Origin of the sequence: Aeromonas sp. 604282, from assembly GCF_049170575.1 — a bacterium.
Taxonomy (GTDB): Bacteria; Pseudomonadota; Gammaproteobacteria; order Enterobacterales; family Aeromonadaceae; genus Aeromonas; species Aeromonas veronii_A.
On the sequence record NZ_JAAKMV010000006.1, the window covers coordinates 170,919 to 227,952 of the forward strand.

The window sequence follows — 57,034 nt, forward strand, 5'->3', positions numbered from 1 at the left end:
GGGGAGCGGCTCGACACCACAGGCACCCGCCAACATCGAGGCCTACACCTATCTGCCGGATACCTATTTCCCCTATCAGCGCAACGAGGAGGCGTGGCGCTGGATGCGCTACATTCTGGCCAAGCGAAATCTCCCCCATGAGCGGCCTAGTCAGGGCACCAATGGCGACTATCCGGAGATCTCCTTTACGCTGGTGTCGCAGACCGTGGAGGGGATGATGGGGGTTGAGCCGGATGCGGCCGCGCACCGAGTGGCAACCCTGTCCCGATTGCCCGCTTTCATCGACTGGGTAGCCATCGAGCAACTGCCGGTCGGGGCCCACCGGTTGTCACTGCGCCATGAGGGCGTTACCGCCAGCAAGTTGGGCAACACGGGGCCGCGCGCGCTGTTCTGGGAGGCCCGCTTCCCGGGCAACCACGGATTCCTGCTGGTGGATGGCAAGCTGCGCAAGGCGCGTATGCAGCGCCTCAACGGAGTCACTGTGAGTGCGGTCGAGGTGACTGTGCCGCCGGGTGGACGAGTGAATGTATCGGTACCGTCCCGCTAAGCGGTGAGAGATTGAGTCAGGGGGGGCGTGAGCCCCTTTTTTATTTGGGAATTTACTGCGAAGAGTTGGCCCGTTCCCGACTCAGTTGGCGGTAGCGACTCGGTGTCAGCCCCAGATAACGCTGGAAGGTCTCATAGAAGCGGCTGCTGGAGTTGAAACCTGCCGTCAGTGCGACATCGAGGATGGTGCGGTCGGTATCGCTGAGCAGGGCTCTGGCATGGTTGATCCGCATCGCGGTGACGTACTGCTTGATGCTCATCTGCATCACCTTCTGAAACAGCCCCATGGCGTAGTTGGGGTGCAACCCAACATGATCGGCCAGCTCCCTGGTGGTGAGCGGGGCATCATGGTGGGCGGCAATGTATTCGAGCATCTGCTGCACATGGAACTGGGAGTGTTTTGAGGCACCCGTCGTCGTCCCCTGATTGCTGTGGTTGGCGAGCAGGCGGCTCCAGCCATCCAGCCCTAGGCGCCGCAACATCATGCAGATCTCGTCGGCAACCAGTTGCTGACGGCCAGGGTCATCCATCCGGCTCTCCGTGACCCAGCGGGTCAGTTCAAACTCGCTCACCAGCATGGCTGATCGCGACTGCAGTACGCCGCCATGGGTGACCTGATTCAGCAGCTCCCGATTGATGGGCCAGGAGAGAAACAGATGGATCGGTATATTGATGAGACCCATCTGCGAGCAGTGGCCGATACGGGTCAGCTGATGGGGGATGGCCGCCCAGAACAACCCTGCATGCCCTGCCGCTAGGGTAAAGGATTGGCCATTCATGGTGTACTCCACATCACCGTCGAACGGGATGTTGACTTCCACCTGGCCATGCCAGTGGTAACCGGCCATCTCGTGGGGAGCCCGCAGTTCCACATCGATCGCCTCATAAACGGAGTAGAGCGAGAGGGGGCTGCTTAGCCCCTCATCGGTCTCGTGCACGCTGGAAAAGTAGGGGCGTTCAAGCTTCGTCATCATGCAGGCATCGTTATCAGGTGGATTGAAGAGACCCTGTTTGTATCACCATTCCGAGTCTCTGCCTGTGGCGGTCGTTCCGTTATTGCATCTTGTGGTGCACCAGAGCAGGAAACTGCCGGTGAACTCACAGTTGGGGTATGCAGGAGACAGCGGGGTGGCATGCTCTACCCCTGTTGTCCCCTGCTCTGCGATGTCATCTGGACACCAGCCGCTCCAGTCCGGTGAGTGCTTGTTCCAGATAGCTGCGCGGGCAGCCCAGATTGAGGCGAATAAAGCCCTGCCCCCCTTTGCCAAAGCCGATCCCCATCGACGGGACAACTCTCGCCTCTTCGATAAGCCGCTGTTTCAGCTCATCGTCATCCAGCTCCAGCTGGCGGCAATCGATCCAGGCCAGATAGGTGGCATCGGCCTCCATCAGTTGCAGACGGGGCAACCGGGTTGCCAGCTGCTCGGCAAACCAGTGGCGATTATCTGTCAGATAGGCGAGCAGCCCGTTTAGCCATGCCTCGCCGTGCTGATAGGCCGCAGTGGCAGCCTCCATGGAGAGCGCATTGAATACATCCAGACCATGGGCATCGAGACGCTGTTTGAAGCGCTGGCGCAGCGCAGGATCCGGGATGATGAAGTTGGAGATGCGCAGCGAGGAGAGACCGAAGCTCTTGCTGGCAGAGGTCGCCACCACCATGTTGGGCAGCAAATGGGGCGGCAGGGAGAGCACCGAGGTGTGCCGATGGCCAGCCAGTTGCAGATCGGCCCAGATCTCGTCTGATACCAGCGTCACGCCGTGTTGCTGGCACAGGGTCGCCAGTTCATAGAGCTCGGTGAACGTCCAGCTCCTGCCGGTCGGGTTGTGGGGATTGCAGAGGATCATCATGGCGGGGCGCTCCACCATGAAGAGACGTGCCAGCTGCGGCAGATCCATCTCGTAGCGATTCCCTTTTCGCAGCAACGGGTTATCTAGCAGTCGTCGCTCGTTCAGCGCGATGATCTTGGCAAAGGAACCATAACAGGGGCCCTGGACAACAATCCCTTCTCCGGGTTGTGTCAGCATTTGCAGTAGCAGCGAGATGCCGGGGATCACCCCCTCGACGGAGTGGATCCACTCCCGTTCTATGGTGATCTGATGGCGCCGGGCAAACCACTGTTGTATGGCGCTGAAGTAGTCATCCCGTCGCTCGCTGTATCCGAATACGCCGTGGGCGACCCGCCGTTGCAGTGCCTGCTGCACGGTTGGTGGACAGGCAAAGTCGAAATCGGATACCCACATGGGTAGAAGATCGCTGCCGTCGATGCCAAGGTACTGGGGCATACAGTCCCACTTGATGGAGTTGGTATTGTGGCGATCAATCACTTGGTCAAAGTTGTGCTCCGGCATCTTATCGCTCCTCCGCCACTGTCATGGTCCGCGGCTCCTCTGTCACCTCTTTCCGGTCTGCATAGGCGATGCCAATACCGGTAAAGCCGTAGCCCAGGGCAAAGAAAAGGGCGGCATAGCACTGGATGGCCCAGGGGAGGTAATCGAGCGTCGGGATGCCAAGGGTGCCCGCCATATAGACACCAGCAGCCGTCCAGGGGATCAGGGGCTCAATCACGGTGCCCGCATCCTCTATGGTGCGGGAGAGGTTCTTGGTATCCAGCCCCATGCGACGGTAGGCGTCCTGAAACAGCTCGCCCGGGATGAGCAGGGCCAGCTTGCCGTCACTGGTGGCACCGGTGACCAGCAGGGTGGTGGCAATGGTCGAGGCGATCAATTGGCCAGTGGAGTGAATAAGGGTCAGCAGGCGATTGATGATGAGGTCGAGCGCCCCCGTCAGGGTCAGTACACCGGCAAAGGAGAAGGCGCAGAAGACTAGTAGAATGGTGCTCATCATCGAGAACATGCCACCGCGATTGAGTAGGCGGGGGATATCGGGGAGCAGCTGGCTGACGTCATGACCCTGCGGGGTGAACATGGTGAGGTTGAAGCCGTCGATCAGGGCATTGAAACCGGACTGTAGCGGCAATCCCTGCAACGTAATCCCGAGGATAATGGCGATGGCGCTGGCCAGCAGCATCAAGGGAATAGTGGGCTTCTTGGCGATCGCCCCCCACAGCACAATCAGCGGGGGCAGCAGCAGGAGAGGATTGAAGTGGTAGAGCTGCTCCAGTGTGGACAGGATGGTGATGACCTTCTCCGGTGTGGCCACCTCTTCACCGATGACTGAAAAACCGGCGACGAAGAAGACGCCGGCAGCCAGCAGGAAGCTGGGCAGCGTGGTCCAGAGCAGGTGCTGGATATGGGCGTAGAGGGTGGTATCGGCCACAATGGCGGCGAAGTTGGTCGAATCGGAGAGAGGAGAGATCTTGTCGCCGAAATAGGCGCCTGACACCACCGCCCCGGCTGCCGCTGCCAGCGAAACATCCAGACCGTGCGCAACCCCCATCAGGGCTACCCCGACGGTGCCCGCTGATCCCCAGGAGGTACCGGTACAGACCGAGACCAGACTGGTGATGAAGAAGGCCGCAATGAGAATGTATTGCGGGCTGATCAGCTTGAGCCCCCAATAGACCATGTAAGGGATGGTGCCGCTGAACATCCAGCTGCCAATCAATCCACCCACACAGACCAGGATCAGAATGACCGGCATCGCCTTGGCCAGCTTCTGGACGATGGACTGGATGATCTCGTCCCAGCTATATCCCTGCCAGCAGGCGAGCAGTGCGGTGAAGATGGCGGACAGCAGGAGCAGTGGCTCAATGCGCAATCCCATCAGAACATAGCCAACGATCAGGAGCCCCAGCATCACCAGAATGGGTAATGTGGCAAGCCCCAGGGTCAGGGTCTTTCTCTCTTGTTTCATCACAGTTGATCCATCGTTTCAGAACATGGCGCCATTGTGGGGCGAGCAGCCTGGTGGAAATGTGAGCCTTGCACGCCAGCCATGTAACCGGTTACATGGTGTTCTGGAACGTGATCATGGTCGCAGAAGGGGAGGTTGCGTCAGGGGGATAACCGACTCGCGAATGACCAGTGCAGGGGTGAACTCATGGATCTCCGGGCCCGGGTCCTGCTGTTGCAGTCGGGTGATGGCCAGCTCGGTAGCCCGTTTGGCCATGGTCTCAATGGGGTAGTGCAGAGTGGTCAGTGTCGGGTAGAGGTAGCGGGCCAGCATGATGTCATCGAAACCGATAATCGACAGGTCTTCAGGGATCCGTCGCCCGCATTTCCTCAGGTGCGACATCATGCCTGCCGCCATCACATCGTTGAAAGTGAGCACGGCGGTTACCTCGGGGCACTCAGCAAGCAAGCGCGCCGCCGCCTGTTCGCCCCCCTCCTCGGTAAAGGGCTGGCTGATAACCCACTGTGGTTTGAGTGCCAGATAATAGTGAGCCATTCCTTGCTCATATCCCTCCAGGCGGAGCTGCCGATCGGCGATGGGCAAATCACAGGTGATGAAGCCGATCCGGCGATGACCTTGAGCCACCAGATGGTCGACGGCGGCTCGGGTGCCTGCCCGGTTGTCCAGCCAGACACTGCGGTGAGCCAGCTCGGGCAGATAGCGATTGATGGGAATGAGTGCTGGCATGTGTGAGGCGTAACGGAGCAGCAGTTCGTCAGAGAGGCGAGTGGTATGGGCAACGATGGCTTCGCAGCCCTGATTGATCAGAAACTCGAGCCCATACTGCTCCTGCTCGCTTTGATGGGACCCGCTACAGACCATCAACCGAAAGCCGTGCTGCCGGCTGATGGCTTCTACTCCGCGGGCCAGTCTGGCAAAGAAGGGATCGGCCAGATTGCCGGTCAACAGGCCGAGCATATTGCCGCTGCGTTTTGCCAGAGCCACTGCCGCCATGTCGCGTCGATAGTCGAGCGCACGCATTGCTTTCTCTACCCGTTCCCTGGTCGCCGGTTCAACATGGGCAGAGTTATTGATCACTCTTGAGACGGTTGCCGTCGAGACCTTGGCGAGGGTTGCGACCTGTCTGATGGTGGCCATCTGATTGCCTTGTTCATACTCCGGAGATAAGGGGCTCTCTTATAACGACAACTCGGTATGTCAGCTACCTCTTGCGGTTCGCTTTACTGCGATTTGTGATCGGAGTGGCACATTGGTGGTTTGCAAGGCGAATGAGATAAAGAGGTTAAGGGAAGGAGCAGAGACGATGCGGGGTGTACTATCACCAGATGATGGCAGAGGGGGATAAGCAAAGAGGCCGCCGTGAGTTGCGGCCTGTCTGCATCGGGCGCTGCCGGAGGGCAGGCAGGATCAGTTGAGGTCTTCGATGGAGAACTCGCCAGCGATACCATCACAGGAGATGGCGAAACCGCCGCTGAAGCGGGTGCTGAACTGGATCAGAAACGCATCATTGTCGTGCTCTTGCACAGGCAGGTTGATGGGCTTGCTACGACGCAGGGGCTTGTGTGTTTGTACTGCTTTCATCATGGTATTTCTCTATATAAATTAGGTGTTTGCTCCTTGTATTGGCAAATGTCAGGTCAATGGGCGCGGTCGATTGGGTGAACGACAAGCGCGCAGGAATACCCAGCCCGGTTAAGGGGCGTCTGCACTTTCAAGGAATATGCTGATGCATAAATCAAATTGGGTGGGCAGATCGGGTCTGCACCGTGAGAGCCGGGCAACGCAGGCAGACAGCCTGACGGTTCTCAAGGCGAGTAAATCAGAAGAAGGTTATGCGGGTACTGGCAGGATTCATCGTGAGGTGAAGCATTGCAGGGTAAACATAAACAGGGCTGATTAACTAGCCGGCGCGCATTCTCTCCTCGAAATGAATAAAAAGCAAACAATAATTTGCCGATGTTGAAGTCAGTACGCTTTTCCTCTGTGTAATCAAGGGGCTATCAGCAGCAAATATTCGCAACTATCCGCCATAACAAGAGGGCTCCCGACGGGAGCCCTCTCTCATTCTGCAATCAGCACAGTGGGCCGACTCAGTAGTCGCCACAGGCCTTTTTGGCAGCCGTGATCATCGGGGTGATGGTCATGCCTTGCACCACGATGGAGAACATCACCACCGAGTAGGTCATCACCAGGATGACCTGACGCAGGTCGACGCCATGTTCCGGTATCATCATGACGCCGGAGGGGAGTGCCAGTGCCATCGCCATCGCCAGACCACCGCGCAGGCCACCCCAGGTGAGGATCCGCACCGAGAAGGTGTTGTAATTGCGGAATCGGCGGAAAGCCACATAGGGCAGCGACACGCTGATAAAGCGGGCACCCAGGCAGAGCGGCACCGCAATGACCAGCAGGATCCAGTCACGCCAGGCGAGATCCAGCAGTACCAGCGCCAGACCGATCAGCAGGAACAGCAGGGCGTTGAGGAACTGGTCCATCAACTCCCAGAAGTGATCCAGGTGATGGCTGCTCTGCTCGGAGAAGCCGGAGTGACGGGTCCAGTTGCCGATCATGATGCCGGTGACCACCATGGCCAGTGCGCCAGAGACGCCGATCATGTTGGCAAAGGCAAAGCCGGCGGTCGGGATGCAGAGGGTCAGCAGCAGCTCCAATGAACCGTCGTCGGTGGCGCTGATCATCACGTGGGCGATGAGGCCCAGCACTGCGCCGAACAGGATGCCACCGAGGGCTTCGTGCAGGAACAGACCGGCTACGCTACCGAAGGTGGGCTCGACACCGCCAAAGGCGACGGCAAACACGGTAGCGAAGATGACGAGGCCAACACCGTCGTTGAACAGGGATTCCCCTTCGATCTGGATGGCGATCTGGGGTGGCGCTTTCATCTTCTTGACGATGGCCAGTACGGCAATCGGGTCAGTGGGGGAGATCAGCGCGCCGAACAGCATGCAGTAGACCAGCGGCAACTCCCAGCCCAGCAGCTTGGCGATAAACCAGAAGCCGTAGCCGATGAGGAAGGTGGAGAGCAGGGTGGCAATGATGGCCAGAATGGTGATCTCCCACTTCTGGCTACGCAGCGCCTTGAGGTTGATGCCAAGGCCACCGGCGAACAGCAGGAAGCCCAGAATCCCCTTCAGCAGGAAGTTCTGGAAGTCGATGCTCTCCATGGTCTTGACGGCAAGAGGTTCCAGATTGAACCAACCCAGTTTGCCAAACAGCACCAGCAGTGCGGAGATCAGCATGGAGCCCGCAGTAATGGCGATGGTGGTCTGGATCTTCACAACATACTGGTTGGCAAAGGCGATAAAAATCGCCAACGCTGCCAGAAAACAGAGTGTGTAGTAGACGCTCATAGTTATTTTTTTCTCGTTGGTAGACAGCAAGCACGTATTCCTATGCAGGACGGGCATAGGTTACTCTCGGGCCCTATGTTACTCATTACCCATAAATGAGTATATGGCGGCGTGTTTGGACTGATAGACGGCTAGATTTCCATTTTATTTGTTTGCTGTTAGGATGCTGTTTACGCAGTTGCATGGATGTAAGAGGAACACGCGGTGTCGAACGTAATGTCGAGCAGAGAGCCGAGCAAGCAGTCGGACGTAACAAAGAAGCTGGAAGCCTGCCTCAGGGAGCGGATCCTGATCATCGACGGGGCCATGGGCACCATGATCCAGGGCTACAAGCTGGGGGAGGCGGATTATCGGGGTGAGCGGTTTGCTGACTGGCATACCGACATCAAGGGCAACAACGATCTGCTGGTGCTGACTCGTCCGGCGGTGATCCGCGAGATCCACGAGCAGTATTGCGCTGCCGGGGCCGACATTCTCGAGACCAACACCTTCAACGCCACTCGCATCGCCATGGCCGATTACGAGATGGAAGAGTTTTCCGCCGAGATCAACCGGGAAGCCGCCCGTCTGGCCCGCGCCGTGGCAGACGAGTGGACGGCAAAAGATCCCGCCAAGCCGCGTTTCGTAGCAGGGGTGTTGGGCCCGACCAACCGTACCGCCTCCATCTCGCCGGATGTGAACGATCCCGGCAAGCGCAACGTCACCTATGACCAGCTGGTGGCCGCCTACACCGAATCGACCCATGCCCTGATCGAGGGCGGCGCCGACATCATACTGATCGAGACCATCTTCGATACCCTCAACGCCAAGGCCGCGGCTTTCGCGGTGGAAGGGGTGTTCGAGGTGCTGGGCTACAGCCTGCCGGTGATGATCTCCGGCACCATTACCGACGCCTCCGGTCGTACCCTCTCGGGCCAGACCACCGAAGCCTTCTACCACTCGCTGCGCCACGTCAAACCGGTTTCGTTCGGCCTCAACTGTGCGCTTGGGCCAGATGAGCTGCGCCAGTATGTGGAGGAGCTGTCGCGCATCAGCGAATCCTGCGTCAGCGCCCACCCCAACGCCGGTCTGCCCAATGCGTTCGGCGAGTACGATCTCGATGCCGTCGAGATGGCGGAGCATATCCGCGAGTGGGCCCAAAGCGGCTTTCTCAACCTGGTCGGTGGCTGCTGCGGCACCACCCCGACCCATATCCGCGCCATGGCGGACGCCGTGGCGGGCATCAAGCCGCGCGTGCTGCCCGAGCTGCCGGTGGCCTGCCGCCTGTCGGGTCTCGAGCCGCTGATCATCACCCCTGAATCCATGTTCGTGAACGTGGGTGAGCGCACCAACGTTACCGGTTCAGCCAAGTTCAAGCGGCTGATCAAGGAGGGGCTCTACGACGAGGCGCTCGATGTTGCCAAGCAGCAGGTAGAGAACGGCGCCCAGATCATCGACATCAACATGGACGAGGGGATGCTGGACGCCGAAGCTGCCATGGTGCGCTTCCTGAACCTCATCGCCGGTGAGCCTGACATCGCCCGGGTGCCGGTGATGATCGACTCCTCCAAGTGGGAGGTGCTGGAGGCGGGCCTCAAGTGCGTGCAGGGCAAGCCGGTGGTCAACTCCATCTCTATGAAAGAGGGGGAGGAGAAGTTCATTCAGCAGGCGAAACTGCTGCGCCGCTACGGCGCCGCCGTCATCGTGATGGCGTTCGATGAAGCGGGGCAGGCCGACACCCGCGCCCGCAAGTTCGAGATCTGCCAGCGTGCCTACCGGATCCTGGTGGATCAGGTCGGTTTCCCGCCGGAAGACATCATCTTCGATCCCAACATCTTCGCGGTAGCGACCGGCATCGACGAGCACAACAACTACGCGGTGGACTTCATCGAGGCGGTGAAGGACATCAAAACGCACCTGCCTCACGCCATGATCTCCGGTGGCGTCTCCAACGTCTCGTTTTCGTTTCGCGGCAACGAGCCGGTGCGCGAAGCCATTCACGCCGTCTTCCTCTACCACGCCATCAAGAACGGCATGGATATGGGGATCGTCAATGCGGGTCAGCTCGCCATCTATGAAGACATTCCAGCGGAGCTGAAAGAGAAGGTCGAGGCTGTGGTGCTCAACCTCAATGACAATGCCACCGAGGAGCTGCTGGCCATCGCCGAGAAGTATCGCGGTGCCGGTGCCCAGGCTGAGGATCCGCGGGATCAGGAGTGGCGCAGCTGGCCGGTGGGCAAGCGGCTGGAGCACGCGCTGGTCAAGGGGATCACCGACTTTATCGAAGAGGATACCGAAGAGGCACGCGCTGGCGCCGAGAAGCCGCTGCACGTCATCGAAGGGCCGTTGATGGATGGCATGAACGTGGTCGGCGACCTGTTCGGGGCGGGCAAGATGTTCCTGCCGCAGGTGGTGAAATCGGCCCGGGTGATGAAGCGGGCGGTGGCCTATCTGCAGCCCTATATCGAGGCGGAAAAGTCGGGTGGCTCCAGCAATGGCAAAATCGTGCTGGCGACCGTGAAAGGGGATGTGCACGACATCGGCAAGAACATCGTCGGGGTGGTGCTTCAGTGCAACAACTTCGAGATTGTCGACCTCGGGGTTATGGTCTCCTGCGAGACCATTCTCAAGACTGCGCGTGAGGTCGGCGCCGATATCATCGGGTTGTCTGGTCTCATCACCCCCTCGCTGGACGAGATGGTGCACGTGGCCAAGGAGATGGAGCGTCAGGGTTTCAAGCTGCCGCTGCTGATCGGCGGTGCCACCACCTCCAAGGCCCACACTGCGGTGAAGATCGAGCAGAACTACTCGGAGCCAGTGGTCTATGTCTCCAACGCCTCCCGTGCGGTAGGGGTGGCCCAGAGCCTGCTCAGCCCGGATCTCAAGGAGGCATTTGTCGCCCGCATCGACAAGGAGTACGAGATTGCCCGGGAGCAGCATGCCCGCAAGCAGCCGCGCTCCCGCCCGGTCAGTCTGGCCCACGCCCGCGCCAACCGGCATCAGCTGGATTGGGTTGGCTATCAGCCCCCCAAGCCCCGCGAGCTCGGGGTGCAGAAGTTCGAAGATGTGGCCATTTCGGTGTTGCGCCCCTACATCGACTGGACGCCGTTCTTCCTCAGCTGGGAGCTGGCGGGCAAATTCCCGCGCATCCTTGAGGACGAGATCATCGGCGAGGAGGCGACCAAGCTGTTTGCCGATGCCAACGCCATGCTGGACCAGCTGGAAAAGGATCAGAGCGTGCGCTGCGCCGGGGTGATCGGCCTGTTCCCGGCCAACGCGGTAGGGGACAGCATCGAGGTCTACAGCGACGAGTCCCGCACCGAGGTCATCAAGGTGCTGCATCACCTGCGCCAGCAGAGCGAGAAGCAGGGCTTCCCCAACTACTGTCTGGCGGACTATGTGGCGCCGAAAGAGAGCGGCAAACCGGACTGGATCGGCGCCTTCGCGGTGACCGGCGGTATCGGTGAGGAGGCCATCGCCAAGGCTTACAAGGCGCAGCACGATGACTACAACGCCATCCTTATTCAGGCGGTGTGCGACCGTCTGGCCGAAGCCTTTGCCGAGTACCTGCACGAACAGGTGCGCAAGGTGCACTGGGGTTATGCTCCCGACGAGGCCCTCAGCAACGAGGAGCTGATCCGCGAAAACTATCAGGGCATCCGTCCGGCGCCCGGTTATCCGGCCTGCCCGGAGCACACCGAGAAGGGGTGCATCTGGGAGTTGCTGGAGGTGGAGCAGGCTATCGGTATGCAGCTCACCGAATCCTACGCCATGTGGCCGGGGGCTGCGGTATCGGGCTGGTACTTCTCCCACCCCGAGAGCAAATACTTCGCGGTGGCGCAGATCCAGCACGATCAGGTGGAAGATTACGCCGCCCGCAAGGGTATGACGCTGGCCGAGGCCGAGCGCTGGTTGGGGCCAAACCTGAACTGATTTCCGCGTGACACCGGTTGATCTTTAACGAGAAACGGCGGCATCCTTGCACGGGTTGAACAACCTGCGCAGAGCCGCCGTTTAACCTGTTGGTCACAGTGACCGGGTTGCGTGCGGTTTGGCGTGGTTTGTCTTGTTGTCAGGATAAACAATTGGCGTTGTCTTGGCGCTGTGGCACCTTATACTCTCCCGCCCCATCCTGCCCAGGCACAGCCTTCTAGCGGAATTGTCATGAAGATCGCCATTTTATCCCGTGAGCCGAAAAACTACTCCACCCGCCGTCTGGTCGAGGTGGCGCAGGCGCGCGGTCATCAGGTAGAGGTGCTCGACACCCTGCGCTGCTATATGAATATCGCTTCCCACAACCCCTCCATTCACTACGAGGGTGGGGAGCTGGGAAGTTATGACGCCGTGATCCCGCGGATCGGGGCCAGCATTACCGCCTACGGCACCGCCGTGCTGCGCCAGTTCGAGATGATGAACACCATGGCCCTCAACAGCTCGGTGGCTATCAGTCGTTCCCGCGACAAGCTGCGGGCGATGCAACTGCTCTCCCGCCATGGCATCGGCCTGCCCATCACCGGCTATGCCCACAGCACCCACGACGTGCCCGACCTCATCACCATGGTGGGCGGGGCGCCGCTGGTGGTGAAGCTGCTGGAGGGAACCCAGGGGATTGGCGTGGTGCTGTGCGAGACTCAGAAGGCCGCCGAGAGCGTGATCGAGGCCTTTATCCAGACCAACAACAACATTCTGGTGCAGGAGTATATCCGCGAGGCCAATGGCGCCGATATCCGCTGTCTGGTGGTCAACGGTAAGGTAGTTGCCGCCATGCGCCGTCAGGCCCAGCCGGGAGAGTTTCGCTCCAACCTGCACCGTGGCGGTACCGCCGAGGCGATCAAGATCACCCCGGAAGAGCGCGCCACCGCGGTGCAGGCCGCCAAGATCATGGGGCTGGATGTGGCGGGGGTGGATATCCTGCGTAGCGCCCGCGGCCCGCTGGTGCTGGAGGTCAACTCCTCCCCCGGCCTGCAAGGGGTGGAAGCTGCCTCCGGCAAGGATGTTGCGGGCAAGATCATCGAGTTTCTCGAACTCAAGGCGAGCCGCAAGAACAAGCCAGCGGAGTGAGCCTTAGGCTTGCATCTGTCAGATAGAAACAGGGCGCCCTCGGGCGCCTTGTTGCTATCTGGCTGGTGGGTTGGCGGTGCCACTGCGCCCTCACCCTAATCCTCTCCCAAAGGGAGAGGGAACTCTCCGGCGGCGATCATCGCCAGCCGGGCGCTAAATACGCCATCCTCCAGCCGGGTGTCGATCTGCCAGCCCAGCTTCTCGCAGATGCGCTGGATGATGGTGAGGCCACAGCCGTAGCCGAGGATCTGATCCGGCGCCGCCGCCGTCGGGTTGCTGATGGTGAGCACCGGGCCGCACAGCTCGATGTCGATATGTCCCTCTGCATAGCTCAGGGCATTTTTCAGCAGGTTGCCGAGGGCGATGGCGAGCAGGGAAAGGGGGGCGTTTACTTCGCTGCTCTCGTCCAGATTAAGCCGGATATCGAGTGCCTCCCGCTGCAATAGCGGGGCGAGGCGGGCCAGCTCCTGACGGATCAGCGGGGTCACCTGCTGCAGCGGTCGCTCCACTGCCTCCTTGCGGCCCAGCAGCAGGAAGGTCTCGGTGAGCAGCGCCATCTCGTCGGCGGCGGCGCGGATGCGGGTGGTGGCGCGGGCGGCCGGTGCGGGCAAGTCCGTCACCTTGCCGAGCAGGGCGGCCGAGCCCTGGATCACCATGTTGGGGGTGCGCAGCTCGTGGCTAGCGAAGCGACTGAACTCCTGCTCGCGAGCGAATACGGCGCTCACCTCCTGCTTGCCGGCCAGCAGCGCCAGCTCGATATCCCGCAGCTCCTGCCAAGGGGCGTCAGGCTCGAAATCCGCCTGATCCGGGGTGAGGTGGGCGACCCTCTGTTGCAGCCGTTGCAGCGGCCCCGTGATATGGCGCACCAGCCAGATGCCGAAGCCGAGGCAGGCGAGCAGCAGGGTCACCCCGATCAGCCGGGTCGCCAGATGCAGCTTGTCCTCGTAGGGGTCGAGGTAGTCGTCTGCGTCGTCGTTGAACACCAGATAGAGCAGTCCCTCGCCGGAGGGGTGACGGGCCACCAGAAAGTGTTTGTCCTCCTTGCCCAGTTGGTGCTCGAAAAAGCCGGGAGTCTGGTAGGGCTTCAACCACTTGGGTAAGCGGCCCGCCTCGGTCCAGTAGCTGGAGAACTGTCTGGGGCTTGGAGCCGCCGCAGCCGGGCCGAGTCGCAGCCAGTCATCGCTGTAGCGGGTCACTTCGGCTTCCAGCCAGTGGCGCAGGCTCAGCTCCTCCATCTTGTCTTCGGCCACCAGCATCAAGCCGGAGAGCAGGATCAGCAGCACCACCCCGGCGCCGCCGAGCGCCATGATCAGGCGGCGGCGCAGGCTCGGCAGACTCATGCGCTCACCAGTCGGTAGCCCTGACCGTGCAAGGTCTCCAGCATGGGTGTGGGGAAGGGTTTGTCGAGCGCGTTGCGCAGGGCGTAGATATGGCTGCGCAGGGCATCGGAGTCGGGCTCCTCATCCCCCCAGACGGTGTCGAGTACCTCCTGACGGCTGACGATGGCGGGGGCGCGGCGGGCCAGCAGGGCGAGGATCCGGAACGGGATCTTGCCGAGCTTGAGGGGCTCACCGGCCCGGGTGGCGCGGCCGCTGGCGACATCGACCGTCAGATCGCCAAAGCTGATGGCCCCCACATCGCCGCGCGGGCCGCGCAGACTGAGGGCTTGCAGCCGCACCTCCAGCTCCTCCATGGCGAACGGCTTGACCAGATAGTCATCCCCTCCCGCCTTGAAGCCTGCCAGCTTGTCTTCCAGGCTGTCGCGGGCGGTGAGAAACAGCACGGGAGTGGCAATCCCCTGCTCGCGCAGGCGCGCCACCGTGCTAAGGCCATCGAGGCGCGGCATCATCACGTCCATGATGATGACGTCAAAACGCTGCTCCTCCAGCAGTTGCAGCGCCGCCTGACCGTGATAGGCACAATCGAGGCGGTGACCGGCCAGCTCCAGATAATCCATGATGGTTTCCGCCACCTGAGGATTGTCTTCCACTACCAAAATCTTCATGCTTTGCTCTCCTGGTTGGTGAGCGTTTCACGCTCTTTTCACACCGGATTCGGCATCCTGTTTGCCAGTGTAACCCCGAGGATCCCTGATGAAGAAGTCTCTCTGCGCCCTCCTGTTGCTGATCTTGTTGCCACTTGGCACCGCACAGGCGACCGAATTCAAACTGACCGGCCGCACCACCTGGCAGCTTGGCCAGTTGATGGTCAACGGCATGCCGTTCGTGATCGACGACCAGACCCGCTTCAAGGATTGGCTCAACGAGGATGATCTCGGCGGTACCTGGGTCGAGATGAAGGGGGTGGTGGAGAACGGCGTGCGCTATGTGCGCAAGGTCGAAGCCCTCGACGAAGATGACAAGGACGAGATGGATCTGGAGGGGCCGGTGGAAGGGGGGCGGATCTGGGGCTACACCACTTCGGATAACAGTCTGGCGCCGTTTGAAGGGCGCTGGCTTGAGCTGGAGTGCAAGTTTGACGGCATGCGCCTGAGCCGCTGTCGCGAGGATGACTGATCCGATCTCTGCGTTCCGATTAGAAATGCTCCCGAATGAAGCCCATGCTTGTCCAGCATGGGCTTTTTGTTCAGGGACGAACGAAGATGGAACAATCGAGAAAGTGGTGTGCATGGATGCTGGGTGTGCCGCTCTGGGCGGCGCAGGCGGGAGCCGACGAATTGTGGCTGGTGGAGCTGGAGCACAGCGACGGCATCCGCCTGCAATTTCAGGGGGCCGAGGTGGAGCAGGGCAGTGCCGCCATCTGGCGGCAGGGGGAGATTTGGCCGCAGCCACTCAAACCCGGCGACCAGCTCGCTCTGCTGGTGGCTGATGGCGTTGCCACCCGGATTGAGCTGCTGGCCGCCAGAGCCCCGCTGGTCAATCAGCCCTGGCGGCGGGCGCAAGATCGCCTGCAATCCTTCGATGACCGGCAGCTCACGCTGGCCACCCTGGGCACTGTGCGACTCAATCCGCAGGTGCGCTGGGTCAACGGTTCCGCCGCCGATCTGCATGCCGGGAGCGAGCTGGTATTGATCCGTTCGGCGGATGGAATATTGAAGGGAATTGAAGTGATCAATCCGGAAGAGTAATTCAGCATCATCTTATTTAATATGGTTTCACCATATTGTGGCAGCCATTAAATAATGGCTGCCACAATATTTATGATTTATTCCTCAATAAAGTCATCGCTCTAATTATTTTCTTATACCACCATTATTTTGTTTGTCATGGATGTTTTTTGGTGGTTTATTTTATTTGTGTCAGGTTTTGTCGGAGTCCATACCTGTCAAATGAAAAAGGATATTTCTACACAATAACAATTATCGTATGTCTGAAAGAGGGATAAATGATGAATAGAATAATTACCGCCAATCTGGCGTTTTTGGCGTCTTCATTGATGCTCGCTCAGGTGCAGGCGGCTGAACCTGTCTACCCTGATCAGGTCAAGTGGGCGGGTCTTGGCACGGGCGTCTGTGCCAGTGGTTATCGTCCTCTGACCCGCGATGAAGCCATGAGTATCAAGGGTAATCTGGTCAGCCGCATGGGGCAGTGGCAGATCACCGGGCTGGCGGATCGCTGGGTGATCATGGGGCCGGGATATAATGGCGAAATCAAACAGGGCACTGCCGGAGAAACCTGGTGCTATCCCAACTCACCGGTTTCCGGAGAAATACCGACACTCTCTGACTGGAATATTCCGGCGGGTGATGAGGTCGATGTGCAATGGCGGCTTGTCCACGACAATGATTATTTTATCAAGCCAGTCAGTTATCTCGCCCATTATTTGGGATACGCCTGGGTGGGTGGAAATCATAGCCCCTATGTCGGGGAGGATATGGATGTTACCCGGGTTGGCGATGGCTGGTTGATAAAGGGAAATAATGACGGCGGCTGCTCCGGATATCGTTGCGGGGAGAAGAGCTCCATCAAGGTAAGCAACTTCTCATATACCCTGGAACCCGACTCCTTCAGCCATGGTCAGGTCACCGAGAGCGGCAAGCAGCTGGTGAAGACCATCACGGCCAATGCGACCAACTACACGGATCTGCCTCAGCAGGTGGTGGTGACCCTGAAGTACGACAAGGCCACCAACTGGTCGAAGACCGACACCTACAGCCTGAGCGAGAAGGTGACCACCAAGAACAAGTTTCAGTGGCCGCTGGTGGGGGAAACCGAACTGGCCATCGAGATCGCTGCGAGCCAGAGCTGGGCCTCCCAGAAAGGGGGCTCGACGACCGAGACCGTCTCGGTTGAAGCGCGCCCCACGGTGCCGCCTCACTCCAGCCTGCCGGTGCGGGTTGCCCTCTACAAGTCCAACATCTCCTACCCCTACGAGTTCAAGGCCGAGGTCAATTATGACCTGACCATGAAGGGCTTCCTGCGTTGGGGCGGCAATGCCTGGTATACCCATCCTGAGAATCGCCCGACCTGGGAGCACACCTTTGCCGTCGGCCCGTTCCGCGACAAGGCGAGCAGCATCCGCTACCAGTGGGACAAGCGTTATATCCCGGGTGAAGTGAAGTGGTGGGACTGGAACTGGACCATCAGCGAGTATGGTTTGTCGACCATGCAGAATAACCTGGGTCGTGTGCTGCGCCCGATCCGTTCGGCAGTGACCGGTGACTTCTATGCCGAGAGCCAGTTTGCCGGCGATATCGAGATTGGTCAGCCCCAGACTCGTTCCGCGAAGTCTGCCCAGCTGCGCAGTGCCTCTGCCGATGAGGTGGCGCTTACCGGTGTGGATCTGGACAGCGAGGCTCTTGCCAACGAAGGGTTTGGCAATGTATCCCTGACCATAGTTCCGGTTCAATAACCTCCCTCACAGGCCCCTTTCATAGGGGCCTGTTTCTGTTCTGCGCAAGATGATGCACTTGCCCAGCGCCCCTCGATTTTCCCTCTTTTTCTCCTCTTGTCCCTGCATGATTACAACAGGAAGCTATGGCTTGCCAAGGTGATGCCAACGCAGGTTTGACCTGTACTTGGGGTGGCCCCGTGAGCGAGGCATCGTTCACTCATTTGTTGAAAGAGGCGTGTTGGCCAGATTGTTAACGGCTTGTGCTTTAAATTTTCCCCCTTATACTGGCGCCATCTTGTCGGAGTGCTGACCGTCGAACGACGCGAAGCTGAGACCGTTAATTCGGGATCCGTGGAACCTGATCAGGTTAAAACCTGCGAAGGGAACAAGGGTAACTTGCGGGTTACCGCGCCGGAGGAGGAGCAAGCCTCTTCCGCTCATCGAAGGGATCACCCTTGATGGGTCAGGGCGCACAGGAGGGAGTCTGTCCCGTCCGGTTGTCCAGCACGTGGGGCGCCTTGCCCACAGCGTGCAGAGAGCGGGAAGTGGCAGAACAGCAGAGCGGAGATCCATCCCGCGTGCACTCCCTCCCGAGATAAACACCCCGCCGCAAGTTCATCTTCTCCTCGAACTCCAGACAAGCAAATACCCATAACTTCAACCAGTTAATGTGAGTTTTGCTATGTCTACTTCTGTATCTGATACCACCAAATCCAGCCGCCGCGAGCAGCGCTCCAGCGCTCAGGCCTTTATCGACAGCCTCAAGGGGATGGCTCACCCCAACTCCCGCCGCATCTTTATCGAAGGCTCCCGCCCCGATATCCGTGTCCCGCTGCGGGAGATCCAGCTGGCCGATACCTTCGTCGGCGGCACCAAAGAAAATCCCCAATTCGAGCCCAACGAGCCGGTGCCGGTCTACGACACCTCTGGCCGTTACGGGGAGGAGGGGGTCGCCATCGATGTGCGCCGTGGCCTGCCGCGCCTGCGGGAGAACTGGGTGCTGGAGCGGGATGATACCGACGAGCTGCCGGGGCTCAGCTCCACCTTCACTCAGGAGCGTCTGGCCGACGAGGGGCTGGATCACCTGCGCTTCGAGTATCTGCCAAAGCCGCGCCGCGCCAAGCCGGGCCGCCGGGTGACCCAGCTCCACTACGCCCGCGCCGGCATCGTCACTCCCGAGATGGAATTTATCGCCATTCGCGAGAACATGGGCCGCGAGCGGGTGCGCTCCGAGCTCCTGCGCACCCAGCATCCGGGCCGCGATTTCGGTGCCCGCCTGCCCCAGAACATCACCCCCGAATTCGTGCGCGATGAGGTGGCCGCCGGTCGCGCCATCATCCCCAGCAACATCAACCACCCGGAAGCGGAGCCGATGATCATCGGCCGCAATTTCCTGGTGAAGATCAACGCCAACATCGGCAACTCGGCGGTCACCTCCAGCATCGAAGAGGAAGTCGAAAAGCTGGTCTGGTCGACCCGCTGGGGCGCCGACACCGTGATGGATCTCTCCACCGGTCGCTATATCCACGAGACCCGCGAGTGGATCCTGCGCAACAGCCCGGTGCCCATCGGTACCGTGCCCATCTATCAGGCGCTGGAGAAGACCAACGGCATCGCCGAAGACCTCACCTGGGAGCTGTTCCGCGACACCCTGCTGGAGCAGGCTGAGCAGGGGGTGGACTACTTCACCATCCACGCTGGCGTCCTGCTGCGCTTCGTGCCGATGACTGCCAAGCGCCTCACCGGCATCGTGTCGCGCGGCGGCAGCATCATGGCCAAGTGGTGCCTGTCGCACCACAAGGAGAACTTCCTCTACCAGCACTTTCGCGAAATCTGCGAGATCTGCGCCGCCTATGACGTGGCCCTGTCGCTGGGTGACGGTCTGCGTCCGGGCTCCGTCTATGACGCCAACGACGAGGCCCAGTTCGCCGAGCTGCGCACCCTGGGCGAGCTGACCAAGATTGCGTGGGAGTACGACGTGCAGGTGATGATCGAAGGGCCGGGTCACGTGCCGATGCACATGATCGAGCGCAACATGACCGAGCAGCTGGAGCACTGCCACGAGGCGCCGTTCTATACGCTGGGCCCGCTCACCACCGACATCGCGCCGGGTTACGATCATTTCACCTCCGGCATCGGCGCCGCGCTCATCGGCTGGTACGGCTGCGCCATGCTCTGCTACGTCACCCCCAAGGAGCATCTGGGGCTGCCCAACAAGGAGGATGTGAAGCTGGGGCTGATTACCTACAAGATCGCCGCTCACGCCGCCGATCTGGCCAAGGGGCACCCGGGCGCCCAGATCCGCGACAACGCCATGTCCAAGGCGCGCTTCGAGTTCCGCTGGGAGGATCAGTTCAATCTGGCCCTCGACCCCGACACCGCCCGTGCCTACCACGACGAAACCCTGCCGCAGGAGTCCGGCAAGGTGGCTCACTTCTGCTCCATGTGCGGGCCCAAGTTCTGCTCCATGAAGATCACCCAGGACGTGCGTGACTACGCAGCAAAGCTGGAGGCCGTTGAGATCAAGCTGGTCGGCATGGATGGCCAGCAGGAGCAGGTGGTGGCCGAGGTGGCGAGCGGCATGGCCCGCATGGCGGAGACCTTCAAGGAGACCGGCGGCGAGATCTACCATCAGGCGGCGGCGCTGAAACAGGCCGCAGGGGAGGAGGCGTGAGCAGCGCAAGCGGGGCTGTCAGCTCCGCCGACCTGTCGCCCGTGACGGACTCGCTACCTGTGGTCTGGACCATCGCCGGTTCCGACTCCGGCGGTGGCGCCGGCATTCAGGCCGACTTGCACACATTGCACGACCTCGGCGTACACGGCTGCTCGGTCATCTCCGCCATCACGGCCCAGAACTCGGTGGCGGTGAAGATGGTCGACCCTGTGCTGATGCAGACCTTCACCGCCCAGATTGATGCCCTCGGCGTCGATCTGCCGCCTGCCGCCATCAAGATCGGTCTGCTGCCGACCCGGCTCCATGTGGAGGTACTGGCCCGTCGACTGGCAACTATCGAAGCTCCCTTCGTGGTCTACGACCCGGTGGCCATCGCCAGCAGCGGCACCCCGATGGCGGAGCCCAATATGCTGGAGGCGGTGCGCGAGCAGCTGCTGCCACGTCTGTCGCTTATTACCCCCAACGGCCCCGAACTGGAAGCACTGACTGGCTTGCCGGTTAGCAGTCCCGAACTGGTGCGCCTCGCCGCCCGCCGTCTGCGTGAACTTGGTGCCCGCGCCGTGCTGGTCAAGGGCGGCCATCTGGAGTGGAGCGGCGATCTCTGCCTCGATTACTACCAGGATGAGACCCGCGAATTCTGGCTGGCGGCGCCGCGCCTCGATACCCGCCATGGCCACGGCACCGGCTGCTGCTACGCCAGCGCCATCGCCGCCGTGGTGGCGCAGGATTATCCGGTAGAGGACGCCATTACCCTCGCTCGAGCCTACCTGCAACAGGGGCTGGCGGCGGCGCAGGGAGTGGGGGCAGGCCCCGGCCCCATCGCCCATCTCGGCTGGCCCGCCGATCTTGCCCACTTCCCTCGCGCCGTGCTGGCGGGTTCAACACTCGATCGCCGCTTCGGATTGTATGAGACAAGCAGCGCCCGCCTGCCGCAGGGCCCCTTCGCGCCGACTGAACACAACCTCGGCCTCTATCCGGTGGTCGATTCGGTCAAGTGGCTGCGCCGCCTGCTGGGGCAGGGGGTCAAGACCATCCAGCTGCGGATCAAGAATCTGCCCGCCGCTCAGGTGGCACCGGCCATTCGTGATGCGGTTGAGCTTGGTCGCCGCCATGGGGCGCGACTCTTTATCAACGACTACTGGCAGCAGGCCATCGAGGCGGGCGCCTGGGGCGTGCATCTGGGGCAGGAGGATATGGAGACCGCCGATCTCGCCGCCATTCAGGCGGCCGGGCTGCGCCTTGGCATCTCCACTCACGGTTACTTCGAGCTGATGCGGGCGCGCGAGCTGGCCCCCTCCTATATCGCGCTGGGCCATATCTTCCCGACCAATACCAAGGCGATGCCTTCGCGCCCGCAGGGGCTGGTGCGGCTGTATCGCTACCGCGGCCTGATGGCGGAGTGGCCGACGGTGGCCATCGGCGGCATCAGCGAGGAGCGGGTGGCGGCGGTCAAGGGGAGCGGGGTCGGCAGTATCGCGCTGGTCTCGGCCATCACTGCCAGCGACGACTGGCAGGGGGCGACCGAACGGCTGCTCGCGGCCGTGGGGGCAGGGGATGAGCCGCGCTCGGCCACTGTTATACGGGAGGCAGAACATGCTCTCTGATGCTGAGTATTTGCGATACGGCCGCCAGCTGATGCTGGCGGAAGTGGGTGAAGAAGGGCAGGCACGGCTGAAAGATAAGTCCGTGCTGATCGTGGGCTTGGGCGGGCTTGGCTCGCCGCTCGCCCTCTATCTGGCTGGCGCCGGGGTGGGCACCTTGTGGCTGGCCGATGGCGATACGGTGGACTCCAGCAATCTGCCGCGCCAGATCCTGTTCGATGTTGATGCGGTCAACCACTCCAAGGCGGAGCTGGCCCGCGAGCGCTTGGCTGCCCACAACCCGCTGGTGGAGCTGATCGCCATCAACCAGCGGCTCGATGCCGCCAGCCTGCCGGAGTTTGTGGCCGAGGTGGATCTGGTGATCGATTGCTGCGACAACCTCGCCACCCGCCAGGCCATCAACGCCGCCTGCGTGGCTCAGGGCAAGCCGTGGATCTCCGCCGCCGCAGTGGGTTGGCAGGGGCAGCTGATGGCGCGCACCAGCAGCGATCACGCCTGCTACACCTGCCTCTATCCGCTTGATACCAAGGTGAGCCAGAGCTGCGAGACCAGCGGCGTCACCGGCCCGTTGGTCGGGGTGATGGGCTCTTTGCAGGCGCTGGAGGCATTGAAACTGCTGCTCGGGATGCCGAGCCCGGTCGCTGGCACATTGCGCCGCTTCGATGCTTTGACTCATCAGTGGCAGACCCTCACTCTGGCTCCCGACCCCGATTGCCCGGTTTGCGGACAGCGCCGATGCCCGACACACGATAAGGAGATCACCCCATGACCCTCACCATTCGACTCAACGATAAAGCCCAGTCGCTGGCGGCAGGGCAGAGCGTGGCCGACCTGCTGGCGGCGCAAGAAGTTAATCCACAGGGAGTGGCGGTGGCCCTTAACGGCGCCGTGCTGCCCCGTGGCCGCTGGGCCGAGACCCGTCTCAATGACGGAGATGAACTCCACCTCTTTACCGCCATTGCGGGAGGCTGACATGCTCAAGATTGCCGATCACACCTTCTCGTCGCGCCTCTTCACCGGCACCGGCAAGTTTGCCCGCCCTGACCTGATGGCCGCCGCCATCGAGGCGAGCGGCTCCCAACTGGTCACCATGGCTATCAAGCGGCTGGAACCGGGCAAGGCCCACGACGATATCCTGAGCCCCTTGCTGCAACTCGGGGTCAAGCTGCTGCCCAACACCTCAGGCGCCAAGACCGCCGCCGAGGCGGTATTTGCTGCCCACCTCGCCCGCGAGGCGCTGGGGACGAACTGGTTGAAGCTGGAGATCCACCCCGATCCGCGCTATCTGTTGCCCGATCCCATCGAGACACTGAAAGCCGCCGAGCAGCTGGTGAAAGAGGGCTTTGTGGTGCTGCCCTACTGCGGCGCCGACCCCGTGCTCTGCAAGCGGCTGGAAGAGGTGGGCTGCGCCGCCGTGATGCCGCTCGGCGCGCCGATTGGTTCGAATCAGGGGCTGGTAACCCGGGAGTTTCTCTCCATCATCGTCGAGCAGGCCAATGTGCCTGTGGTGGTGGATGCGGGGATCGGTGCGCCGAGCCACGCCGCCGCCGCCTTTGAGCTGGGTGCCGACGCCGTGCTGGTCAACACCGCCATTGCGGTGAGCGGCGACCCGGTCGCCATGGGCCGCGCCTTTGCGCTGGCCTGCACCGCCGGTCGCAGCGCTTATGAAGCTGGCCTTGGCGCCCGCGCCCTGCAGGCCCAAGCCTCCAGCCCGCTCACCGATTTTCTGGGGGCGTTATGAGTCATGATGCTGGCTCGGGGCAAGAGCCAATCGCCACGCCCTCTTTCTCGGTTTCTCACGAGGCCGATGTGTTTAGCCCCCCTCTCCCTCTGGGAGAGGGGCTGGGGGTGAGGGCACTGGGTGTAAGGGCTAAGGAGCCTTCTTTTCTCGACCGATGGCAGGAGCTGGAGTGGGACGATATCGGCATGCAGATCCGCGCCAAAACTGCCGCCGATGTGGCCCGCGCCCTGAGCGCACCCCGCCGCACCCTGGCCGATTTTATGGCGCTGATCTCCCCAGCCGCCGAAGCCTATCTGCCGCAGATGGCAGCCGAGGCCGAGCGGCTGACCCGCCAGCGCTTTGGCAACACCATCGGCTTCTATGTGCCGCTCTATCTGTCGAACCTCTGCGCCAACGACTGCACCTATTGCGGCTTCTCCATGAGCAACCGCCTCAAGCGCAAGACCTTGAATGCAGAGGAGATAGAGCGCGAGTGTCTGGCCATCAAGGCGCGCGGTTTTGACAGCGTGCTGCTGGTGACCGGCGAGCACGAGCACAAGGTGGGGCTCGCCTATTTTCGCGAGGTGATGCCCATCATCCGCCGCCACTTCAGCACGGTGGGGATGGAGGTGCAGCCCCTCTCGCAGGCCGACTATGCCGAGCTGAAAAGCCTCGGCCTTGACGCCGTCATGGTCTATCAGGAGACCTACCACGCCCCCACCTATGCCCGCCACCACCTGCGCGGCAACAAGCAGGACATCGCATGGCGCCTCGCCACACCGGATCGGCTGGGCCGCGCCGGTATCGACAAAATCGGGCTGGGGGCGCTGATCGGCCTCTCCTCGGACTGGCGCGCCGACAGCTACTTTGTCGCCGAGCATCTGAGCTGGCTTGAGCGTCACCACTGGCAGAGCCGCTATTCGCTCTCCTTCCCGCGCCTGCGCCCCTGCACAGGCGGACTGGAACCTGCCGTGGTCATGTCGGATCGCCAGCTGGCCCAGCTGATCTGCGCCTGGCGTCTCTTCTCGCCGACGCTGGACTTGTCCCTCTCCACCCGCGAGTCGGCTACGTTTCGCAACGGCGCGGTGCGCCTTGGCATCACCCAGATGTCGGCCGAGTCGCGCACCCAGCCGGGGGGCTATGCCGAGGGGGATGCGGAGGAGCTGGAGCAGTTCGCCATCCACGACGACCGCCCGGTGGGGGAAGTGGCGGCCGCCGTGCGGCAGGCCGGGTTGCAGCCGGTGTTTAAGGATTGGGAACCCTTTTTGGGTCGTTAACGACGTTTACACCTGTGGTAACAGACAGCAGCAAGCAGATCGGAGGGGCAGATCCCTACCACTGCTTGCCGCTTTGCTTTGTTTGCCCCAACAAGATTGTTTCGTTGGTGCGACGATGACTCTTGATATCGTTTCGCCAGTGCAAACATCGTGGCTGCTGCTCAGCTATCGAATGGGCCATTACGTCCATAAGCAATGGCCAATTTTGGATGAGGGGTGGCCGGTAGTGGCTATGCAGAACAAAGCGGAGCGTGTCGTAGGGTCGATTAGACGTCAGGCGTGATCGTCCATTTCACTGCCGACTGGGGCAAGGTCGGACGTAACGCTATAGACGGCACATCCTTGTGCCGTCTTCGCCTGCGCCATCAATCCTCGATAGATTGGAGTGGTAACCGTCGATGAAGATAGTTACATCTCCCCAACAGATTATTCATGTCTAGGAATTAACCGCACTTTCTTACTGAAGTTTTCAAAAACCTTCGTTTCGTAATCTATAAATGAATCTTTAAACTGGTTGTCAGTATGGGTACCATATCTCACGCTTACTTTTATCACATTTCCATTTACATTTTTTTCTATCAGTTTTCGACAAGAATAGTGTTGTGTATCTACGCGGTGAAACACCTTCGAACTGTTCGAAAACTACTTTGTTTGGTGATTTACTGTTTGCATCACAAATTGCGTCGTCATGAAGATCTAACGCAAGACTCTTCTCATAAGGCTCTATGTATATTGCTTTTTTTATTCCTGCAGCAACAATATGTCTAGCGCAGTTATGACATGGGTATGTAGTTGTGTAAATTATTTTTTCCTTACTATTTGCTCCATGTAAGCGAGCAAGGGAAGTAATTGCATCCATTTCAGCGTGGATTGCTCTAGAGTATTCTATTAATGCATTAATTGGGCTGTCATTATAAATACTATCAACAAGCTTTTCTATGTGGTCTTTGTTTGTATATTTCTTTAATATCTCTAGATCTTCTGGTGTATATATTTCATTTTCTTCTCCAAAGAACTTCTTTGTTATACTGAATATTTTTTTTCGCATTTTTTCTTTATGGAAATCGTTATAACATTTTGCACCCTTATGTATGCAACGATAGTCTTGCTCTCCATCTTCAGAGCTATATAATCCGCCCCCAAACTTTGGCACATCATTGCGACCTGTAACTATCATATTTCCATCTTCATCTAAGATAGCAGCGCCGACTTGCCGTGAAAGACATGCAGATTGCATTGAGGCGCTATATGCTGAGAACATGCCTTTTTCATCCATGGTTGGGGTTATTCCATTTACGCCATGAATGAGGTCGACATAACGACCAATTTTTTTATCTAATTCAGCTACATGACTTTGGTTGTTTTTAATGAAAAAATCAGCATCCCTTAAAGTTTTTTCTGTCTGTTGACCATTTGGATCATCAAATTTTCTGTCGCGATGGAATAACTCATCAATGTGTTTGGCTGGGATGCCTTCATCTCGTAGATTTCTTTTTCTCTCTGACTCTGTACGAATTACACCAAAAAGATAGAAGTTGTGTTGATAAATGAGCCTGAATAGTTCAAGTTCACTTGGATGTTTTAATTGATCAACTATATATGCAACCCGCTCCGGAGTTGGAGATGGATCTTTATTATCACGTTCGCGATAAAATGATATTTTAGTGATTGCTGCTTCTGCTAATATATGAGAGTTGTATTTTTCTCTCAGGTGATTCCCTAAGTCTTGAAGCCCTTTATATCTATTGTAAGAGTCTAACTCGATATTTTTTTCAAATTTTGAGTAGTCTGCAGAAAAATACTCTTTCATCAGTGCGCTGATGTGAATATGACGGACAACGTAGTTGTGTAAGGAAAGCCTAGATTCAATACTAGTTCTGAGTGCGTGGAGCCCAGAACCAATGGTCCCGCAGAGGCCAATGATAAGCTCATTAGATGTTCTGGCAGAAATCTCTTTTATTGAGTTGTTGGCAGTTGAATCATTTTGACGAGGTGTGGGTGGTTGCTTTTTTGCTCTTGATAAATTCATGGTGGTATCCTAATTGAGTAGAATACCACCAATATATAGATGGGGTTTTAATATTACCAGCCAAGATTTTTGGCCTTCTTCAAAATACTCTCAAAAATCTCTATATCTGAGCTTGAACGTTGTTCTCTATTTTTTTCAAACTCGAATACTCTTCCTGCTGGTCTTGTAACAGCACAATAACTTTTGGAGAGAGAAGCCTCTTTTCTCTGCTTCTCTTTATGAACCTCAAATTCAACAACTTTCATGATTGGCTCCTAATCGGACGCGTCATTTTACTAGTTATTCGTTGAGCGTCAACACGTTGCATCCTTGCTAACTAGTTCTCCAAATGTAGTTGTCTGGTGCCGCTATGTCTATGATCTTTATCCCATTTTTACCATTTATTGAGGAGAAATGAGAAGGTTGGAAAGTTATTTAATATCAAATGGTTAGCAATTCTGTTAGCTAGTCATGTCTATCCGAACCTTACACCCCATGCGGACATAGTTACCTACGCTACTACCTCTCTTGTCAGGGCACAGCGTCGCCAAGCTGCTTGAGGTACTCGGTTAGCGAGAAAGGCTGAACAAATTCCTTCATACCAGCCAACCTCTCCAGCTCTGCTTGGCCGACTTGCTGCAACTGGGTTTGCTGGGATGGCGTCAGGGTGGTGGCTCTCGCCTTGATCAAGGTGTCGAGAAAACTGCGGTCTCCCGCTACCGCCTGATGGAACGCCTTGATCGCCAGCGCATCCACTTCTGCTGCGGTGCAGCGCTCCATGCTTTTCTCATGCAGATAGATCAGCACTGTCGTCTGTTGTTCCCTCTCCAGTGACCAGAAGGGGTCGCTTTTTGCGGGCAGTGTGGCGCTGTGTTGTGACTTGATCGCTTCACATCGCTCAAATGCCGGATCCAGATCGTGTAGTGACAGGGCAAGGGTGCTGGAACTGGTTGCAAGCAGCGCAAAGAGCAAGGCAAGGCGTCTATAGAAGGAGAGACTCCAGCTACCCGGCGGCTTGTCTATTGCAGGGCTGTTGCGGCTGCTCATCGGCTTATGACTGCTTTTTCAGAAAGTAACTGATATGCCCCGGCGGCATATCGGGCAGCTGGCCAAAGACTTCGTAACCCTGCTTCTGATAGAAGGGGAGAGCCTGAAAACTGGTGGTTTCCAGATGGTAGTTGCTGATGCCCTTGCTTTGGGCGTACTGCTCCATGGCGCCGAGCAGGCGGCCGCCCCAGCCATCGCGGCGGATGCTTTCATCGATCCAGAGCCAGTCGACGTGCAGCCAGCCCCACTTGATGTCGGCGATGATGCCGCCGTGTACCTTGCCCTCTTTATCCTTGATAAAGCTGGCGATCCGCTCGCGCAGATGGGTGCCGGCGTGATCCTTGTTGAAGCCCGAGAGGCCAATGCGCAGCGCTTCGATCTCATCGTCCTGAGGCGGTTGGGGTGGGGTTAGTTGCATAGTGCTTCCTGCTTGAGTGTGATGATCTCTGTCGGGTTGCGACGTGTTGTGTGCCGGGCTTACCGCTGCGTTACTGTTGATGTTTTACCGACACTACCCTAACGGAATCGGGTGGAGCCGTGCCAGCTTTTTGTGGGCCCAGGTTCGCCAGTCTCTGTCGCCCTGTGGTGGTGGGCGTATCGACCCTGTCGGGGTTTGTCCCTAGCATAAGGAGGATGCGGGGCAGGGGCTCCGCCATGCGGGCATGTGTTGATGCCCGTTTACGGATTTCTGGCGGAGAGAAAAGATGAAGCTGCGTTCCTTGTTGATGGTGGGGGCCATGCTGCTGGGCGGTTGTGCGGTCAATCCCTACGGTGGTACTCAGGCTCCTGTCAGTGAACCCGATCAGCCAGTGAGCCAGCCGGACAAGCCGGTGACCAAACCGGATAGCGGGGACGTTCAGCCCAAGCCGGTGGCGCCGACCGGACTGGCGCAGGCCATGGCCGATCTCTTTGTGCAGGCCCCCGAGGTGCGGGAGCTGGCGCAAACCGGTCAGCCGGTGCTGCTGCTCACCCCGCCCCAGAACGGCACCGGCGAGCCGGTGGACACCCGCGCCATGGCGGCGGCCATGAGCAAGCGCATCCAGAGCAAGAGCGGTTTTCACTTTGTCGACCAAGGGCAGGTGGCGGCCATCACCGGCCAGCTTGAGTATCAGCAGGGCAGGATGAACCCGGCCTCCCTGGTGCGGCTTGGCCGCCAGACCGGCGCCGGCTACATGCTCTACGGGGATCTGGTGGCACAGGGGAGCCGTTATCGGTTGTCGATGACCCTGATGGAGCTGCGCAGCGGCGAGCTGATCTGGAGCGGTAGTCGCTCCGCCAGCCACTGAGCGGTCTGCGACCAATCAAAAAGAGGGTTGAGTGCCTGTGCGCTCAACCCTCTTCTCATTTCTGGCCCTATGCCTGATGGGGCTTGTCTCTAGCGGATTGCCGCTTCCAGCGCGGCTATCTCGCCGCCGCTGATGAGCGCCAGGTTGCGGCTGATCTGCTCCACCGGCCAGTCCCACCAGGCGATGGCGTTGAGACGGGCGATGGTGTAGTCGTCGAAGCGGTAGCGGATCACCTTGGCGGGATTGCCGCCGACCACGGCGTAGGCGGGCACGTCACCGGTGACCACGGATCGGGCGGCGATAATGGCGCCGTTGCCGACCTTTACCCCTGGCATGATCAGGGCGTCATAGCCAATCCAGACATCGTTGCCGATCACGGTATCCCCCTTGTAGGGGAGGCTGCCCGGGGCGGGGGGCGCTTTCCCAGCCGTTGCCGAAGATAAAGAAGGGGTAGGTGGAGAAGCCGGAGGTCTGGTGGTTGGCGCCGTTCATGATGAACTTCACCCCGCGGGCGATGGCGCAGAACTTGCCGATGATGAGCTTGTCGCCGACGAAGGGGAAGTGGTAGAGGACGTTGCGCTCGAAGCCCGCCGAATCCTCCGGGTCGTCGTAATAGGTGTAGTCGCCCACCTCGATATTGGGCCCCTTGATGGTGTTCTTGATAAAGCACACCTGGGGGAAGCCATCCATGGGGTGGGGATTGGCGGGATCGGGTCCGTGCATGGGGAGCTCCTTGAGCTGGGTCGGATGTTAGAGCGCCGGGAAGTAGCAGGCGCTCATGTCGATGGGGTGATCGGGGCAGCCGGGCAGATAGAATTGCCAGCCCGCATCGGAGAAGGCGCGCAGCTCGGTTTCGACAAACTTGATGGCGAGGCTCAGGGCCTGCAGGCTGTCGATGCCGTAGATAAAGGTCTTGTCGCTCAGCCCCGCCAGCTTCACCTTGCAGCGCCAGTCACCGCTGGCGGACTTGGGATCCGGCTCGGGGGCCTTGATGGCGATCTTGAGGACGAGCTGTTCCCCTTCGGTGCTGATGGCGTCGAAACGGGCTTTGACGATGGCATTCTTCATCCTGCAACTCCTTGTGCGATTCCCCTCCTGCGGCATCGGGCTGCGTCTCCATGGAGGGATAAAAATGGGGGCGAGCCAAAGGAGCCTAAACGAAGGCTCTTTTTGAAACAATGGGATATGGGGGGATCCCGGTGGTTTGCGTGTTGCGACGGGCTGTTTCACCACGCGGGGTACACTTGCTGTAAAGGATTGTTGGCTACCGCTGCAAATCTATCTCTTATGCTGATTGCTGGTGGATCATCGGGTTGGGGCACAATATACGGCCCCTGTTGGCCGCGGAAGTACAGGAGCATCTATGACACTGTCGGTATTGCAGCTTTACGAGGTGATGGCCCAGTTGCCCGACCCGGTCTTTATCCTGAGTGAAGATGGTTATTACGTTGAATACATAGGGGGCATGGAGCAGCAATCCTATCAGGACGGCAATCCGCTGGCAGGGAAGCAGTTGCGGGATGTGCTGCCGGAGACGATGGCGCTCTGGGTGATGGCGCAGGTCGCGCTGGCGCTGGATAGCGGCCAGGTTCAGGTGGTCGAGTACGATCTGGCGGCCAGCGAGGTGGGTGGCATTGATGCCGGTGTCGGGCCACAAGGGATGCAGCGCTTTGAGGGCAAGATTGCTCCTCTGCCCTCCCTCTATGACGGCAAGCGGGCGGTGGCCTGGGTGACCCGCAATATTACCCGCCAGTACGAGTTGCAGCAGCGACTGCTGCGCCAGAGTGAAACCGACCAGCTGACCGGCCTCTACAACCGCCGCTTCTTCTTCGAGCACTGTCAGCCGCTGCGGACAGGAGATGCGCCCTGTGGCCTTATCATGCTCGACATCGATCACTTCAAGCAGATCAACGATCACTACGGTCATCAGCAGGGAGATCGGGCCTTGCAGCGATTCAGTGGCTGCATCGATGCCCTGTTGCGGGCGGACGATCTCTTTGTGCGCAGCGGCGGCGAGGAGTTTCTGATCCTGTTGCCACGGATCGATGAAGCCGGTTTGCTGCAGATAGCGGAGCAGATCCGTGCCGCTGTCGAAGCATTGCCTGCCGATCCGGTCGCCATCACGGTCAGTCTGGGCACAACCCTGGTGCAGCCGGAGGAGGAGATCAATCAGGCGCTGGCCCGGGCCGACGAGTGGCTCTATCGAGCCAAGCGGGCAGGCCGCAACCGGGTAGCACACTGCCCGGCAGGTTGAGAGTGTCTATCCGGTCGCATGGCGGAAATAGCCCGTTCTTTTACTCTAAATAAGTTGACTGACATCACTGTCAATTAGTAGAAAAGTTGGGCTTATTATTTAACTCATATTCTAAAGGATAAGGTGTTAATATTATCGGCCTGATCGCTGGTCTTATTTATGTTGTTGGGCAACAGGATGAGGTTTTATCGGTATGTTATCAAAAGGGTTTGAATCTGGTTCTTGATGACGAATGTGACACATTTCGTTGTCTTTTGAAACAATCTGATTCAAACGGTCATGAATTATTAACCTTGACCAGGTTGGCGATTTCAACGATGGTAGCGTGGCAGCTCCGTTCCCTTCCGGTGGCCCTATTGGCCACTGGCGGTGTTGTTCTTTCACGAACAGGGCGATCTGCCATGACATATCGCCAGCCTGTTATTCGGGCCAATAAAAATAATGATGACAGACTAATAAGGTATATATTGCAATGAGTGTTTCTATTGCTGAAAAGAGTAACCCTGTTTCAAAATTGAAATGGGAGAAAAGCGATTCGGTATGGACCATGGGCTTATATGCCACTGCGGTTGGTGCCGGTACGTTATTTCTCCCTATTACGGTTGGCAGTAATTCTCCGGTTATTTTGCTATTTATATTATTGCTGGCTTTCCCGCTCTCTTATTATTCCCACCGGGCATTGAGCCGCTTTGTGCTCTCCAGCTCCCATAAGGAAGGGGATATCACCCATGTGGTGGAGGAGCACTTCGGTGCCAGAGCGGGCAAGCTGCTGATGCTGGTCTATCTGATGGCCTTCTACCCCATCATTCTGGTCTACAGCATCTCTATCACCAATGCGATCCAGAGCTTCGTGGTTCACCAGCTGGGGGACGCCGAGCTTCCCCGCGGCTTGCTGGTGCTGGGGGTGATGCTGGGCCTGCATCTGATCCTGTTGGCTGGCAAACAGATCGTGGTGTCGGCCATCAGCGTGCTGGCTCTGCCGATGGTCGCCTTTCTGATTGGCCTATCCATCTATCTGCTGCCCCAGTGGAGCCTCTCCTATTTCAGCGAGAGTCAGGCAGTGGAGTGGCGTGATCCGGCGTTCTGGAAATCCCTCTGGCTGATCGTGCCGGTGATGGTCTTCTCCTTCAGCCATGCGCCCATTATCTCCTCCTTCAGTGCGGCGCAGAAGAAGCGTTGTCAGGAGAGTGCCGACCTGCGTGCCAAGCGGATCATCAAATACAGCAGCATGCTGATTTGCGGCAGCGTGCTCTTTTTCGTGGTGAGCTGCGTGATGAGCCTGAGTCAGGCCGAGATGGCGCTGGCCCGCACCGACAATATCTCCGTGCTGTCGGCGCTGGCGAACAAGTTCTCCAATCCGCTGATCGCCTATGTGGGGCCGCTTATCGCCATTCTGGCCATGTCCAAATCCTTCCTCGGCACCTCCATGGGGGTGAGCGAGGGGACGGTGAGCATGGTGAGCGGTGCCTGTCAGGGGCTGGGGCTCTCTCTCAAGGAGTCGACCATCGCCCGGGTGTCGTCGGTGATCCTGTTTCTGGTGACCGCCCTCATCACCTATCTGAACCCTAATGTGCTCGACATCATCGAACGCGTCAGTGGCCCGCTGATCGCGGTGATCCTGTTTCTGCTGCCCGCCTGCTCTATCTATCGCTTGCCCGCACTCAAGCGTTATCGCGGGCCAAGTACCCTTTTTGTGTTGGTGATGGGGCTGCTTGCCATCTCGGCCCTTATCTACGATCTGCTTTGACCGGGCGGTATCCCGCACAAATCCAAAAGGGCGACCATCTGGTCGCCCTTTTTCTGTGCGTCGGGTTAGCCGAGCAGGCCGCTGGCACTCTGGCCCGCCATCAGCAAGCCGATGGCCAGCACGCTGAACCAGACCAGGGTCGCGCTCACCAGCAGATAGCCGCTGGCGACGAACAGACCATCCCGCTGCAACATGCCGGTGCAGAGCAGCAGGATGGCCCAGGCGGGCATGGCATTGGTGAAGGGGATGGCGCCCAGGGGCAGCATCAGCAGCAGGGCGGCCAGCATGATCAGCAGACCGTTGCAGCGGTTGACCGTGCTGCTGCCGGTCAGCACCAGCAGGCGCGGGCGGATAACGCGATCGACACGGGCCAGCAGATCTGCCCCCTTGTGCAGGGTCGGCTTGAGCTGGTCGGCGGCGAAGCGGCGTTCCATCAGGATGGCGGGCAGCCAGGGCACCCGGTTGAGGGTGATGCCGATGCCGATAAAGAGGATCAGCAGACCAAACGGGGTGCTGACCCCGGGAATGGAGACCGGTAGCAGGAAGGGGACGGTGAGCAGCACGCAAAACAGCAGCATGCCCTGCTCGCCCACCAGCTCCAGCATCTGGCGCAGGCTGATATGGCTCTCGTCGATGGCATGCGCGGTGGCCCGCAGGGTATCCGCGAGGGTTGTTTTGGGGTCGTTGAGTTGCGCGGCAACCATTCCCTGATGTCCTTCTGAGTGGTGATAACGGGCTCCGATGACCCGATTTGGCGCCAGCATACGTGGCAGAGGTTAACCGTCGATGAATGGTGGCAGGGGCGCATAGCGGCGCCAGTGGGGCGGCTCGGCAGAGGTTCCGGCGAGAGGGTCATCCCGCGATGAAAGTGATCCGGTACAGCCGCCGTTTAGGATGGGCCTAGGACGCCTCTGGTATGCTTTCTGAACAATCACACAGGGAGCAGGGGATGATGAAGAGAGCCGGGATAGTGATGATGGGGCTGTTGCTGCCACTGGGGCAGGCCTGGAGTAGTGAGGCCGCGACCACATCCGGTTGGCAGGTGACGCCATTTTTCGGCTACAGCTCAGCCATCGACTTCGAGAAGAGTGATGAGGTGCAGCCGGTCTCGCGCTCGGCCTCGCTCGATTCACTGCAAGGACAGAGCTCCGGCAGCTGGGGCTTCTTTATCAGCAAGGAGGTGGATGATCCCGGCATGATTGAGCTGCTCTACAGTCATCAGTCCACCACCCTCTCTCCCGACCAGCCGGATCGCCTGACGGTGGACACCCTGCACTTTGCTGGTGCGCTGACTCTCTCTGACAACCTGATGGCGCCCTATATCGGCGCCGGGATCGGGGTGACCCGCTTTGCCGCCTACGACAGCGAGGTGACCCCTTCCATGTCGCTGGCGCTCGGGGTGCAACCGCGCCTCGCCGAGCATCTGGCCCTGCGGGCCGAGGTGCGCGGTTATGGCTCGCTGGTTAACGACAACAACCAGTTTCTCTGCAACCCTGAGCAGTGCGTGTTCAAGGTACGCGGGGAGCTGGTAACCCAGTGGCAGGCCAATATCGGTCTTACCTTCCGCTTTTAGGCGAGGGGATTTCTCCCATAAAACAGGGGCCATTGGGCCCCTGTTTCAGCAGCAATGTTTCGCCGTGACCGGCAATCAACCGGCAGATCTTCATGCCTCCTTGTTAGTCGGCATCGCACATACCGCGCAGTTTCTGCCCGCCTCCTTGGCGCCATAAAGCGCCTGATCCACCCGTTTGAACAGCGAGACGGCCGGCTCCCTAGGCTCGCGGATCCCCACTCCCAGACTGACCGTCATGGTATGGGCCGGGTCGGGGGCTATGGTGCGGGTCGCAGTGAGCAGGGTGTTGGCCAGTTGCTGTAGCTCGGCTTCGTGGGCGACGGGCAGCAGCAGGGCAAACTCTTCACCCCCGACACGGGCCGCCAGCGCACCGGGCGGGCAGTGCTGTTGCAACAGCTCGCCAAACTGCTGCAACACCCGATCCCCGATATCGTGGCCGTAGTTGTCATTGATCAGCTTGAAGTGATCCAGATCCAGCAGGATGAGGGCGTGGCAAATCCCCTGTTCCAGAAACAGCTGCTGATGAAAGTAGCGCCGGTTTGGCAGCCGGGTCAGATCGTCGAACAGTGCCTGTTGTCTGAGCTGGGTATTGATGTGGAAGAGGTGGTGCATGGTGCTCAGGATGCCGATGCTGCTGAGCAGGATGCCGCTGGAGCGCAGCAGATCCTCGGCATAGATGGCGAGTCAGAGTGGCTGCGCCACCAGTTCATCCATGATGTCGGCGGTGGCCCCCATGATCCACAACATCAGACCGCAGGAGAGCATGCGGTAGGTGTGGGTGGGCAGGTGGGCACACTGCACCACCCAGAACAGGAACAGCATGGTGAGCCAGTTGATCACCTCGAAGCCAAAGCTGACGGCGTAAAAGCGCTCGTAAGGGAAGTGGGGCAGCAGCAACAGATGCAGGGCCATGATGGCCAGCATCACTATCCCCAGCAGCGCGATGTGGGCGCGATGCTCCCGGTCGAGATGACGGTAGTGGGAGAGGCTGATGTCGAGACGATCGAACTGCATGGTGTTCCTCGGATTGGGCCTGCCATCAGCTTGCAAACAAGGGGCTGTGTAATGGCATGCCGTGGTCGGATAACAGGAAACGGCTGGTCTGTCAGTGTAAACGAGCGGGCCCGCAGCGCGCGATATCGATGACGTCAGCTTGTGGGCTGGCTCAGGGTTTGCGCACTTCTGGTGCGCGACGTATCGCCTGCCCTGTGACAGGGCGACCCAGGGCAGGTTAGCGCAGCTCATGCGCTAAATTGGTGCATTGATAATGCATGATCTTTCTAACGCAATGATTTAAAAGGATTTAAATTTGTGGCCCGCTTTATGCTTTTTACATGTCAGACGGTCTCTTGCGGTCATCGGCGGCAGACGCAGTGATGAGGAAGTGGCAAGAGACATCCCCGTGCCGAGCGCGGGTGTGATTCTGGCGGGTTGCAGCAACACCTAGCGGTTCGCCACAGATTCAATCAGGGAAACGGAGCCGGTCTTGTACCGGTACGACAGGGAAGGAGAGTGCTCTATGGTCAAAAAATGGATGATGGCGGGTCTGACGATGTTGCCTGCCTTGCTGGTTACCCCAAGTTGGGCCGAAGAGGTCGCTCAGGTACAGGCTGCGGTGGCGCCGGTTGCCGCCATGACAATCAACAAGGGTGACAACACCTGGATGCTGCTCTCGGCGGCGCTGGTGATCCTGATGTCGATCCCCGGTCTCGCCCTCTTCTACGGTGGTCTGGTGCGGGCCAAAAACATGCTGAGCGTGCTTATGCAGGTCTTTACCCTGTTCTGCCTTATCTGCGTGCTCTGGGTGATCTACGGCTATTCGCTGGCCTTTACCGAGGGGGGCAATTTCTACGGCTCCTTCAGCAAGGTGCTGCTTAAGGGGGTGACCCCTGACTCCATCGCCGCCACCTTCAGCAAGGGTGTCGGGATCAGCGAGCTGATCTATGTGGTGTTCCAGGGGGCCTTTGCCGCCATCACCTGCGGCCTTATCGTGGGGGCGTTCGCCGAGCGCATCAAGTTTGCTGCCGTGCTGCTCTTCTCGGTGATCTGGTTCACCTTCGCCTACATCCCGCTGGCTCATATGGTGTGGTACTGGGCGGGTCCGGATGCCTATACCAGCGCCGAAGCCGCAGCAACCGCGACCGCCACTGCCGGTTATCTGTTCCAGCATGGTGCGCTGGACTTTGCAGGCGGCACCGTGGTGCACATCAACGCCGCCGTGGCGGGTCTGGTGGGTGCCTATCTGGTGGGCAAGCGTCTGGGCTACGGTCGTGATCCCATGACCCCCCACAGCCTGACCATGACCATGATCGGTGCCTCCCTGCTCTGGTTCGGCTGGTTCGGTTTCAACGCGGGCTCCGCGCTGGAAGCCAACGGTATCGCCGCACTCGCCTTTATAAACACCTGGGTGGCGCCGGCTGCGGCAGCTCTCTCATGGACCTTGGCCGAGTGGGTGATGAAGGGACGTCCCTCCCTGCTGGGGGCCGCCTCTGGTGCGGTGTCCGGTCTGGTGGTGATCACCCCGGCAGCCGGTTTCGTCGGTGTGGGCGGTGGTCTGGTGATGGGCCTTATCAGTGGCGTGGCGGGTCTGTGGGGCGTCCACGGTCTCAAGCGCCTGCTGGGGGCCGATGACAGTCTGGACGTGTTTGGCGTACACGGGGTGTGCGGTATTCTCGGCGCCCTGCTGACCGGCGTCTTTGCCAGCCCGGATCTGGGCGGTACCGGGGTGTGGGACTATGTCACCAATCAGGTTGCCGAGGGGTACTCCATCCTGACTCAGGTGAAGATCCAGGCCATCGGGGTCGGTGTCACCCTGCTCTGGTCCGGTGCTGTGGCGGCGATTGCCTTCAAGGCGGTCGATATGCTGGTGGGTCTGCGGGTGAACGGCGATGCCGAGCGGGAAGGGCTGGATGTCACCTCCCACGGCGAGAAGGCTTACAGCATGTAATCCCGAACGTCAGACAACAAAAAACCGCCGGGATCGGCGGTTTTTTTATGGCTCAAGTGTGGCCACACCTTATTTCACACCCTTAATTCACGACGGCCACGTTGATGCTGCCATTGCCCTGGGTCATGCGCACGCGGGCGCCCGGTACGAAGGTGGGGCTGGCTTTCTGTACTACCACGATGGCTTCGCCGTTCTCTTTCTTGATCTCCAGCTCGACCCCGTCGACCTGGTTGAGCTTGTCGCCAGCGGCCTTGCCGGCTGCCGCGCCGGCAATGGCGCCACCGGCCGCGGCGATATCACGGCCGGTACCACCGCCTATGGTGCTGCCCAGCAGGCCACCGACTACGGCGCCGCCAATGGTGCCAATCAGGGAGTTCTCATCGGCCTGGATCTTCACCGGACGGGTGGAGATGATGGTGCCGTAGCTGACGGTCTGCACCTGTTTGGCGCGGTCTTTGGTGTAAACATCGCCAGAGTAAACGTCACTGTTGGCGCATCCGGTGATGGTGGTTGCTGCCAGCAGGGCAATGATGGTCATACGTTTCAACATGATAGGCCTCCGAGGCTGCATGTAATTTGAACAATCTGGATGATGGAATGCACTTTACTCCAACCTTCCCAGACATTAAATCAGCGAAATGTAACCAATTATGTGACCTGTTACGGCTAAATGCCCCTTTGGTGGGCTACTCGGCTAGCTGCTTGGCCAGTACCAGCCGGTGTTCACCTGCCCCGAAATAGTTTTCAACTTCTTCAACCTGTTGATATCCAAGCCGATAGTAGAGGCGTTGGGCCGGATTGGCCGGATCGACCGTGAGCCGCAGTTCGCTGATCTGCAGCGCCTGCTGGTTGGCCTCCATCTGGCGCATCATTCGCTCGGCCAGACCAAAACCGCGCGCCTCGGGCAGCACCGCCAGCGAGAGCACCCAGCCTTGCGACCGCTCCTGACCGAATCCCCCCAGCACATAACCCACCAGCTGCCCCTCGTATTCGGCCACCAGCAACAACTCTGGCCACAAATCCATCGCTTGACGGAAGAAGAAGGCGGGATAGACATCTTCGCCAAACACCTTGGCATCGATCTGCCAGATTGCGTGCATGTCATTGTGGGTAGCGGTGCGTAGCAGGGGCGGGTTGTGGTGCATCAGGACTCCATTGGCAACAAACGGATCGGCAACGCCGCTGACCTTGGGGTCAACGGCAAAAAAGGAGTCATAGGGTAGTGGTCATCCCCTGCCGGATGCAAGGGATTGGCGGTTATGGCGGCAGGGGGCGGCTCTGGGGCAGTTTGGGGGCCTTGCGCAAGCCGTCGAGCAGGTGGCGGAGGGTGAGCCAGGGGTGGCGCAGCAACATGCGCGGGCCGCTCCACTTCATCACCTGCTGGATCTGCTTGCGCATCGCCGGTGCGTAGCAGTGGATATTGCAGTTGGCACAGGTGGGTTTGTGGCCGTGGCCATAACGGCAGCGACGAAGGCGCTGATGGGCGAAATCCCGCAACTGGCGACAGTGGCGGCAATGGGGATCCTGATGATGGTGCTGGCAGTAGAGGCGGATCATGGCGCTGACCGTCTGCTGCTCGCGCATGAGTCTGGGGTGGTCACTCGCCTTTTTGCTGGCTGCGGCGTGTGGGCCCCGGGCTGGGCTGGCATGATAACTTTTCATGGCCGCCATTCTCCTGACCTGCTCGCTTGGAGTGTTGATACAGGTCAAATGGGGGATAAAAAACAGGGCCCGCAGGCCCTGTGTCATCAGATGAGGCTGGTTGCCTGCTCCAGCCAAGCGAGATCATCGCCTTCGAGCAGCGGGCTCAGACGGCGGAACACTTCGGCGTGGTATTCATTGATCCAGCGGAACTCGGCCGGGCTCAGCAGGCTGCGATCGATCAGGCGGGTATCGAACGGAACATAGGTCAGGCGCTCGAAGCCCAACATCGGCAGCTCGCCGATCTGCTCCAGCTCGGTCACCACCACCAGGTTTTCACAGCGGATGCCGAAGCCATCTTCGCGGTAGTAGCCCGGCTCGTTGGAGAGCACCATGCCCGGCTGCAGGGCGACCATGCTCCCTTTCGGGGCGATGCGCTGGGGCCCTTCGTGGACGCTCAGGAAGTGGCCGACGCCGTGGCCGGTGCCGTGGTCGTAGTTGTAACCGGCTTGCCACAGCGGCATGCGGGCCAGCACGTCGAGCTGGATACCGGCGGTGCCGCGCGGGAAGCGGGCCTGATCCAGCGCAATATGTCCCTGCAGCACCCGGGTAAACATCGCCTTCTGCTCATCGGTCACCTCACCCACCTTGATGGTGCGGGTGATGTCGGTGGTGCCATCCAGATACTGGGCGCCGGAGTCCAGCAGATAGAGGCTGTCCTGGCCGAAGGGGCGCGGGGTGCCATTGGTATGGCGGTAGTGGCACATGGCGGCGTTGGGGCCGAGTGCCGAGATGGTGTCGAAGCTCGGCTCGACGTAGTGTTCCTGCTCGCGACGGAACGCTTCCACCTGATCGGCCAGGGTGCCTTCATCCACTCCCTCGAATTCGCCGGAGGCGATCAGCCGATCCAGCCAGGCGAGGAAGCGGGTCATAGCCACGCCATCGCGCAGGTGGGCGGCGCGCATGCCGGTCAGCTCGATCTCGTTTTTGCACGCTTTCGGCAGCATGGTTGGATCCTGGCCTGCCACCAGAATGGCACCCGCCTCTTCCATGATGAGCTGGGTCCAGGCATTGGCCGTGTCCGGATCGGCCAGCACCTTTTGCTGATCTTCACCGATGCGTTGCAGCACATCTTCCAGCTTGTCGACAGGATAGACGGAGACATCCTGGCCCACGTGTTGACTGAAGGCGAAGCAGTCGATCTTGTCGGTATCGACGAAGAAATCCATGGTGGTGTTGGCGTAGAGCACGGCAAAACCGAGCACCACCGGCAGCCGCTCGATGTCGCGGCCACGCAGGTTGAGCAGCCAGTTGATCGGCTCGGCCTGGGTCAGCAGCACGGCATCCAGCCCGCGCTTGCGCAGATCACTGGCCAGCATTTCACGTTTGGCCTGGCTGGACTGGCCCGCAAGCTCCTCGCTGTAGAGGATGACCGGTGCCTTGGGGGGCTCGGGGCGATCGCTCCAGTTCAGGTCGATGGGGTTCTGCTCGACTCGCACCAGCTCGATACCGCGCTCGGCCAGCACTGCCTTGGCGTTCTTGTACCAGGTCAGACTGTGCAGACGGGCATCGAAGCCAACCCGGGAGCCTGACGGCAGCTGCTCGGCCAGCCACTGCACGTGGGGATTTTCGATGAGGTGGAGCAACTCGAACAGTTCGGACGGCGCCTGCATGCGGGCCTGTACCGTATAGCGACCATCGACAAAGAGGGCGGCACGCTGGGCCATGATGATGGCAACGCCGGCAGAGCCATTGAACCCGGTGATCCAGTCAAGCCGCTCGGCACAAGCGGGAATGTACTCGCCGAGGTGCTCATCATCGTGGGGGACGATAAAGGCGTCCAACTCCTGCATGGCCAGCTCGGCCCTGACTTGGGCGACGCGGGTTTCAATTATCTCGAAATTATTCATGTCGTTAGTGCCAGATGGTTGCTATATGAGTGTTCAGTTTTTATGGCCGCTGGCCAGGATCTGTTTGATCGACTGGCCCGCCGCCTCGATATGCTGCCTGAGTAGTACCACCGCCTCGTGCTTGCGCCGGGTGCGGCACAGTTCCAGCAATTGGGCGTGTTCACGTTCCGCCTTGTCTACACCGCCCTGGGCAAAGAGCAGCTCGAAGCGGACATAGCGGTCACAGCTCAGATTGATCTGGGCGATCAGGTCAAGTGCCTGGGGGCGACCGGCAGCCTGATAGAGGGTGGCGTGAAAGCTGTGATTCAACTCGGCCCAATGTTCGATCTGGGTGCCTGACTCCAGGGCGTGATCAAATTGGGCGAGGATCGCCTCCGCTTGCGCGAAGGTGGCTTCCGTCATCTTGTCGACGGCGTGAAACAGGGTATCGGCTTCCAGCAGCGCTCGCAAATAAAAGAGCTCGTCGATGGCCGAGGCGTCCAGCATGGTGACCACTGCGCCGCGATGGGCTTCGAACTTGACCAGCCCCTGCGCCTCCAGCTGCATCAGGGCTTCGCGCACCGGGATGCGGCTCACGGCCAGCTCTTTGGCAATGGCATCCTGACGCAAGGGGGCGCCAGCTGGGAACTCCCCACGGAGGATCCGGCCACGGAGGTTTTCCATCACCATCTGGGTTCGGGTCTTGTAGGGTGGGGTCATGGTCGGGTCACGATTGGGCGTTACAAAATTGTATATTGTATAAAGTTTGGCTGAATCTACCCCGTCAGGGCTGGCAAGGCAAGGTTTAGGGGTCTGTTGCTGTGTGGTTGGCGGCGTTCGGGGCTGCCATAAAACAAAAATGCCGGTCAGCATGGCTGACCGGCATGATATCAAGGGTTCGAAGCGGGACAGTTACAGCTGCGGACCTGCCGCAACCAGACGCTTGCCCTCTTCATTGTCGGTGAAGCGCTCGAAGTTTTTGATGAAGCGCTGGGCCAGATCCTGCGCCTTGGCGTCCCACTCGGCCTTGTCGGCATAAGTATCGCGCGGGTCCAGGATCGCCGGGTTCACATCGTGAAGCGCGGTCGGGATCTCCAGATTGAAGATCGGCAGCACCTTGGTTTCGGCCTTCTCGATGGAGCCATCCAGAATGGCGTCGATGATGGCGCGGGTATCCTTGATGGAGATGCGCTTGCCGGTGCCGTTCCAGCCAGTGTTGACCAGATAGGCCTCTGCACCTGCCGCTTCCATCCGTTTCACCAGCTCCTGACCGTACTTGGTCGGGTGCAGGGAGAGGAAGGCTGCGCCGAAGCAAGAGGAGAAGGTCGGAGTCGGCTCTGTGATGCCGCGCTCGGTACCGGCCAGTTTGGCGGTGAAGCCAGAGAGGAAGTGGTACTTGGTCTGCTCCTTGGTCAGCTTGGAGACCGGGGGCAGCACGCCGAAGGCGTCGGCGGTCAGGAAGATCACCTTGGTGGCGTGACCTGCCTTGGATACCGGCTTGACGATGTTTTCGATGTGATAGATGGGGTAGGAGACGCGGGTGTTCTCGGTCTTGGAGCCATCATCGAAGTCGATGGTGCCATCGGCAGCAACGGTCACGTTCTCCAGCAGCGCATCGCGGCGGATGGCGTGGTAGATGTCCGGCTCGGCCTCTTCGGAGAGCTTGATGGTCTTGGCGTAGCAGCCCCCTTCGAAGTTGAACACGCCGTGGTCATCCCAGCCGTGCTCGTCATCGCCGATCAGCTGACGCTTGGGATCGGTGGAGAGGGTGGTCTTGCCGGTGCCGGAGAGGCCGAAGAAGATGGCTACGTCACCGTCCTGACCCACGTTGGCGGAGCAGTGCATGGAGGCAATGCCGCGCAGGGGCAGGAAGTAGTTCATCATGGAGAACATGCCCTTCTTCATCTCGCCACCGTACCAGGTGCCACCGATGAGCTGCATCTTCTCGGTCATGTTGAAGGCAACAAAGTTCTCGGAGTTGAGACCCTGCTCCTTCCAGTTCGGGTTAGTGCACTTGGCACCGTTCATCACCACGAAGTCAGGCTTGAAGGTTTTCAGCTCTTCCTCGCTCGGGCGGATGAACATGTTTTTCACGAAGTGTGCCTGCCAGGCCACCTCGGTGATGATGCGCACGGCCAGGCGGGTGTCCGGGTTGGCACCGCAGAAGCCGTCTACCACAAACAGGCGCTTGCCGGAGAGCTGTTTGGTGACCAGCCCTTTCAGATGTGACCACACTTCGGGGGTAATCGCTTTGTTATCGTTTTTACCCTGGTCAGACCACCACACAGTATCCTGGGTAGTGGCATCTTTGACGATATATTTATCTTTCGGAGAGCGGCCGGTAAAGATACCGGTGTTGACGTTGACGGCGCCCAGTTCGGTGACGACGCCGCGCTCGAACCCTTCCAGGTCAGGGCGAGTCTCTTCAGCGAAAAGCTGCTCGTAAGAGGGGTTGCGAACGATTTCCTGGCTGTTTTTGATGCCGTACTGGTCCAGTCCTAATTGTTGGGCCAGGGTGGGTTCTGCCACGATTGTCATTGTATTCTCCTGGGTTCAGAGGTTTGTAGGGTTCTATCTGACGTTCATCCTATCACTTAGGTGGTAGAGTTTAGCGATCGCCATCAAACTTTATAAAATAGGGTATTTTTTTGTTATTAAAGTTAAAGGCGGGTTTTGCCCGCCTTTAATTAGTGTAACTTGTTTGCATCATTGCCGGGAGCCCTGCTGAACAGGGTTTCGACATCGATCCCATTAAATTGGTACTGGGCGCCGCAATAATCACAGTGCATGTCGATCTTGCCGAGCTCCTGCACCATATCCATCACCTCTTCCTTTTCTATCTGCAGCAGGGCCCCTTCGCAGCGCTCGCGGGAGCAGGTGCAGCGGAACTCGACCGCCTGCGGATCGAACACCCGCACCTTGTCCTGATGGTAGAGACGGTAGAGGATCTCTTCGGCTTCCAGACCAAACAGCTCTTCATCCTTGATGGTGCTGGTGAGCTGGGTCAGGTGCTCGAAGTCGTCGCTGTGATCCTCGCTCTGGGCTGGCAGTTCCTGCAGCATGATGCCGGCGGCGCGGGGTTGCCCTTCATGGTAACCGGTACGGATCCACAGCTTGGTCGCCAGCTGTTCGGACTGGGCGAAGTAGTGCTCCAGACAGCCAGCCAGGGTGTCGGCGTCCAGCGCGATGATGCCCTGATAGCGTTCGCCCTGTTCCGGCGTGATGGTGATGACCAGCTGGCCGTTGCCGATCAGGCTCTGCAGTTTGTCGTCGCTCGGCAGCTCGCCCTCATAGCGTGCCACGCCGCGCAACTGCTGGTTGTTGTCACCGTTGATCACGGCCAGACGCACCGGGCCATCGCCCTGCAGCTGCACTGTGATGGAGCCTTCAAACTTGAGGGTAGCGGTCAGCAGGCTGGTGGCGACCAGCAGCTCGCCCAGCAGCTTTTGCACCTGCACCGGGTAGTTCTGGGCTTCCACCACGTGGCGGTAGGTGTGATCCAGCTGGACCAGCTCGCCACGTACTTCGTACTCTTCAAACAGATAGCGATACAGCAGATCTTGGTTGCTCATCATATATTCCTGAGTTCTTCGGTGAGGTAAATCGGACGCAGTGACCGCCTGTGGCCGTCACTGCGCTATCAAATCGGGGTCGGTCAGTACTGCTTGACCTTGAGCAGCTGACGCCGCTCCTGCTTGTCGGGGCGGCGCTCGGGGCTTGGGGCAAACTGGCTTTTGAAGCGGCGTGCCTCGCTGTTTTCAGCCCGTTTTTTCAAGCTTTCAGTGGTCTCTTCATAGAGCTGCTGGGCGAGCGGTGCCGATTTGCGCTGATCGCTCAAGGCCAGCACCCGCACTTCCCGCTCATCCTGCCCCTGCCAGAAGCGGATCAGCGCACCCACTTCCACCTGTTTGCCCGGTTTGCTGCGCTGACCATTGTAGTGCACCTTGCCGCCGTCAATCTGATCCCGCGCCAGCGAGCGGGTCTTGTAGAAACGGGCCGCCCACAACCACTTGTCGAGACGAACCTCAAGGGCGCTTTCCGGATGATTGGCCATGAACAGGCTCCATAACGGGGAAAAGAGGCGGTCGATTATACCAGAGCCCGGGGGCGGGATAGAAACCGGGCAACCGCCGTGCGGGGCACAAACCATGTCAAGGTGATGCAACATATGGGCAGTTTGCTGATTAACAAGGGAATGGCGCTGGTTTATCGGGTATTCATGGGGCAGGGAGGGCCTTCATACCGCGCATATAACACTGCCGCCCCTGTTGGGGGCGGCAGCGCTCACATCCATCGATCATGTCAGAGTCAGAAGTGATCGTGCTGATCCGGCTTCTTCTGGTCGTGGGGGCCTTCGCTGTGGGCGATGGCGGTGCGGATGAGATCAACCCCGGCGCGGATAATCAGCACCCCCATGTTGACCAGCTTGACGCATACCCACATGAAGGTGATGAGCAGGATCAGCTTGAGTACGGTCTGGAAGGCCTCCAGGAAGTTCTGCTCCAGCTGGGCGGTGAGGCCATTGGCACTAGTCATCAGCCAAGTGTAGACCTCGCGCACGAACGGGATACGGCTTGGCATCTCCAGCACATCCAGTGCGGCAGGGAGCGCCTGGAAGATGACGATGCTGCCGAACAGGATCAGGATGACACCGATGGCGATGCCGAGGAAAAAGCCGAACTGTCTCATGGAGGGCTCCAGCAGTTGCTGCATGAAATTGAAGATAGCCGCCAATAGTAGGGAGTGCCCTGCTTCATCGCAATCTTCCGTGTACCGCCTGCGCGGCGGGAACGGCGGTGATTCGGCCGCTACCGTTGCCCAACTATCTGATTTCTGGGAGGCTTGTCGCCATTGTGCATAGGGAAAGCAAATTGATGTCGAGAACCCTCTTTTTACTCTTGCTGGCGCTGTTTGCCGCTCTGCCAGCCCTGAGTGCCGAACCGGCGGCTCCCTCGGCGGCGGCCTGCGCCATCCGTTATCAGGATCAACTGCTGCTGGTGCAGGATCGCATCTCCTCCCGCTACAGCCTGAGCGGTGGCTATATCGATGGCGACGAGCGCCCCGAGCAGGCGGCGCAGCGCGAACTCTATGAAGAGACCGGCTTGCGGGGGGAGGTGGTGCAGGAACTGGGTCGCTGGCAGCGGGCGGTTATCTTCGCTTGTCGCACTCTGGAGCCGATTGTCGCGCAGCAAGGCGCCGCGTTTGTCTCCATCCTGAAGACCCCCAATCTGGGTGGCGAGATCCTTAACGCCCGTTTGATTGCGGTGGACAAGTTGCCCCGCGAGCAGCGCCGCTTCCCCGATCAGCTCGATTGGCTGCAAGCCCGACTTGGCGAGCTGCCCGAGAGCGAGGTGCGCTGGCAGGCCGATTTCGTGGCGCAGGGCAATGCGCTGCATCAGGCCGAGATCCCGCTGATGCTGCGCCTGCAGCAGTGGCTTGGGGCCGATGTCTGGTGGCTGTCGGTCAGCAATCTGTTTGGTTCAGGCGGCTTTCAGCTTGCCCTGATACCTTTGCTGCTCCCGCTGCTGGGGTGGCCACGGCTGCGCCAGCTGCTCTTTACCATGCTCTGGCTCGGGCTGCTGGTGCAGGCGAGCAAGGAGGGGATCGGCTGGCCGCGCCCCTTCCATCTGCAACCTGAACTGGCGACTCACAGTGCCCAGGGCTTTGGCATGCCGAGCGGTCACACCGCCTCGGCCCTGCTGTTCTGGGGCGCGCTGCTTGGCTGGCTCTGGCCTGCCCGGCGCGGGCTGGCCTACTCGCTGGCGCTGCTGCTGGCGCTCACCACCGGTCTGGCGCGGGTCTGGCTCGGGGTGCACTTTATCTCCGATGTGGCGGCGGGGCTGCTGATTGGTGCCTTGCTGCTGGCGGTTCGCCCCTACTGGCGGCTGGATCAGCGTTCATCCGCTTGGGGCTTGCTGATCGCCGCCGCACTGGTTTGCGCTGGCCTGAGCCAGTCGGCCCATCTGGCCGGGATCGGGCTGGTAGCGCTGGGCCTCTGGCTCGGGGGAAGGGGCACGCTGGTGCGTGACGGTTATTCCCCGTGGCTTATCGGCGCCGTGGTACTGGCGGGCATGCTGCTGATGGTGGCGGGCGCGTGGGCATTGCCGCTGTTGACCAGTAGTTCGCTCACTATCCTGCTTGGTCAGTTTGTGCTCTTTTTCGGGCTGGGGCTCTGGTTGAGCGTCGGTCTCTGGTGGATACTCTCTCTCTTGAAACAAGACTCACGACCCAGGGGCGGACGCCCTGCAAGGGGAACTCTATGAATATGAAAAAAGTGGATTTGGCCAAGATAACCTTGGGGGTGCTGTTTCTCAGCCTCCTGATCATCTCCTGCTTTATGGTGCTGCGCCCCTTCCTGCCCGCACTGGTGTGGGCCACCATGATCACCATCGCTACCTGGCCACTGATGTTGATGGTGCAGCGGTTGCTGTGGGGCAAGCGTGCGCTGGCCGCTCTCTTTATGAGCCTGGTGCTATTGCTGATGTTTGTCATTCCGCTCTTTATGACACTGGCCAATGTGGCGGAGAAAGCCCCCATGCTGATCGAACTGGGGACCAATATCAGCCAGTCGCCGCCGCCCGAGCTGCTCTGGTTGCAGCAGATCCCGCTGGTGGGCGGCAAGCTCTATGACTTCTGGCAGCAAATTCTGGCGAGCGGTGGTCAGGTGCTGTTTGCCAAGCTGGCGCCCTACTTCGGTCAGACGGCGCGCTGGCTGGCTGCTCAGGCCGGTAATCTGGGCATGCTGCTGGTCCACTTCCTGCTGACGGTCGGTATCTGTGGTCTGCTCTATCACTCCGGTGAAGTGGTGGCGACCGGCATTCGCCGCTTTGCCCACCGGCTGGCCGGGGATCGCGGTGACAATGCGACCGTGCTGGCTTCCCAGGCGATCCGTGCCGTGGCCATGGGGGTGGTGGTTACTGCGCTGGTGCAATCCTCGGTGGCCGGGGTGGGGCTGTGGATCGCTGGCATCCCCTACACCATGGTTCTGGTGGTGGTAATGTTCCTGCTCATCGTCGCCCAGATAGGTCCCTTTCCGGTGCTGATCTCCTGTGTCGGTTATCTCTACTGGAGCGGTGATACTACCTGGGGCACCTTCCTGCTGGTCTGGTCGCTGATCGCCGGCACCATGGACAACTTCCTGCGTCCCTTCCTGATCAAACGCGGTGCCAATCTGCCCCTCATTCTCATTCTGGTGGGGGTTATCGGCGGCCTGCTGGCGATGGGGATCATCGGTCTGTTTATCGGCCCCGTGGTGCTGGCGGTGGCTTATACCCTGCTGGATGCCTGGATCAAGGAGGGTGACCATCAGTCAGAGGCGACCCATATCGCTGCACCGCCCAGAGTAGATTGACGGTTCTATAACAAGCTGATGCAAAGAGCCGCCCGATGGGCGGCTCTTTTGTTGATGATAACAGCGTGAGGCCGGTTGTTTCATACCTGAGCCGAAGCGGTTGTTCACAACATCTGTTTGAGGCGATAGAGCAGATCTAGCGCCTGACGGGGGGTGAGCTCGTCCGGGCGCACTGCTTCCAGCTCATCGACTACCGGATGGCTCTGGGGCGCCATGGTCACCGGAGCCGGGCGGGTTTCACCGGCGGCGACCGGAGTGGCGCTCTCCAGCTCGTGCAGTTTGTGACGTGCCTGCTGGATCACCGATTTCGGCACCCCGGCCAACGCCGCCACTTGCAGGCCGTAGGAGCGGCTGGCCGCGCCTTCCTGCACCGCGTGCATAAAGGCGATGGTGTCGCCGTGCTCCACCGCATCCAGATGGACGTTGGCCAGCCCGCTCATCAGCTCGGGCAAGCGGGTCAGCTCGAAGTAGTGGGTGGCAAACAGGGTGTAGGCGCCAATCTTGCTCGCCAGCTGTTCGGCACATGCCCACGCCAGCGAGAGGCCGTCGTAGGTGCTGGTGCCGCGGCCAATTTCGTCCATCAGCACCAGACTGCGGGCGGTGGCGTTGTTGAGGATATTGGCAGTCTCGGTCATCTCCACCATAAAGGTGGAGCGGCCGGAGGCGAGATCGTCCGATGCCCCGATGCGGGTAAAGATGCGGTCGATGGGGCCGATGCGGGCGCTGTCGGCGGGGACGAAGGCACCGATGTGGGCCAGCAGCACGATCAGCGCGGTCTGGCGCATGTAGGTCGATTTACCGCCCATGTTGGGACCCGTGATGATCAGCATCCGCCGCTCCCGCTCCAGCCGGATGGGGTTGGCGATAAAGGGAGCTGTCATCACCTGCTCAACCACCGGATGGCGGCCCGCTTCGATCAGGATCTGATCCTCATCGATGAGGGTCGGGCAGCGGTAGTCGAGGGTCTCGGCCCGCTCGGCCAGGTTGGCCAGCACGTCCAGCTCCGCCAGTGCGGCGGCGGAATCCTGCAGGTCGCCGAGGTGGGGCAGCAGAGCATCGAGCAGCTCTTCGTAGAGCCGTTTCTCCAGCGCCAGCGCCTGGGACTGGGCTGTGAGTACCTTGTCCTCGTACTTCTTCAGCTCGTCGATGATGTAGCGTTCGTTGTTCTTGAGGGTCTGACGGCGGATGTAGTGGGCCGGCACCAGATGGCTGTTGGCGCGGCTCACTTCGATATAGAAGCCGTGCACCTTGTTGTAACCCACCTTGAGGGTGTTGATGCCGGTCAGCAGCTTCTCCCGCTCCTCGATGCGGGCGAGGCTGGCGGTGGCACCGTTGGCGAGATCCCGCAGCTCGTCCAGCTCCTGATTGAAGCCGTCACGGATCACGCCACCATCGCGGATCAGCACCGGCGGCACCTCCATCACCGCACGCTCCAGCAGGTCGAGCAGCTCGGGGAAGGTGCTGGCCCGCTCGGCCAGCTGTTGCACCGCTTCGTGTTCGTTGTCCGCCAGCAGGCGTTGCAACTCGGGTAACTGGGCGAAGGCCTGACGCAGGCGGGTGAGGTCGCGCGGGCGGGCCGAGCGCAGGGCGAGACGGGCCAGCACCCGCTCCACATCACCCACCTGACGCAGCAGGTTGCCCAACTCGTCGTAGAGGTTCTGCTCGATGAGCTCCTTGATGGTGCTCTGGCGACCTTTCAGGATCACCCGATCGCGGATCGGCTGGTGGATCCAGCGCTTGAGCAGGCGGCTGCCCATGGGGGTGGCGGTGCGATCCAGCACCTCGGCCAGGGTATTCTCATAGCCACCGGCCAGATTCTGGGTCAGCTCCAGATTGCGGCGGGTGGCGGCATCCATGATGACGGCGTGATCCGGCTGTTCAAGGCGTACATTGCGGATGTGGGGCAGGGCGGTGCGCTGGGTATCTTTGACGTACTGCATCAGACAACCAGCGGCGCACAGGGCGGTCTCGCTCTTGTCGACGCCAAATCCCACCAGATCCTGGGTGCCGAACTGCTGGCAGAGCAGCTTGCGGGCGGTGCCCAGCTCAAACTCCCACTCCGGGCGGCGACGCAGGCCGCGGCGACCTTCTATATGGTGCAGGAATTCGAACGATTCCGGGTAGAGCAGTTCGGCCGGATTGGTGCGCTGCAGCTCAGCCAGTAAGGTCTCTTCTTTCTCGAACTGGTTGATGAAGAAGCGGCCGGAGCCGATGTCCATTGTGCCATAGCCGAAGCGGCGGCCATCGTGGTAGACGGCGGCGATCAGGTTGTCCTGTCGCTCGCTGAGCAGCGCCTCGTCGGAGACGGTGCCCGGGGTGATGATGCGAATGACCTTGCGCTCCACCGGCCCCTTGCTGGTGGCGGGATCCCCCACCTGTTCGCAGATGGCGGCGGATTCGCCAAGCTGCACCAGCTTGGCCAGATAGCCCTCGATGGCGTGATAGGGCACCCCCGCCATCGGGATGGGGCTGCCCGCCGACTGGCCACGTTTGGTCAGGGAGATATCGAGCAGTTGAGAGGCCTTGCGGGCATCGTCATAGAACAGCTCGTAGAAGTCGCCCATCCGGTAGAACAGCAGGATCTCCGGGTTCTCGGCCTTGAGGCCAAGGTACTGCTGCATCATGGGCGTGTGGGCGCTCATATTGGCGCCGGAAGCGGAGCTTGTGGCGCCGCTGGCTTGGTGTTGTGCGGTCATGTTCTGTTCCAGAAGGGGCCTCTGCGGGCCAGTGTCTGCGGTGATGAGCCTTGGGCTTGATGGCGCCATTCTACACATAAGCGCCGCGACGGGGGAGCGGGTGTTCCGGGCGCGGTTGCTCTGCGCTATTGAAGGCATGACACCGGTGCGGCACCTCACATTACGGCAGGCAAGGGCGGTCTGCCGTGGTTGCGGGCGGCGCTAGCGGGATCGCATAATGTGCCCCTTGAGCGGATCATAAGGAGTCGTGATGAAACTGGATGCAGAGATAGAGCACCTTGCCATCGAGCTGGGACGGGCCCTCGGTCAACGGGGCTGGCTGGCGGCGACCGCCGAATCCTGTACCGGCGGCGGGGTGGCCAGCGCCATCACCGACATCGCGGGTAGTTCCGGCTGGTTCGATCGCGGATTTGTCACTTACACCAACGAAGCCAAGCAGCAGATGTTGGGGGTGAGCAGCGAGAGCCTTGAGCAGCACGGTGCGGTGAGCGAAGCCGTGGTGCTGGAGATGGCCCGCGGCGCGCTGGCCCACTCGTCTGCCTCCATCAGCGTTGCTATCAGTGGCATCGCTGGCCCCGGCGGCGCCACCGAAGGCAAGCCGGTCGGCACCGTCTGGTTCGCCTGGGCCGACCGCAACGGCCGTCACCACTCCCTGCTCGCCCGCTTCGACGGGGATCGCCGACAGGTACGCCAGCAGGCGGTGAGACAGGCCTTGTCGGGTCTGTTGGCCCTGCTCAGATAAATTGGGCTTGATACTGTATGAATAGACAGTATACTTAGCCCAACTTCACTTCTTACTCACGATTTCCAGCGGAGATTGGCATGGATCAGAACAAACAGAAGGCACTGGCGGCTGCGCTGGGTCAGATTGAAAAGCAGTTCGGCAAAGGTTCCATCATGCGTCTGGGCGACAGCAAGACCATGGATATCGAAGCCATCTCTACCGGTTCCCTCTCGCTGGACGTGGCGCTGGGCATTGGCGGTCTGCCGTGTGGCCGTATCGTCGAGATCTACGGCCCGGAATCTTCCGGTAAAACCACCCTCACCCTGCAGGTGATCGCGGAAGCCCAGAAGAAGGGCAAAACCTGTGCCTTCGTCGATGCGGAACACGCCCTCGACCCTATCTATGCTGCCAAGCTGGGCGTCAACGTCGACGACCTGCTGATCTCCCAGCCGGATACCGGTGAACAGGCGCTGGAAATCTGCGACATGCTGGTTCGCTCCAACGCCGTTGACGTCATCATCGTCGATTCCGTGGCGGCCCTGACCCCGAAAGCGGAAATCGAAGGGGAGATGGGTGACTCCCACGTTGGCCTGCAGGCCCGTCTGATGTCCCAGGCGCTGCGCAAACTGACCGCCAACATCAAGAACGCCAACTGCCTGTGCATCTTCATCAACCAGATCCGGATGAAGATCGGCGTCATGTTCGGTAGCCCGGAAACCACCACAGGTGGTAACGCGCTCAAGTTCTACGCCTCCGTGCGTCTGGATATCCGTCGTATCGGCGCCATCAAGGAAGGCGACGAAGTGGTCGGTAACGAGACTCGCGTCAAAGTGGTCAAGAACAAGGTGGCCCCGCCCTTCAAGCAGGCTGAATTCCAGATCTTCTACGGTGCCGGTATCTCCAAAGAGGGCGAGCTGGTGGATCTCGGCGTCAAGCACAAGCTGATCGACAAGGCGGGTGCCTGGTACAGCTACAATGGCGAGAAGATCGGTCAGGGTAAGGCCAACGTCATGAAGCTGTTCGCCGAGAACAAGGTGATGGCTGGCGAAGTGGAAGCCCGCCTGCGCGAGCTGCTGCTCTCCGGTGCCGTGCCAGTCGATGACAAGGCTGCTCCGGTTGAGGCAGACGAGTTCGATGCCGAAAGCGAACAAGAGTTCGAGTAAGGAACAAAGGAAGGCCGGGTAGATACCCGGCCTTGTTATTTATGGTTGATGAATCCGTTACCGAACCGGTCGAGCCTGCCGAACCGACCTTTGCAGAGCAGCTTACCGCCGCCCGCGCCTTTGCCATGCGCAGTCTGGCCCGCCGCGAGAGTGCCGAGTCCGAGCTGGCTAACCGGCTGCGCCAGCAGGGCTTCAATGAAGAGGTGATCGAGGCGGTGGTCGACTACTGCCGCGGTTACAACTGGGTCAATGACGAACGTTACGGCGGTATGGCTGTACGGGCCGGTGCCGCCAAGAGCCATGGCCCCATCAAGATCCGCTTCGATCTGCGCCGCAAGGGGCTCGACGATATGCAGATTGATGCCGCATTCGATCAGCCGGAGCTGGACTGGTTCGAACTGGCGTTTGCCCTGCTCGAACGGCGCGCCCGAGTGGCCGATCTGGCGGATTTCAAGCTGCGGATGAAGTGGCTCAAGTACCTGCTGGGGCGCGGCTTTACCCAGGATCAGGCCCGTTATGCCATCTCGGCCCTGCAGGAGCGGGAGGAGTAACGCCACTGCGTGGCAAACGTCGTTTCACCTCTCCTTGTGGCATGTTTTTCCTGCTCGCTCAGTAGCTTGCGCGCACAATCCCGAAAAAGCGGCCTTTTGTTCATCTCATCCCTCTTTATGCGCTGCTTTTTTGCCTCTCGACAGTGAAAAAAGCCACTGTGGGCAGCGGCGCTCTTATCTGGCCCGTTTATGTGCGCTTTTTCGCCCGTGGCGGCCCTGTCTGTTTTACTTTACCCCGCAGAAAACTTACATTAATGCGGTTAAAAGTCCGTATTCGAATCAAGCAGGATTTTCCATGTATATGTCCACGTCAGAGATTCGCGCTGCGTTTCTCGAGTATTTCCGTTCCCAGGGGCACCAGGTTGTCTCCTCCAGCTCGCTGGTACCGCATAACGACCCGACCCTGTTGTTTACCAACGCGGGTATGAACCAGTTCAAGGACGTGTTCCTTGGCGCAGACAAGCGTGCCTACAATCGCGCGACGACTTCCCAGCGTTGCGTGCGTGCCGGTGGTAAGCACAACGATCTGGAAAACGTCGGCTATACCGCTCGTCACCACACCTTCTTCGAAATGCTGGGCAACTTCAGCTTCGGTGACTACTTCAAACAGGATGCCATCAAGTTTGCATGGGGCTTCCTGACCGAGGTGCTGCAGCTGCCGAAAGATCGCCTGCTGGTAACCGTCTACGCGACTGACGATGAAGCTTTCGATATCTGGGAAAAAGAGGTCGGTGTCCCGGCCGATCGCATCGTGCGCATCGGTGACAACAAGGGTGCCCCTTACGCTTCCGACAACTTCTGGGCCATGGGCGATACCGGCCCGTGCGGTCCTTGCACCGAGATCTTCTATGACCACGGCGATCACATCTGGGGTGGCCGTCCCGGCTCACCGGAAGAGGATGGTGACCGTTTCATCGAGATCTGGAACGTGGTCTTCATGCAGTTCAACCGCCAGGCTGACGGCACCATGGAGCCGCTGCCCCGTCCGTCCGTGGATACCGGCATGGGTCTGGAGCGTATCTCCGCCATCATGCAGGGGGTGCACTCCAACTACGAAATCGACATCTTCCAGGCGCTGATCAAGAAAGCGGCCGAGATTGTCGGCACCACCGATCTGAGCAACCAGTCCCTGCGCGTCATCGCTGACCACATCCGCTCCTGCGCCTTCCTGGTGGCAGATGGCGTGATGCCGTCCAACGAAGGTCGTGGCTATGTGCTGCGTCGCATCATCCGTCGCGCCGTGCGTCACGGTCGCAAGCTGGGCGCTACCGATGTCTTCTTCTACAAACTGGCTGCCGAGCTGGCAGTGCAGATGAAGGATGTCGCTGCCGAGCTGATCGCCCAGCTGCCGCTGGTCGAGCGCGTGCTGCGCATCGAAGAGGAGCAGTTCGTCCGCACGCTGGATCGCGGTCTGCTGCTGCTGGAAGACGCTCTGGCCAACCTGGGTGATGCCAAGGTTATTCCGGGCGAGGTGGTGTTCAAGCTCTATGACACTTACGGCTTCCCGGCCGACCTGACTGCCGACGTGGTGCGCGAGCGCGAGATCGGCATCGATGAAGAGGGCTTCAAGGCCGAGATGGAGAAGCAGCGTGCTCGCGCCAAAGAGGCCTCCAGCTTCGGTGTGAACTACAACGAAATGCTCAAGCTCGACTTCGAGACCCCCTTCACCGGTTACAAGACCCTCACCGAGCGTACCCACGTGGTCGGTATCTACAAGGGTGTGGAAGAGGTGAGCGGTCTTATCGCCGGTGACGAAGCGGTCATCGTGCTGGAAGAGACCCCCTTCTACGCCGAGTCCGGCGGCCAGATTGGCGACAGCGGTACCCTGAAAGTGGACGACGGCATCTTTGCCGTGACCGACACCCTGAAAGCGGGCAAGGCGATCATCCACAAGGGTTACATGGAGCTGGGCACCCTGGAGAAGGGCGCCGAAGTGGAAGCCGTGGTTGACGCTGACCGTCGTCAGGCCATCGCCCTGAACCACTCCGTGACTCACCTGCTGCACGCTGCCCTGCGTCAGGCACTGGGCGAGCATGTCACCCAGAAAGGTTCTCTGGTTGGGGCCGAGCGCATGCGTTTCGACTTCTCCCACTTCGAGGGGCTGACCATGGCGACCATTCGCCGGGTCGAGGAGCTGGTCAACAACCAGATCCGCGCCAACCACGAAATCACCACCCAGCTGATGGATCTGGAAGCGGCCAAGTCCGCCGGTGCCATGGCGCTGTTTGGTGAAAAATATGAAGACGACGTGCGCGTGGTGCGCATGGGCGACTACTCCACCGAGCTGTGCGGCGGTACTCACGCCAAGCGCACCGGTGATATCGGCTTCTTCAAGATCATCGCCGAGAGCGGTATCGCAGCTGGCGTGCGCCGTATCGAAGCGGTGACCGGCAAAGCTGCCATCGACTTCATGCATCAGGTTGGCGAGCAGATCGAAGAGGCTGCTGCACTGGTGAAAGGTGACCAGTTCTGCATCGCCGACAAGGTTCGCCAGATGCTGGACAAGGCCAAGATGATGGAGCGCGAGCTGGAGCAGCTCAAGGCCAAGCTGGCCGCTCAGGCCAGTAACGACCTGCTGGGTCAGGTGATCGAGATCAACGGTCAGAAGGTGCTGGTTGCAGCGCTGGAAGGGGCCGATCCGAAATCCCTGCGCGGCATGCTGGACGAGCTGAAGAACCAGATGAAGTCCGGTGTTGTACTGCTGGCCACCTGTGCCGACGGCAAGGTCAACCTGATCGCCGGCGTCACCAACGACCTGACCGGCAAGGTCAAGGCCGGTGAGCTGGTCAATCTGGTTGCCCAGCAGGTGGGTGGCAAGGGCGGTGGCCGTCCGGACATGGCACAGGCGGGTGGTACCCAGCCTGAGGCGGTGCCGGCAGCGCTGCAATCCGTTCACTCCTGGCTGGAAGAGCGCCTGTAATCGGGCGAGGTGATCTGTGGCACTCTATGTACAGAAGTACGGCGGCACCTCGGTCGGCACACTGGAGCGGATCGAGGCGGTAGCTGAGCGGGTCGAGCAGACCCGCGCCCAGGGACACGACGTGGTGGTGGTTGTCTCCGCCATGTCGGGCGAAACCAACCGGTTGCTGGGCATGGCCCAGCAACTGGATCCTGATGCCAACCGGCGGGAGATGGATGTACTGGTCTCCACCGGTGAGCAGGTCACCATAGCGCTGCTGGCGATCGCGTTGAACAAACGCGGTTGTCCTGCGGTCTCAATGACCGGTGATCAGGTACGGATTCACACCGATTCCGCCTATGGCAAGGCGCGCATCACCCACATCGACACCGAGCTGGTTCATACCGAACTGGCTGCGGGCAAG

The 57,034-nt window shown here is 59.9% G+C and carries 51 protein-coding genes, 1 pseudogene and 1 riboswitch (2 of these 53 only partly in view); of the genes and pseudogenes, 24 read left to right on the forward strand and 28 right to left on the reverse strand.

Going from position 1 to position 57,034, the window contains the following annotated elements:
• Positions 1–547: the final stretch of a hypothetical protein gene (locus G5367_RS09730; protein WP_421244934.1), read on the forward strand. It extends 1,040 nt beyond the left edge of the window; only the last 547 of its 1,587 coding nucleotides appear in the window; its start codon lies beyond the left edge, outside the window; it ends in the stop codon at positions 545–547.
• A gap of 52 nt (positions 548–599) precedes the next feature.
• Here the strand turns inward: G5367_RS09730 and melR are convergent, their stop codons facing one another.
• From melR to G5367_RS09760, 6 genes are all read right to left on the reverse strand, one after another.
• Positions 600–1,520: a transcriptional regulator MelR gene (gene melR, locus G5367_RS09735; protein ID WP_421244933.1), complete on the reverse strand. Its 921-nt coding sequence runs from the start codon at positions 1,518–1,520 to the stop codon at positions 600–602.
• A gap of 193 nt (positions 1,521–1,713) precedes the next feature.
• The gene (locus tag G5367_RS09740; RefSeq protein ID WP_421172684.1) at positions 1,714–2,895 is read right to left on the reverse strand and encodes a MalY/PatB family protein; all 1,182 of its coding nucleotides are present in this window, start codon (positions 2,893–2,895) and stop codon (positions 1,714–1,716) included.
• Position 2,896: 1 nt separating this feature from the next.
• Positions 2,897–4,360, reverse strand: coding sequence for a Na+/H+ antiporter NhaC (gene nhaC, locus G5367_RS09745; RefSeq protein WP_421244932.1), 1,464 nt, complete (start codon positions 4,358–4,360; stop codon positions 2,897–2,899).
• Between the two features lie 114 nt (positions 4,361–4,474).
• Complete coding sequence (locus G5367_RS09750; protein ID WP_421244931.1) at positions 4,475–5,497, reverse strand: LacI family DNA-binding transcriptional regulator; 1,023 nt, start codon at positions 5,495–5,497, stop codon at positions 4,475–4,477.
• 270 nt (positions 5,498–5,767) lie between these two features.
• Positions 5,768–5,944: a hypothetical protein gene (locus G5367_RS09755; protein ID WP_005340085.1), complete on the reverse strand. Its 177-nt coding sequence runs from the start codon at positions 5,942–5,944 to the stop codon at positions 5,768–5,770.
• 506 nt (positions 5,945–6,450) lie between these two features.
• A complete protein-coding gene (locus tag G5367_RS09760) occupies positions 6,451–7,728 on the reverse strand; it encodes a cation:proton antiporter (RefSeq protein WP_021231596.1) in 1,278 nt (425 codons plus the stop codon).
• Positions 7,729–7,944: 216 nt separating this feature from the next.
• On the opposite strand from G5367_RS09760, the gene metH reads away from it, so the two are divergent.
• Complete coding sequence (gene metH / locus G5367_RS09765; protein WP_421244943.1) at positions 7,945–11,640, forward strand: methionine synthase; 3,696 nt, start codon at positions 7,945–7,947, stop codon at positions 11,638–11,640.
• Positions 11,641–11,871: 231 nt separating this feature from the next.
• Positions 11,872–12,768 (forward strand): 30S ribosomal protein S6--L-glutamate ligase, encoded by an 897-nt coding sequence (gene rimK / locus G5367_RS09770; RefSeq protein ID WP_005340088.1) that lies wholly within the window; start codon positions 11,872–11,874, stop codon positions 12,766–12,768.
• Positions 12,769–12,863: 95 nt separating this feature from the next.
• Here rimK and G5367_RS09775 read toward each other — a convergent pair whose 3' ends face one another.
• Complete coding sequence (locus tag G5367_RS09775) at positions 12,864–14,108, reverse strand: sensor histidine kinase (protein WP_421244930.1); 1,245 nt, start codon at positions 14,106–14,108, stop codon at positions 12,864–12,866.
• Positions 14,105–14,773, reverse strand: coding sequence for a response regulator transcription factor (locus tag G5367_RS09780; protein ID WP_005340090.1), 669 nt, complete (start codon positions 14,771–14,773; stop codon positions 14,105–14,107). The genes G5367_RS09775 and G5367_RS09780 overlap by 4 nt, the downstream gene beginning before the upstream one ends.
• Positions 14,774–14,861: 88 nt before the next feature.
• Between G5367_RS09780 and G5367_RS09785 the strand changes: the two genes are divergently transcribed.
• From G5367_RS09785 to thiH, 9 genes are all read left to right on the forward strand, one after another.
• The gene (locus tag G5367_RS09785; RefSeq protein ID WP_005340092.1) at positions 14,862–15,284 is read left to right on the forward strand and encodes a hypothetical protein; all 423 of its coding nucleotides are present in this window, start codon (positions 14,862–14,864) and stop codon (positions 15,282–15,284) included.
• Positions 15,285–15,370: 86 nt separating this feature from the next.
• Positions 15,371–15,856 (forward strand): hypothetical protein, encoded by a 486-nt coding sequence (locus G5367_RS09790; protein ID WP_376901790.1) that lies wholly within the window; start codon positions 15,371–15,373, stop codon positions 15,854–15,856.
• Positions 15,857–16,116: 260 nt separating this feature from the next.
• Entirely contained in the window at positions 16,117–17,580 is a 1,464-nt protein-coding gene (aerA, locus tag G5367_RS09795) for an aerolysin AerA (RefSeq protein WP_236368271.1), read from the forward strand.
• Positions 17,581–17,851: 271 nt separating this feature from the next.
• Positions 17,852–17,964, forward strand: a riboswitch (TPP riboswitch).
• Positions 17,965–18,244: 280 nt separating this feature from the next.
• Positions 18,245–20,236, forward strand: coding sequence for a phosphomethylpyrimidine synthase ThiC (thiC, locus tag G5367_RS09800; protein WP_421244929.1), 1,992 nt, complete (start codon positions 18,245–18,247; stop codon positions 20,234–20,236).
• The gene (gene thiE, locus G5367_RS09805) at positions 20,233–21,840 is read left to right on the forward strand and encodes a thiamine phosphate synthase (protein ID WP_421244928.1); all 1,608 of its coding nucleotides are present in this window, start codon (positions 20,233–20,235) and stop codon (positions 21,838–21,840) included. The genes thiC and thiE overlap by 4 nt, the downstream gene beginning before the upstream one ends.
• Complete coding sequence (locus tag G5367_RS09810) at positions 21,830–22,606, forward strand: HesA/MoeB/ThiF family protein (RefSeq protein ID WP_421244927.1); 777 nt, start codon at positions 21,830–21,832, stop codon at positions 22,604–22,606. Before thiE ends, G5367_RS09810 begins: the two co-directional genes overlap by 11 nt.
• Positions 22,603–22,809, forward strand: a complete 207-nt coding sequence (gene thiS, locus G5367_RS09815) for a sulfur carrier protein ThiS (protein WP_219595039.1) — start codon at positions 22,603–22,605, stop codon at positions 22,807–22,809. The genes G5367_RS09810 and thiS overlap by 4 nt, the downstream gene beginning before the upstream one ends.
• Before the next feature lies 1 nt (position 22,810).
• On the forward strand, positions 22,811–23,578 hold the full coding sequence (locus tag G5367_RS09820) for a thiazole synthase (RefSeq protein WP_024945667.1): 768 nt from the start codon (positions 22,811–22,813) through the stop codon (positions 23,576–23,578).
• Positions 23,575–24,834 carry a 2-iminoacetate synthase ThiH gene (thiH, locus tag G5367_RS09825; RefSeq protein ID WP_421244926.1) on the forward strand — a complete coding sequence of 420 codons (1,260 nt, stop codon included), beginning with the start codon at positions 23,575–23,577 and terminating at the stop codon, positions 24,832–24,834. Before G5367_RS09820 ends, thiH begins: the two co-directional genes overlap by 4 nt.
• Before the next feature lie 517 nt (positions 24,835–25,351).
• Here the strand turns inward: thiH and G5367_RS09830 are convergent.
• From G5367_RS09830 to G5367_RS09845, 4 genes are all read right to left on the reverse strand, one after another.
• The gene (locus G5367_RS09830) at positions 25,352–26,863 is read right to left on the reverse strand and encodes an anti-phage dCTP deaminase (RefSeq protein ID WP_421294235.1); all 1,512 of its coding nucleotides are present in this window, start codon (positions 26,861–26,863) and stop codon (positions 25,352–25,354) included.
• Between the two features lie 53 nt (positions 26,864–26,916).
• On the reverse strand, positions 26,917–27,108 hold the full coding sequence (locus G5367_RS09835; protein ID WP_319909276.1) for a hypothetical protein: 192 nt from the start codon (positions 27,106–27,108) through the stop codon (positions 26,917–26,919).
• Positions 27,109–27,373: 265 nt separating this feature from the next.
• Positions 27,374–27,889, reverse strand: a complete 516-nt coding sequence (locus G5367_RS09840; protein ID WP_421244924.1) for a hypothetical protein — start codon at positions 27,887–27,889, stop codon at positions 27,374–27,376.
• A 4-nt stretch (positions 27,890–27,893) separates the two neighbouring features.
• Entirely contained in the window at positions 27,894–28,307 is a 414-nt protein-coding gene (locus G5367_RS09845; protein WP_201968239.1) for a GNAT family N-acetyltransferase, read from the reverse strand.
• Positions 28,308–28,593: 286 nt separating this feature from the next.
• On the opposite strand from G5367_RS09845, the gene G5367_RS09850 reads away from it, so the two are divergent.
• Positions 28,594–29,175, forward strand: coding sequence for a penicillin-binding protein activator LpoB (locus G5367_RS09850; protein ID WP_216979598.1), 582 nt, complete (start codon positions 28,594–28,596; stop codon positions 29,173–29,175).
• Positions 29,176–29,264: 89 nt separating this feature from the next.
• Here the strand turns inward: G5367_RS09850 and G5367_RS09855 are convergent.
• Positions 29,265–29,898: pseudogene (locus G5367_RS09855) on the reverse strand (Vat family streptogramin A O-acetyltransferase).
• A gap of 27 nt (positions 29,899–29,925) precedes the next feature.
• Positions 29,926–30,243 carry a DUF6968 family protein gene (locus G5367_RS09860; RefSeq protein WP_421244923.1) on the reverse strand — a complete coding sequence of 106 codons (318 nt, stop codon included), beginning with the start codon at positions 30,241–30,243 and terminating at the stop codon, positions 29,926–29,928.
• A 295-nt stretch (positions 30,244–30,538) separates the two neighbouring features.
• Here G5367_RS09860 and G5367_RS09865 point away from each other — a divergent pair, with 295 nt between their 5' ends.
• Positions 30,539–31,429 (forward strand): GGDEF domain-containing protein, encoded by an 891-nt coding sequence (locus tag G5367_RS09865; RefSeq protein WP_421244922.1) that lies wholly within the window; start codon positions 30,539–30,541, stop codon positions 31,427–31,429.
• A gap of 153 nt (positions 31,430–31,582) precedes the next feature.
• Here the strand turns inward: G5367_RS09865 and G5367_RS09870 are convergent, their stop codons facing one another.
• Entirely contained in the window at positions 31,583–31,837 is a 255-nt protein-coding gene (locus G5367_RS09870; RefSeq protein ID WP_421212247.1) for a hypothetical protein, read from the reverse strand.
• Positions 31,838–31,901: 64 nt separating this feature from the next.
• Here G5367_RS09870 and G5367_RS09875 point away from each other — a divergent pair, with 64 nt between their 5' ends.
• Complete coding sequence (locus tag G5367_RS09875) at positions 31,902–33,176, forward strand: amino acid permease (protein ID WP_421212248.1); 1,275 nt, start codon at positions 31,902–31,904, stop codon at positions 33,174–33,176.
• Between the two features lie 65 nt (positions 33,177–33,241).
• On the opposite strand, the gene G5367_RS09880 is transcribed toward G5367_RS09875, so the two are convergent.
• Positions 33,242–33,880: an exopolysaccharide biosynthesis protein gene (locus G5367_RS09880; protein WP_421244921.1), complete on the reverse strand. Its 639-nt coding sequence runs from the start codon at positions 33,878–33,880 to the stop codon at positions 33,242–33,244.
• Positions 33,881–34,128: 248 nt separating this feature from the next.
• Here G5367_RS09880 and G5367_RS09885 point away from each other — a divergent pair, with 248 nt between their 5' ends.
• Complete coding sequence (locus tag G5367_RS09885) at positions 34,129–34,749, forward strand: porin family protein (protein ID WP_258721952.1); 621 nt, start codon at positions 34,129–34,131, stop codon at positions 34,747–34,749.
• A gap of 90 nt (positions 34,750–34,839) precedes the next feature.
• Here the strand turns inward: G5367_RS09885 and G5367_RS09890 are convergent, their stop codons facing one another.
• Positions 34,840–35,361, reverse strand: coding sequence for a GGDEF domain-containing protein (locus G5367_RS09890; protein ID WP_421244920.1), 522 nt, complete (start codon positions 35,359–35,361; stop codon positions 34,840–34,842).
• 72 nt (positions 35,362–35,433) lie between these two features.
• Complete coding sequence (locus G5367_RS09895) at positions 35,434–35,763, reverse strand: hypothetical protein (protein WP_421244919.1); 330 nt, start codon at positions 35,761–35,763, stop codon at positions 35,434–35,436.
• A gap of 505 nt (positions 35,764–36,268) precedes the next feature.
• Between G5367_RS09895 and amt the strand changes: the two genes are divergently transcribed.
• Positions 36,269–37,696, forward strand: a complete 1,428-nt coding sequence (gene amt, locus G5367_RS09900; protein WP_005355035.1) for an ammonium transporter — start codon at positions 36,269–36,271, stop codon at positions 37,694–37,696.
• An 82-nt stretch (positions 37,697–37,778) separates the two neighbouring features.
• On the opposite strand, the gene G5367_RS09905 is transcribed toward amt, so the two are convergent.
• The 9 genes from G5367_RS09905 to G5367_RS09945 all read right to left on the reverse strand — a co-directional run bounded on the left by G5367_RS09905 (position 37,779) and on the right by G5367_RS09945 (position 45,915).
• Positions 37,779–38,246: a glycine zipper 2TM domain-containing protein gene (locus G5367_RS09905; RefSeq protein ID WP_421244918.1), complete on the reverse strand. Its 468-nt coding sequence runs from the start codon at positions 38,244–38,246 to the stop codon at positions 37,779–37,781.
• A 136-nt stretch (positions 38,247–38,382) separates the two neighbouring features.
• The gene (locus tag G5367_RS09910) at positions 38,383–38,841 is read right to left on the reverse strand and encodes an N-acetyltransferase (RefSeq protein WP_337073149.1); all 459 of its coding nucleotides are present in this window, start codon (positions 38,839–38,841) and stop codon (positions 38,383–38,385) included.
• A gap of 112 nt (positions 38,842–38,953) precedes the next feature.
• Complete coding sequence (locus G5367_RS09915; RefSeq protein ID WP_337073150.1) at positions 38,954–39,358, reverse strand: nitrous oxide-stimulated promoter family protein; 405 nt, start codon at positions 39,356–39,358, stop codon at positions 38,954–38,956.
• Between the two features lie 86 nt (positions 39,359–39,444).
• Positions 39,445–41,247 carry an aminopeptidase P family protein gene (locus tag G5367_RS09920; protein ID WP_421244917.1) on the reverse strand — a complete coding sequence of 601 codons (1,803 nt, stop codon included), beginning with the start codon at positions 41,245–41,247 and terminating at the stop codon, positions 39,445–39,447.
• Between the two features lie 33 nt (positions 41,248–41,280).
• The gene (locus G5367_RS09925) at positions 41,281–41,946 is read right to left on the reverse strand and encodes a GntR family transcriptional regulator (protein ID WP_041234058.1); all 666 of its coding nucleotides are present in this window, start codon (positions 41,944–41,946) and stop codon (positions 41,281–41,283) included.
• Between the two features lie 192 nt (positions 41,947–42,138).
• The gene (pckA, locus tag G5367_RS09930; protein WP_421212253.1) at positions 42,139–43,764 is read right to left on the reverse strand and encodes a phosphoenolpyruvate carboxykinase (ATP); all 1,626 of its coding nucleotides are present in this window, start codon (positions 43,762–43,764) and stop codon (positions 42,139–42,141) included.
• Positions 43,765–43,913: 149 nt separating this feature from the next.
• The gene (gene hslO, locus G5367_RS09935) at positions 43,914–44,798 is read right to left on the reverse strand and encodes an Hsp33 family molecular chaperone HslO (protein WP_216980233.1); all 885 of its coding nucleotides are present in this window, start codon (positions 44,796–44,798) and stop codon (positions 43,914–43,916) included.
• Between the two features lie 83 nt (positions 44,799–44,881).
• Positions 44,882–45,280, reverse strand: coding sequence for a ribosome-associated heat shock protein Hsp15 (gene hslR, locus G5367_RS09940; RefSeq protein WP_421244916.1), 399 nt, complete (start codon positions 45,278–45,280; stop codon positions 44,882–44,884).
• Between the two features lie 254 nt (positions 45,281–45,534).
• Positions 45,535–45,915, reverse strand: coding sequence for a hypothetical protein (locus G5367_RS09945; protein ID WP_005340143.1), 381 nt, complete (start codon positions 45,913–45,915; stop codon positions 45,535–45,537).
• A 185-nt stretch (positions 45,916–46,100) separates the two neighbouring features.
• On the opposite strand from G5367_RS09945, the gene G5367_RS09950 reads away from it, so the two are divergent.
• Together G5367_RS09950 and ydiK are read left to right on the forward strand one after the other, a co-directional pair.
• Positions 46,101–47,489: a phosphatase PAP2 family protein gene (locus tag G5367_RS09950; RefSeq protein WP_421244915.1), complete on the forward strand. Its 1,389-nt coding sequence runs from the start codon at positions 46,101–46,103 to the stop codon at positions 47,487–47,489.
• A complete protein-coding gene (gene ydiK / locus G5367_RS09955) occupies positions 47,486–48,577 on the forward strand; it encodes an AI-2E family transporter YdiK (protein WP_421212256.1) in 1,092 nt (363 codons plus the stop codon). The genes G5367_RS09950 and ydiK overlap by 4 nt, the downstream gene beginning before the upstream one ends.
• Before the next feature lie 104 nt (positions 48,578–48,681).
• On the opposite strand, the gene mutS is transcribed toward ydiK, so the two are convergent.
• The gene (gene mutS, locus G5367_RS09960) at positions 48,682–51,273 is read right to left on the reverse strand and encodes a DNA mismatch repair protein MutS (RefSeq protein ID WP_421212257.1); all 2,592 of its coding nucleotides are present in this window, start codon (positions 51,271–51,273) and stop codon (positions 48,682–48,684) included.
• 250 nt (positions 51,274–51,523) lie between these two features.
• On the opposite strand from mutS, the gene pncC reads away from it, so the two are divergent.
• From pncC to G5367_RS09985, 5 genes are all read left to right on the forward strand, one after another.
• The gene (gene pncC / locus G5367_RS09965; protein ID WP_042052756.1) at positions 51,524–52,015 is read left to right on the forward strand and encodes a nicotinamide-nucleotide amidase; all 492 of its coding nucleotides are present in this window, start codon (positions 51,524–51,526) and stop codon (positions 52,013–52,015) included.
• Between the two features lie 80 nt (positions 52,016–52,095).
• Entirely contained in the window at positions 52,096–53,160 is a 1,065-nt protein-coding gene (gene recA, locus G5367_RS09970; RefSeq protein ID WP_005348744.1) for a recombinase RecA, read from the forward strand.
• A gap of 41 nt (positions 53,161–53,201) precedes the next feature.
• Positions 53,202–53,711, forward strand: a complete 510-nt coding sequence (locus G5367_RS09975) for a regulatory protein RecX (RefSeq protein WP_421244914.1) — start codon at positions 53,202–53,204, stop codon at positions 53,709–53,711.
• Between the two features lie 295 nt (positions 53,712–54,006).
• On the forward strand, positions 54,007–56,631 hold the full coding sequence (alaS, locus tag G5367_RS09980; protein WP_421244913.1) for an alanine--tRNA ligase: 2,625 nt from the start codon (positions 54,007–54,009) through the stop codon (positions 56,629–56,631).
• A gap of 16 nt (positions 56,632–56,647) precedes the next feature.
• Positions 56,648–57,034 carry the 5' portion of an aspartate kinase gene (locus G5367_RS09985; protein ID WP_100646953.1) on the forward strand. It continues 852 nt past the right edge of the window, so the window shows 387 of its 1,239 coding nt (coding positions 1–387); its start codon is at positions 56,648–56,650; its stop codon lies beyond the right edge, outside the window.

What these genes read in the sequence shown, in the direction of transcription:
- G5367_RS09860 (WP_421244923.1), bottom strand. Translation starts at nt 30,243, where the DNA reads ATGAAGAATGCCATCGTCAAAGCCCGTTTCGACGCCATCAGCACCGAA.
- pncC (WP_042052756.1), top strand. Translation starts at nt 51,524, where the DNA reads ATGAAACTGGATGCAGAGATAGAGCACCTTGCCATCGAGCTGGGACGG.
- G5367_RS09885 (WP_258721952.1), top strand. Translation starts at nt 34,129, where the DNA reads ATGAAGAGAGCCGGGATAGTGATGATGGGGCTGTTGCTGCCACTGGGG.
- thiH (WP_421244926.1), top strand. Translation starts at nt 23,575, where the DNA reads ATGAGTCATGATGCTGGCTCGGGGCAAGAGCCAATCGCCACGCCCTCT.
- hslR (WP_421244916.1), bottom strand. Translation starts at nt 45,280, where the DNA reads ATGGCCAATCATCCGGAAAGCGCCCTTGAGGTTCGTCTCGACAAGTGG.
- G5367_RS09760 (WP_021231596.1), bottom strand. Translation starts at nt 7,728, where the DNA reads ATGAGCGTCTACTACACACTCTGTTTTCTGGCAGCGTTGGCGATTTTT.
- G5367_RS09925 (WP_041234058.1), bottom strand. Translation starts at nt 41,946, where the DNA reads ATGACCCCACCCTACAAGACCCGAACCCAGATGGTGATGGAAAACCTC.
- G5367_RS09975 (WP_421244914.1), top strand. Translation starts at nt 53,202, where the DNA reads ATGGTTGATGAATCCGTTACCGAACCGGTCGAGCCTGCCGAACCGACC.
- aerA (WP_236368271.1), top strand. Translation starts at nt 16,117, where the DNA reads ATGAATAGAATAATTACCGCCAATCTGGCGTTTTTGGCGTCTTCATTG.
- G5367_RS09740 (WP_421172684.1), bottom strand. Translation starts at nt 2,895, where the DNA reads ATGCCGGAGCACAACTTTGACCAAGTGATTGATCGCCACAATACCAAC.
- G5367_RS09835 (WP_319909276.1), bottom strand. Translation starts at nt 27,108, where the DNA reads ATGAAAGTTGTTGAATTTGAGGTTCATAAAGAGAAGCAGAGAAAAGAG.
- nhaC (WP_421244932.1), bottom strand. Translation starts at nt 4,360, where the DNA reads ATGAAACAAGAGAGAAAGACCCTGACCCTGGGGCTTGCCACATTACCC.
- G5367_RS09850 (WP_216979598.1), top strand. Translation starts at nt 28,594, where the DNA reads ATGAAGCTGCGTTCCTTGTTGATGGTGGGGGCCATGCTGCTGGGCGGT.
- ydiK (WP_421212256.1), top strand. Translation starts at nt 47,486, where the DNA reads ATGAATATGAAAAAAGTGGATTTGGCCAAGATAACCTTGGGGGTGCTG.
- G5367_RS09875 (WP_421212248.1), top strand. Translation starts at nt 31,902, where the DNA reads ATGAGTGTTTCTATTGCTGAAAAGAGTAACCCTGTTTCAAAATTGAAA.
- metH (WP_421244943.1), top strand. Translation starts at nt 7,945, where the DNA reads ATGTCGAGCAGAGAGCCGAGCAAGCAGTCGGACGTAACAAAGAAGCTG.
- alaS (WP_421244913.1), top strand. Translation starts at nt 54,007, where the DNA reads ATGTATATGTCCACGTCAGAGATTCGCGCTGCGTTTCTCGAGTATTTC.
- G5367_RS09910 (WP_337073149.1), bottom strand. Translation starts at nt 38,841, where the DNA reads ATGCACCACAACCCGCCCCTGCTACGCACCGCTACCCACAATGACATG.
- G5367_RS09750 (WP_421244931.1), bottom strand. Translation starts at nt 5,497, where the DNA reads ATGGCCACCATCAGACAGGTCGCAACCCTCGCCAAGGTCTCGACGGCA.
- melR (WP_421244933.1), bottom strand. Translation starts at nt 1,520, where the DNA reads ATGATGACGAAGCTTGAACGCCCCTACTTTTCCAGCGTGCACGAGACC.
- G5367_RS09755 (WP_005340085.1), bottom strand. Translation starts at nt 5,944, where the DNA reads ATGATGAAAGCAGTACAAACACACAAGCCCCTGCGTCGTAGCAAGCCC.
- hslO (WP_216980233.1), bottom strand. Translation starts at nt 44,798, where the DNA reads ATGAGCAACCAAGATCTGCTGTATCGCTATCTGTTTGAAGAGTACGAA.
- G5367_RS09785 (WP_005340092.1), top strand. Translation starts at nt 14,862, where the DNA reads ATGAAGAAGTCTCTCTGCGCCCTCCTGTTGCTGATCTTGTTGCCACTT.
- thiS (WP_219595039.1), top strand. Translation starts at nt 22,603, where the DNA reads ATGACCCTCACCATTCGACTCAACGATAAAGCCCAGTCGCTGGCGGCA.
- thiC (WP_421244929.1), top strand. Translation starts at nt 18,245, where the DNA reads ATGTCTACTTCTGTATCTGATACCACCAAATCCAGCCGCCGCGAGCAG.
- recA (WP_005348744.1), top strand. Translation starts at nt 52,096, where the DNA reads ATGGATCAGAACAAACAGAAGGCACTGGCGGCTGCGCTGGGTCAGATT.
- G5367_RS09810 (WP_421244927.1), top strand. Translation starts at nt 21,830, where the DNA reads ATGCTCTCTGATGCTGAGTATTTGCGATACGGCCGCCAGCTGATGCTG.
- G5367_RS09920 (WP_421244917.1), bottom strand. Translation starts at nt 41,247, where the DNA reads ATGAATAATTTCGAGATAATTGAAACCCGCGTCGCCCAAGTCAGGGCC.
- G5367_RS09880 (WP_421244921.1), bottom strand. Translation starts at nt 33,880, where the DNA reads ATGGTTGCCGCGCAACTCAACGACCCCAAAACAACCCTCGCGGATACC.
- G5367_RS09895 (WP_421244919.1), bottom strand. Translation starts at nt 35,763, where the DNA reads ATGCAGTTCGATCGTCTCGACATCAGCCTCTCCCACTACCGTCATCTC.
- G5367_RS09950 (WP_421244915.1), top strand. Translation starts at nt 46,101, where the DNA reads ATGTCGAGAACCCTCTTTTTACTCTTGCTGGCGCTGTTTGCCGCTCTG.
- G5367_RS09905 (WP_421244918.1), bottom strand. Translation starts at nt 38,246, where the DNA reads ATGTTGAAACGTATGACCATCATTGCCCTGCTGGCAGCAACCACCATC.
- amt (WP_005355035.1), top strand. Translation starts at nt 36,269, where the DNA reads ATGGTCAAAAAATGGATGATGGCGGGTCTGACGATGTTGCCTGCCTTG.
- G5367_RS09775 (WP_421244930.1), bottom strand. Translation starts at nt 14,108, where the DNA reads ATGAGTCTGCCGAGCCTGCGCCGCCGCCTGATCATGGCGCTCGGCGGC.
- G5367_RS09890 (WP_421244920.1), bottom strand. Translation starts at nt 35,361, where the DNA reads ATGCACCACCTCTTCCACATCAATACCCAGCTCAGACAACAGGCACTG.
- pckA (WP_421212253.1), bottom strand. Translation starts at nt 43,764, where the DNA reads ATGACAATCGTGGCAGAACCCACCCTGGCCCAACAATTAGGACTGGAC.
- G5367_RS09845 (WP_201968239.1), bottom strand. Translation starts at nt 28,307, where the DNA reads ATGCAACTAACCCCACCCCAACCGCCTCAGGACGATGAGATCGAAGCG.
- G5367_RS09820 (WP_024945667.1), top strand. Translation starts at nt 22,811, where the DNA reads ATGCTCAAGATTGCCGATCACACCTTCTCGTCGCGCCTCTTCACCGGC.
- G5367_RS09865 (WP_421244922.1), top strand. Translation starts at nt 30,539, where the DNA reads ATGACACTGTCGGTATTGCAGCTTTACGAGGTGATGGCCCAGTTGCCC.
- G5367_RS09790 (WP_376901790.1), top strand. Translation starts at nt 15,371, where the DNA reads ATGGAACAATCGAGAAAGTGGTGTGCATGGATGCTGGGTGTGCCGCTC.
- G5367_RS09830 (WP_421294235.1), bottom strand. Translation starts at nt 26,863, where the DNA reads ATGAATTTATCAAGAGCAAAAAAGCAACCACCCACACCTCGTCAAAAT.
- G5367_RS09780 (WP_005340090.1), bottom strand. Translation starts at nt 14,773, where the DNA reads ATGAAGATTTTGGTAGTGGAAGACAATCCTCAGGTGGCGGAAACCATC.
- G5367_RS09840 (WP_421244924.1), bottom strand. Translation starts at nt 27,889, where the DNA reads ATGAGCAGCCGCAACAGCCCTGCAATAGACAAGCCGCCGGGTAGCTGG.
- G5367_RS09870 (WP_421212247.1), bottom strand. Translation starts at nt 31,837, where the DNA reads ATGTCATGGCAGATCGCCCTGTTCGTGAAAGAACAACACCGCCAGTGG.
- G5367_RS09915 (WP_337073150.1), bottom strand. Translation starts at nt 39,358, where the DNA reads ATGAAAAGTTATCATGCCAGCCCAGCCCGGGGCCCACACGCCGCAGCC.
- mutS (WP_421212257.1), bottom strand. Translation starts at nt 51,273, where the DNA reads ATGACCGCACAACACCAAGCCAGCGGCGCCACAAGCTCCGCTTCCGGC.
- rimK (WP_005340088.1), top strand. Translation starts at nt 11,872, where the DNA reads ATGAAGATCGCCATTTTATCCCGTGAGCCGAAAAACTACTCCACCCGC.
- G5367_RS09945 (WP_005340143.1), bottom strand. Translation starts at nt 45,915, where the DNA reads ATGAGACAGTTCGGCTTTTTCCTCGGCATCGCCATCGGTGTCATCCTG.